The sequence below is a fragment of the Hyalangium sp. genome, assembly GCF_045802625.1.
Classification (GTDB): Bacteria; Myxococcota; Myxococcia; order Myxococcales; family Myxococcaceae; genus Hyalangium.
This window is the reverse complement of the sequence record NZ_JBJMQP010000078.1, coordinates 1-45,387: the sequence shown is the minus strand read 5'-3', so window position 1 is coordinate 45,387 and position 45,387 is coordinate 1. Positions and strand designations below refer to the sequence as shown.

The 45,387-nt window shown below is 68.5% G+C and carries 37 protein-coding genes; 18 read left to right on the top strand and 19 right to left on the bottom strand.

The genetic code is table 11. The features are described from left to right. Positions 1 to 495: 495 nt before the first annotated feature. Positions 496 to 720 (bottom strand): hypothetical protein, encoded by a 225-nt coding sequence (locus ACJ8AT_RS15260; protein WP_407738455.1) that lies wholly within the window; start codon positions 718 to 720, stop codon positions 496 to 498. A 71-nt stretch (positions 721 to 791) separates the two neighbouring features. Here ACJ8AT_RS15260 and ACJ8AT_RS15255 point away from each other — a divergent pair, with 71 nt between their 5' ends. The 9 genes from ACJ8AT_RS15255 (at position 792) to ACJ8AT_RS15215 (ending at position 11,518) form a co-directional block, all read left to right on the top strand. Beyond that, a complete protein-coding gene (locus tag ACJ8AT_RS15255; protein ID WP_407738454.1) occupies positions 792 to 1,244 on the top strand; it encodes a MaoC family dehydratase in 453 nt (150 codons plus the stop codon). 20 nt (positions 1,245 to 1,264) lie between these two features. Further along, positions 1,265 to 3,214, top strand: a complete 1,950-nt coding sequence (locus ACJ8AT_RS15250) for a putative metal-binding motif-containing protein (protein WP_407738453.1) — start codon at positions 1,265 to 1,267, stop codon at positions 3,212 to 3,214. Positions 3,215 to 3,258: 44 nt separating this feature from the next. After that, positions 3,259 to 4,407, top strand: a complete 1,149-nt coding sequence (locus ACJ8AT_RS15245) for an ABC transporter substrate-binding protein (RefSeq protein WP_407738452.1) — start codon at positions 3,259 to 3,261, stop codon at positions 4,405 to 4,407. 5 nt (positions 4,408 to 4,412) lie between these two features. Next, a complete protein-coding gene (locus ACJ8AT_RS15240) occupies positions 4,413 to 5,429 on the top strand; it encodes an ABC transporter ATP-binding protein (protein WP_407738451.1) in 1,017 nt (338 codons plus the stop codon). 2 nt (positions 5,430 to 5,431) lie between these two features. After that, a complete protein-coding gene (locus tag ACJ8AT_RS15235) occupies positions 5,432 to 6,358 on the top strand; it encodes an ABC transporter permease (protein ID WP_407738457.1) in 927 nt (308 codons plus the stop codon). Continuing rightward, positions 6,348 to 7,175, top strand: a complete 828-nt coding sequence (locus tag ACJ8AT_RS15230; protein WP_407738450.1) for an ABC transporter permease — start codon at positions 6,348 to 6,350, stop codon at positions 7,173 to 7,175. Before ACJ8AT_RS15235 ends, ACJ8AT_RS15230 begins: the two co-directional genes overlap by 11 nt. 54 nt (positions 7,176 to 7,229) lie before the next feature. Further along, complete coding sequence (locus tag ACJ8AT_RS15225) at positions 7,230 to 8,654, top strand: gamma-aminobutyraldehyde dehydrogenase (protein WP_407738449.1); 1,425 nt, start codon at positions 7,230 to 7,232, stop codon at positions 8,652 to 8,654. 39 nt (positions 8,655 to 8,693) lie between these two features. Further along, positions 8,694 to 9,962 carry a 4-aminobutyrate--2-oxoglutarate transaminase gene (locus tag ACJ8AT_RS15220; protein WP_407738448.1) on the top strand — a complete coding sequence of 423 codons (1,269 nt, stop codon included), beginning with the start codon at positions 8,694 to 8,696 and terminating at the stop codon, positions 9,960 to 9,962. A gap of 164 nt (positions 9,963 to 10,126) precedes the next feature. Then, the gene (locus ACJ8AT_RS15215; protein WP_407738447.1) at positions 10,127 to 11,518 is read left to right on the top strand and encodes a glycosyltransferase; all 1,392 of its coding nucleotides are present in this window, start codon (positions 10,127 to 10,129) and stop codon (positions 11,516 to 11,518) included. A gap of 125 nt (positions 11,519 to 11,643) precedes the next feature. On the opposite strand, the gene ACJ8AT_RS15210 is transcribed toward ACJ8AT_RS15215, so the two are convergent. Beyond that, the gene (locus tag ACJ8AT_RS15210; protein ID WP_407738446.1) at positions 11,644 to 12,951 is read right to left on the bottom strand and encodes a hypothetical protein; all 1,308 of its coding nucleotides are present in this window, start codon (positions 12,949 to 12,951) and stop codon (positions 11,644 to 11,646) included. A gap of 47 nt (positions 12,952 to 12,998) precedes the next feature. Between ACJ8AT_RS15210 and ACJ8AT_RS15205 the strand changes: the two genes are divergently transcribed. Further along, entirely contained in the window at positions 12,999 to 18,341 is a 5,343-nt protein-coding gene (locus ACJ8AT_RS15205) for an AAA family ATPase (RefSeq protein WP_407738445.1), read from the top strand. A gap of 114 nt (positions 18,342 to 18,455) precedes the next feature. Then, complete coding sequence (locus ACJ8AT_RS15200; protein WP_407738444.1) at positions 18,456 to 19,058, top strand: hypothetical protein; 603 nt, start codon at positions 18,456 to 18,458, stop codon at positions 19,056 to 19,058. Here ACJ8AT_RS15200 and ACJ8AT_RS15195 read toward each other — a convergent pair. Continuing rightward, a complete protein-coding gene (locus tag ACJ8AT_RS15195; protein ID WP_407738443.1) occupies positions 19,055 to 19,345 on the bottom strand; it encodes a hypothetical protein in 291 nt (96 codons plus the stop codon). The two genes, ACJ8AT_RS15200 and ACJ8AT_RS15195, sit on opposite strands and share 4 nt — an antisense overlap. A 143-nt stretch (positions 19,346 to 19,488) precedes the next feature. Here ACJ8AT_RS15195 and ACJ8AT_RS15190 point away from each other — a divergent pair, with 143 nt between their 5' ends. Beyond that, complete coding sequence (locus ACJ8AT_RS15190; protein WP_407738442.1) at positions 19,489 to 21,114, top strand: flavin monoamine oxidase family protein; 1,626 nt, start codon at positions 19,489 to 19,491, stop codon at positions 21,112 to 21,114. 72 nt (positions 21,115 to 21,186) lie between these two features. On the opposite strand, the gene ACJ8AT_RS15185 is transcribed toward ACJ8AT_RS15190, so the two are convergent. Then, positions 21,187 to 21,864 carry a hemerythrin domain-containing protein gene (locus ACJ8AT_RS15185; protein ID WP_407738441.1) on the bottom strand — a complete coding sequence of 226 codons (678 nt, stop codon included), beginning with the start codon at positions 21,862 to 21,864 and terminating at the stop codon, positions 21,187 to 21,189. Between the two features lie 201 nt (positions 21,865 to 22,065). Here ACJ8AT_RS15185 and solA point away from each other — a divergent pair, with 201 nt between their 5' ends. Further along, positions 22,066 to 23,190, top strand: coding sequence for an N-methyl-L-tryptophan oxidase (gene solA, locus ACJ8AT_RS15180; RefSeq protein ID WP_407738440.1), 1,125 nt, complete (start codon positions 22,066 to 22,068; stop codon positions 23,188 to 23,190). Between the two features lie 3 nt (positions 23,191 to 23,193). Here solA and ACJ8AT_RS15175 read toward each other — a convergent pair whose 3' ends face one another. After that, positions 23,194 to 24,285: a DUF2891 domain-containing protein gene (locus ACJ8AT_RS15175; protein WP_407738439.1), complete on the bottom strand. Its 1,092-nt coding sequence runs from the start codon at positions 24,283 to 24,285 to the stop codon at positions 23,194 to 23,196. A gap of 106 nt (positions 24,286 to 24,391) precedes the next feature. On the opposite strand from ACJ8AT_RS15175, the gene ACJ8AT_RS15170 reads away from it, so the two are divergent. Then, positions 24,392 to 24,943, top strand: a complete 552-nt coding sequence (locus ACJ8AT_RS15170; RefSeq protein WP_407738438.1) for a hypothetical protein — start codon at positions 24,392 to 24,394, stop codon at positions 24,941 to 24,943. Here the strand turns inward: ACJ8AT_RS15170 and ACJ8AT_RS15165 are convergent. The 8 genes from ACJ8AT_RS15165 to ACJ8AT_RS15130 form a co-directional block, all read right to left on the bottom strand. Next, positions 24,940 to 25,737, bottom strand: a complete 798-nt coding sequence (locus ACJ8AT_RS15165) for an MOSC domain-containing protein (RefSeq protein ID WP_407738437.1) — start codon at positions 25,735 to 25,737, stop codon at positions 24,940 to 24,942. The genes ACJ8AT_RS15170 and ACJ8AT_RS15165 overlap by 4 nt on opposite strands. A 29-nt stretch (positions 25,738 to 25,766) precedes the next feature. Further along, positions 25,767 to 27,083, bottom strand: coding sequence for an ATP-binding protein (locus tag ACJ8AT_RS15160; protein WP_407738436.1), 1,317 nt, complete (start codon positions 27,081 to 27,083; stop codon positions 25,767 to 25,769). Continuing rightward, positions 27,080 to 29,002 carry a two-component system sensor histidine kinase NtrB gene (locus ACJ8AT_RS15155; RefSeq protein WP_407738435.1) on the bottom strand — a complete coding sequence of 641 codons (1,923 nt, stop codon included), beginning with the start codon at positions 29,000 to 29,002 and terminating at the stop codon, positions 27,080 to 27,082. Before ACJ8AT_RS15155 ends, ACJ8AT_RS15160 begins: the two co-directional genes overlap by 4 nt. 99 nt (positions 29,003 to 29,101) lie before the next feature. After that, on the bottom strand, positions 29,102 to 30,334 hold the full coding sequence (locus ACJ8AT_RS15150) for an ABC transporter permease (RefSeq protein WP_407738434.1): 1,233 nt from the start codon (positions 30,332 to 30,334) through the stop codon (positions 29,102 to 29,104). After that, positions 30,331 to 31,074, bottom strand: a complete 744-nt coding sequence (locus ACJ8AT_RS15145) for an ABC transporter ATP-binding protein (RefSeq protein WP_407738433.1) — start codon at positions 31,072 to 31,074, stop codon at positions 30,331 to 30,333. The genes ACJ8AT_RS15150 and ACJ8AT_RS15145 overlap by 4 nt, the downstream gene beginning before the upstream one ends. 21 nt (positions 31,075 to 31,095) lie before the next feature. Further along, complete coding sequence (locus tag ACJ8AT_RS15140) at positions 31,096 to 32,484, bottom strand: efflux RND transporter periplasmic adaptor subunit (protein WP_407738432.1); 1,389 nt, start codon at positions 32,482 to 32,484, stop codon at positions 31,096 to 31,098. A gap of 47 nt (positions 32,485 to 32,531) precedes the next feature. Further along, complete coding sequence (locus ACJ8AT_RS15135) at positions 32,532 to 33,968, bottom strand: sensor histidine kinase (RefSeq protein WP_407738431.1); 1,437 nt, start codon at positions 33,966 to 33,968, stop codon at positions 32,532 to 32,534. After that, on the bottom strand, positions 33,965 to 34,693 hold the full coding sequence (locus ACJ8AT_RS15130) for a response regulator transcription factor (RefSeq protein WP_407738430.1): 729 nt from the start codon (positions 34,691 to 34,693) through the stop codon (positions 33,965 to 33,967). Before ACJ8AT_RS15130 ends, ACJ8AT_RS15135 begins: the two co-directional genes overlap by 4 nt. A 413-nt stretch (positions 34,694 to 35,106) precedes the next feature. On the opposite strand from ACJ8AT_RS15130, the gene ACJ8AT_RS15125 reads away from it, so the two are divergent. Next, the gene (locus tag ACJ8AT_RS15125; protein ID WP_407738429.1) at positions 35,107 to 35,658 is read left to right on the top strand and encodes a hypothetical protein; all 552 of its coding nucleotides are present in this window, start codon (positions 35,107 to 35,109) and stop codon (positions 35,656 to 35,658) included. Positions 35,659 to 35,698: 40 nt separating this feature from the next. On the opposite strand, the gene ACJ8AT_RS15120 is transcribed toward ACJ8AT_RS15125, so the two are convergent. Continuing rightward, positions 35,699 to 36,487, bottom strand: a complete 789-nt coding sequence (locus tag ACJ8AT_RS15120; protein WP_407738428.1) for a glutathione S-transferase family protein — start codon at positions 36,485 to 36,487, stop codon at positions 35,699 to 35,701. Between the two features lie 34 nt (positions 36,488 to 36,521). Further along, positions 36,522 to 37,499: a hypothetical protein gene (locus ACJ8AT_RS15115; protein ID WP_407738427.1), complete on the bottom strand. Its 978-nt coding sequence runs from the start codon at positions 37,497 to 37,499 to the stop codon at positions 36,522 to 36,524. A 284-nt stretch (positions 37,500 to 37,783) separates the two neighbouring features. Between ACJ8AT_RS15115 and ACJ8AT_RS15110 the strand changes: the two genes are divergently transcribed. Beyond that, a complete protein-coding gene (locus ACJ8AT_RS15110) occupies positions 37,784 to 38,821 on the top strand; it encodes a metallophosphoesterase (protein ID WP_407738456.1) in 1,038 nt (345 codons plus the stop codon). 34 nt (positions 38,822 to 38,855) lie between these two features. Here the strand turns inward: ACJ8AT_RS15110 and ACJ8AT_RS15105 are convergent, their stop codons facing one another. Together ACJ8AT_RS15105 and ACJ8AT_RS15100 are read right to left on the bottom strand one after the other, a co-directional pair. Further along, positions 38,856 to 39,470, bottom strand: a complete 615-nt coding sequence (locus tag ACJ8AT_RS15105) for a glutathione S-transferase family protein (RefSeq protein WP_407738426.1) — start codon at positions 39,468 to 39,470, stop codon at positions 38,856 to 38,858. Positions 39,471 to 39,566: 96 nt separating this feature from the next. After that, the gene (locus ACJ8AT_RS15100; protein WP_407738425.1) at positions 39,567 to 41,054 is read right to left on the bottom strand and encodes a cyclic nucleotide-binding domain-containing protein; all 1,488 of its coding nucleotides are present in this window, start codon (positions 41,052 to 41,054) and stop codon (positions 39,567 to 39,569) included. A gap of 82 nt (positions 41,055 to 41,136) precedes the next feature. On the opposite strand from ACJ8AT_RS15100, the gene holB reads away from it, so the two are divergent. Next, the gene (holB, locus tag ACJ8AT_RS15095) at positions 41,137 to 42,168 is read left to right on the top strand and encodes a DNA polymerase III subunit delta' (RefSeq protein WP_407738424.1); all 1,032 of its coding nucleotides are present in this window, start codon (positions 41,137 to 41,139) and stop codon (positions 42,166 to 42,168) included. 29 nt (positions 42,169 to 42,197) lie between these two features. Here holB and ACJ8AT_RS15090 read toward each other — a convergent pair whose 3' ends face one another. Next, positions 42,198 to 42,659 (bottom strand): MAPEG family protein, encoded by a 462-nt coding sequence (locus ACJ8AT_RS15090; RefSeq protein WP_407738423.1) that lies wholly within the window; start codon positions 42,657 to 42,659, stop codon positions 42,198 to 42,200. A 185-nt stretch (positions 42,660 to 42,844) separates the two neighbouring features. Here ACJ8AT_RS15090 and holA point away from each other — a divergent pair, with 185 nt between their 5' ends. Further along, a complete protein-coding gene (gene holA / locus ACJ8AT_RS15085) occupies positions 42,845 to 44,167 on the top strand; it encodes a DNA polymerase III subunit delta (RefSeq protein ID WP_407738422.1) in 1,323 nt (440 codons plus the stop codon). 19 nt (positions 44,168 to 44,186) lie between these two features. On the opposite strand, the gene ACJ8AT_RS15080 is transcribed toward holA, so the two are convergent. Beyond that, the coding region (locus ACJ8AT_RS15080) for a hypothetical protein (RefSeq protein ID WP_407738421.1) at positions 44,187 to 45,387 on the bottom strand (1,201 nt) is incomplete at its 5' end.

Sequence of the window (45,387 nt, the reverse complement as noted above, 5' to 3'; positions counted from 1 at the left end):
CGCGCCTGCTCCAGCGTCATGCCCTCCAGATCCAGACTGCTGACTCCGTTCTTCTCCTGCTTGAACTTCCACTTGAACATCTGTCACTCCAAACCGGGGACACCGCCAGGCATCCCCCCGCCGCTTGACCGTGCGAGCGGAGGCCGCTGAACCAGCCGGCCGTGCCCCAGCAGATTGCAGAGGGCGGGCCAGGACCTGGACTGCTGAGAAAACAGACACTTGCGAAGACGGGGCATCGGGCCACCGTCCAAGCTCGTGGGCTTGAGAGTCCACGAGACGAGACGGTGGAGGATGGGGAAGGAGGCTTCGCTCCCCACTGGTGGGGAGCAGACCTCGTTTTTAACTGACTCCCCATCAGGGAGTGGACCTCAGGTCCCCACCAGTGGGGAGCGGGCACTGGATCCCCACTGCTTGGGATCCACTGACTCCCAGCCCGTTCAAGAACATCCCGCCAGCCCAGGCGCAGAAACTGGCCGGGGCCTTGGTGGGGCAACTTCAGCCCCTCAGCATGAAGGCCCGGGTGGCGTAGCGCCTCGACGGGAGCGAAGGCCCGGCTCGCTCGGGCTCAGCGCTCCTGCGGCCACGTATTCGCATGGGGGCCGACCTGTCCCCGCGCTGCGGACGCACGACACAGAAGCGCTGGCCCGTGGGTGCCTCCATGACCCACCAGCTCTTGACGAACTCGATCCGCCTGGCGCCGAGCCCCTCGAGCCGCTTCACCTCCGCGTCGCACCGGGAGGCGAAGGATCCCCCCGCACTCCGGCGTCGGCCCGGGGCATACTGCCGGGCCCATGCGCTACCTCGAGGACTTCCAGCCCGGTGAAGTGATCTCCTTGGGCTCGTACGTGGTGCCGCGCGAGGAGATCCTCGCGTTCGCCCGCCAGTTCGATCCCCAGCCCTTCCACGTGGATGACGAGGCGGCCCGCCGCTCCATCTTCGGAGGCCTCATTGCCAGCGGCTGGCACACCGCGTCCATCTGCCACCGCCTGCTCGTGGAGGGCCTGCTGAAGAACACCGCCAGTATGGGCTCGCCGGGGCTGGACGAGCTGAGGTGGCTGCTCCCGGTGCGGCCCGGGGATGAACTCTCGGTGCGGCTCGAGGTGCTCGCCTGCACGCCCTCCCGCAGCAAGCCGGATCGCGGCGCCCTCAAGTCGCGGCTGGAGGCTCGCAACCAGAAGGGCGAGGTGGTGATGACGGAGGTGGCCACCGTGCTGTTCTCACGGCGCTCGCCCGCGCCGACGTAGCGCGTCTACAATCCGCGCCCATGAAAGGCCTGATTCTTCTCCCCCTGGCGCTCCTCTTCCTCGGCTGCGGGCACCCCCCTGGAGCCACCGAGGCGGCGGTCCATGTGCAGGCGTCCTATGATTTCAGGGCCGGCTGCATCGTCGTGGAGGCGCACGACAAGGACGCGCCCGCCAAGGCGCAGTCCCAGCGGATCGTCGTCAAGGGCCGGCTCCCCCCCGCGAAGGTGGACATCGCCGTGTTCCGGGGGGCGGACTGGGGCCGCACGTTGGCCATCACCGTCACCGCGCACGAGCAGAAGTGCGATGGGCCGGAGGTGGCCCGCGCCACCCGCGAGTACACCCTGGAGAAGGCGGGGGTGGAGACGCTCGAGGTGGCCCTGAGCGCGACGGATGCGGACGGGGATGGCTACATGGCCCCCTCCTCGGGCGGCACGGACTGTGACGACTCGGACAAGGAGAGCAACCCCGGTATCACCACGGAGGTGTGCGACGGCCGCGACAATGACTGTCGCAATGGCGTGGATGATGGGCTGACCTTCTCGGACTACTACCTGGATGAGGACGGCGACGGCGTGGGAGCGGGAGCGCCCGTGCACGCCTGCGCGCCGTCCTCCCATTACGTGGCGCTCAGCGGGGACTGTGACGACAAGGATCCCGCGCGGTTCCCGGGCAACCCCGAGCTGTGCAACGGCGTGGACGACAACTGCGCGGGAGGCATTGACGAGCCCTTCACCCAGAAGGGGCAGTCCTGCTCCAACACCGGCTGCCCGGGCACCTACGTGTGCAACAGCGCCCACACGGGCACCGAGTGCAATGCGCTGCCGCCGACCAGCTATTACCCGGATGCGGATGGAGACGGGGAGGGCGCTTTGGGGAGCGCGCCGCAGAACGTCTGCGCCACGGATCCGGTGCCCGCGGGCAAGGTCACCAACCACACCGACTGCGACGATCTGGACGCCTACAACAAGAGCACGGGCACCGAGCTCTGCGACGATCGGGACAACAACTGCGCCAACGGGAAGACGGACGAGGCCGCCGTCTGCGCCGGCAAGGGCTGGAAGCAGCTGGGCAGCCCGACGATCCCCACCAGCCACGGCTGGAACACCGTGGCCCTGGGCACGGGGGGCCTCCAGGTATGGATCGCGGGACTCAGCGGAGCCCTGATCTACCGGGGCTCCAGCACGGGCGCCTTCACCGACTTCAACCAGAAGTGCGGCAACATCAACTGGAACGCCGCGTGGGTGCGGCCCAGTGATGGGAGCGTGTTCCTGGCCGGGGACGGCGGCAGCCTGGCGATGTACACGGCGAACGCCGCTTCCTGCACCTCCTCGAGCACGGCGAGCGCGAGCAACACCCCCTCGAGCCGGCCCCTGCAAGGAATCATCGGCTTCGAGTCCGGCGGCACCACCACGCTCTATGTCGTGAATGACGAGGGCGCCTTCTACTCGTGGACTCCTGGCGACGCGCCGACGTTGAAGTTCCAGCGCTCCTCCGGAGACCCTTACTGGGACATCCATGGCGTGACGCCCTCCACGCTCCTCCTCGCCGCCGGCAACTCCTCGAGCACTGCCGATATCCATAGCTACAACGTCACCACGGACTCGCGAGCCTCTTTCACGCTGTCGGGCGTGCCCTCGGCGAACAACGGCACGGTGCAGGGGCTCTGGGCGTGGGACAGCACCCATGCCTACGCCGTGGGCAAGAAGGGGCTGCTGCTGTGGTGGGACGGCAACGCCACCTGGTACTTCTTCAGCCCCGATCCCAGCATGAAGGTGGATCTCAACAGCGTGTCCGCGCCGGATGCCTACTCGGCCTACATCGCCAGCCAGGACGGGAAGATCCGCCGGCCCGTGGTTGGGGGCTGGGTGGAGCACTTCACCGCCACCGGGGCGCTCAAGGACATCGCCGCCAGCTCGCGCCAGGACATCTGGGCCGTGGGAAATGGCATCGTCGTGCACTTCCCCGAGTAGGGTAAGCCTGGGGCTTGCCCTCATGAACCCAAGGAGCGACGCGGATGCGGAACCTCAAGCCGTTGGCCGTTGGTGTGGTGATTGCTGCTGCGAGCCAGGCCCTGGCGGCTCCTCCCAAGCAGCTCGGCAAGCCCGAGGGCAAGCTCAACATCATCGCCTGGCCGGGCTACGTGGAGCGGGGCGAGTCGGACAAGAAGTATGACTGGACCTCCCAGTTCGAGAAGGACACCGGCTGCAAGGTGAACGTGAAGACGGCGGCCACCTCGGACGAGATGGTGAGCCTGATGAACCAGGGCGGGTACGATTTGGTCACCGCCTCGGGGGACGCCAGCCTGCGCCTGGTGTTCGGCAAGAAGGTGCAGGAGCTGAACCTGGAGTTGATCCCCTCGTGGAAGGCGGTGGACGAGCGGCTGAAGAACGCGCCCTGGCACACGGTGGACGGCAAGCACTACGGCGTTCCCTACCAGTGGGGACCGAACGTGCTGATGTACAACACCACCATCTTCAAGACGCCGCCCACCTCGTGGTCCGTGGTGTTCGAGCCGCAGAACCTGCCGGACGGCAAGCCCAACAAGGGCCGGGTGCAGGCGTATGACGGCCCCATCTACGTGGCGGACGCGGCGCTGTACCTGATGAAGAAGCAGCCGGAGCTGGGCATCAAGGATCCGTACGAACTCAACGACAAGCAGTACGCCGAGGTGCTCAAGGTGCTGCGGGCGCAGAAGGCGCTCACCCACCGGTACTGGCATGACGCCACCGTGCAGATGAGTGACTTCAAGAACGAGGGCGTGGCCGTCTCCAGCTCCTGGCCCTACCAGGTGAACGGGCTGAAGGGCGACAAGCAGCCGGTGGCCTCCACCATCCCCGCCGAGGGCTCCACGGGCTGGGCGGACACGACGATGATGCACGCGGACGCGCAGAACCCGGTGTGCGCGTACAAGTGGCTGGAGTGGTCGCTGAACAAGAACGTGCAGGCGGCGCTGGCCGAGTGGTTTGGCTCCAACCCGGTGGTTCCTGACGCCTGCAAGACGGCGGCGCCGGGGGGCAGCGACTTCTGCAAGACAAACGGCTTCGATCGCTTCGAGCAGGTCCACTTCTGGAAGACGCCCATCGCCAAATGCGCTAGCCAGGGGACATGCGTGCCTTACAGCAAGTGGACGCAGGACTACATCGCGATCATGGGCGGGCGCTGAGCGCCGTGACGGCGGCCGTCGAGCTGCAGCGGATCAGCCGGCACTACGGCACCGTCCGGGCCGTGGAGGAGCTCTCCCTCTCCATCCAGGATGGGGAGTTCTTCTCGCTGCTGGGGCCCTCGGGCTCGGGGAAGACCACGTGCCTGCGCCTGATCGCCGGCTTCGAGCAGCCCACCTCGGGCAGCCTCCTGCTGCACGGCCAGGAGGCCGCGGGCGTCCCTCCGTACGAGCGGGACGTGAACACCGTGTTCCAGGACTACGCGCTGTTCCCGCATATGAACGTGCGGGACAACGTGGCGTATGGGCTCAGGGTGAAGGGGGTGGACAAGAAGAAGCGCTACGCGGAGGCCGAGGCCGCGCTGGAGTTGGTGGCGCTCCAGGGCTATGGCCAGCGCCGCCCCGCCGAGCTGTCCGGAGGCCAGCGCCAGCGCGTGGCCCTGGCTCGGGCGATCATCAACAAGCCCCGGGTGCTGCTGTTGGATGAGCCGCTCGGGGCGCTCGACTTACGGCTGCGCGAGCAGATGCAGACGGAGCTGAAGTCGCTGCAGCGGCGGCTGGGCATCACCTTCATCTATGTCACCCACGATCAGGGAGAGGCGCTCTCCATGTCGGATCGGGTGGCGGTGTTCAACCAGGGGAAGATCGAACAGGTGGACACGCCGAAGGGGCTCTACACGAAGCCGCGCACGGTGTTCGTGGCGCGCTTCGTGGGCAGCTCGAACGTGGTGGAGGGCGAGCTGGCCAACCGGCTCACCGGCGCGGCGCGGCCCTTCGCGGTGCGGCCGGAGCACATCCGCTTCGTGCGCGAGGCGGAGGCCGATCGCCTGAGCGTGGAGGGCACGCTGATGGACGTGCAGTACCACGGGGCCACGAGCCGCTACACGGTGGAGGTGCCCGGAGGCCCGCTGCTGAGCGTGAACGTGCCGAACTCGGAGGATGAGGCGCTGCGGCCCTCGCCGGGCGAGGCGGTGCGGCTGGCCTGGTCCCGGCAGGCGATGGTGGAGCTGGAGCCGGGGGTGTGAGCATGGCCGCCGCGAGCGTGGGGGTGGGGCGGTCGATCTCCAATCTGCTCTATCGCCGGAGCACGCTGCGGCTGCTGTTGCTGTTCACGCCGCCGCTGCTCTGGTTCGGAGTGGTGTACCTGGGCTCGCTGCTGGCGCTGCTGGCGCAGAGCTTCTACACGTTCGATGACTTCACCATGGAAGTCTCGCGAGAGCTCACCTGGGCGAACTACCAGGCGCTGCTGGACGATGCGAACGCGGACATCGTCCTGCGCACGGTGGGCATGGCGGCGGCGGTGACGGTGGCCTCGGCGGTGGTGGCCTTCCCAATTGCGTACTACGTGGCGCGCTACACGGAGGGGCTGCGCAAGGGGCTGTTCTACGTGGCCATCATGCTGCCCATGTGGGCCAGCTACATCGTCAAGGCGTACGCATGGACGGTGATCCTCACCAAGGGCGGCATCCTCTATTGGTTCATCGGCAAGCTGGGGCTGACGGGCGCGCTGGAGTGGGTGCTGGAGCTGCCCTACGTGGGAGGCACTTCGCTCTCCACGTCGAACCTGGGCCGCTTCCTGGTGTTCACCTACGTGTGGCTGCCGTTCATGATCCTGCCCATCCAGGCCTCGATCGAGCGGGTGGCGCCGCAGCTGCTCCAGGCCTCGGCGGATCTGGGCGCGCGGCCCTCGCAGACTTTCCGCACCGTGATTCTGCCGCTGTCCTTCCCGGGCGTGGTGGCGGGATCGATCTTCACCTTCTCGCTCACGCTGGGGGACTACATCATCCCGCAGCTGGTGGGGCCGCCGGGGCTGTTCATCGGGGCGATGGTCTACACGCAGCAGGGCTCCATCGGGAACCTGCCCATGGCGGCGGCGTTCACGGTGGTGCCCATTGTCCTGGTGGGCCTCTACCTGGCCATCGCCCGGAGACTGGGGGCGTTCGATGCGCTCTGAATCGGCGGCGGCCCGCGGGCCTCGTGCTCCCCACTGGTTGAGAGTGCTCGCGTGGGGCGGGCTGGTGTTCCTGCACTTTCCGATCGCAGTGGTGTGCCTCTACGCCTTCAACACGGAGGAGAGCGCCTTTAGCTTCCCGCTGAAGGGCTTCACGCTGCACTGGTTCCGGGTGGCCTCCGAGCGCGAGGACGTGCTGGAGGCCATCAGCCTATCGCTCCAGGTGGCGCTGGCGGCCACGGCGCTGGCGTTGGTGCTGGGGACGTTGGCGGCGCTGGTGCTGGCGCGGAGGCAGTTCTTCGGCCGGGAGACGCTGACGCTGATGTTCGCGCTGCCCATCGCGCTGCCGGGCATCATCACCGGCATCTCGCTGCTGTCGGCGTTCAAGCTGGCGGGAGTGACGTTGGGGTTCTGGACGATCGCGGCGGGGCACGGGACGTTCTGCCTGGTGGTGGTCTACAACAACGTGGTCGCCCGGCTGCGGCGCATGCCGTACTCGCTGGTGGAGGCGTCCATGGACTTGGGGGCGGATGGGCTGCAGACGTTCCGGTATGTGCTGCTGCCGCAGATGGCCACGGCGCTGCTGGCGGGTGGGATTCTGGCGTTCGCGCTGAGCTTCGATGAGATCATCGTCACCACGTTCACGGCGGGGCACGAGCGGACGCTGCCCATCTGGATGTTGAACCAGCTCGGGCGGCCAAGGGACGTGCCGGTGACGAACGTGGTGGCGCTGGTGGTGATGACGATCACGGCGATTCCGCTCTTGCTGGCGTGGCGCCTCACGCGAGGTACCGAGCAGGTGGCCGGCAGCAGCAAGTGACGCAAGCCGAGGCGGCCGCCCAGGCCCCTCCCGCAGGACAAGGAGACGACCCCCATGGATGGCAAGCAGTTCATCGACGGGCAGTTCGTGGCAGGCGAGGGCGCGGTGGAGAACATCCTGGATCCGGCGACCGGCGAGGTGCTGGCCAAGGTCCCCGAGGCCTCGCCGGCGCAGATCCAGGCGGCGGTGAAGGCGGCGGAGAAGGCGTTTCCGGGGTGGGCTCGGACGCCGCCGAAGGATCGAGCCACGGCGCTGCTGAAGCTGGCGGACGCCATTGAGGCGAAGGGAGCGGAGCTGGCGCGGCTGGAGTCCCGCAACTGCGGCAAGCCCTACGCGCTGGCGCTGAATGACGAGATCCCCGCGATCGCGGACGTGTTCCGCTTCTTCGCGGGGGCGGCGCGGTGCATGACGGGGATGGCGACGGGCGAGTACGCCGCGGGCTACACGAGCATGATCCGCCGGGATCCGCTGGGAGTGGTGGCGTCGATCGCGCCGTGGAACTACCCGCTGATGATGGCGGCATGGAAGCTGGGGCCGGCGGTGGCGGCGGGGAACACGGTGGTGCTGAAGCCCTCGGAGCAGACGCCGCTGACGACGCTGAAGCTGGCGGAGCTGATCGCGGGCCTCTTCCCGCCGGGGGTGATCAACATCGTCACGGGCCGGGGCGAGAGCGTGGGAGCGCCGCTGATCAACCAGCCGCAGGTGCGGATGGTGTCGCTGACGGGAGACGTGGCGACGGGCTCGAAGGTGTTGCAGGCGGCGTCGCAGAGCGTGAAGCGGACGCACCTGGAGCTGGGAGGCAAGGCGCCGGTGATTGTCTTCGACGACGCGGACTTGCAGAGCGTGGTGGCGGGGATCCGGACGTTTGGTTTTTACAACGCGGGGCAGGACTGCACGGCGGCGTGCCGCATCTATGCGGGGGCGAAGGTGTACGACCGGCTGGTGGCGGACCTGAGCAGCGCGGTGTCATCGATCAAGGTGGGGACGCAGCAGGAGGAAGGGGTGGAGATGGGGCCGTTGATCTCCGAGAAGCAGCTGCAGCGGGTGGCGGGCTTCGTGGAGCGGGCCTCGCAGCAGAAGCACATCGAGGTCACCACGGGAGGCAAGCGAGGAGGGAGCAAGGGCTTCTTCTACGCGCCGACGGTGGTAGCGGGAGCGCAGCAGGACGACGAGATCGTCCGCCGCGAGGTGTTTGGCCCGGTGGTGTCGGTGACGCGGTTCGAGGACGCGGACAAGGCGATCGCGTGGGCGAACGATTCGGACTACGGGCTGGCGAGCTCGGTGTGGACGAAGGACATCGGCAAGGCGATGAAAGTGGCGGCGGAGCTGCAGTACGGCTGCACGTGGATCAACTCGCACTTCATGCTGGTGAGCGAGATGCCGCACGGAGGGGTGAAGCGCTCGGGCTACGGGAAGGATCTGTCGATGTACGCGCTCGAGGACTACACGGCGGTGCGGCACGTGATGGTGAAGTACTAACGAGAGCCCAGTCCCGGGCCCCTGCGAGGAGCGAGAGAGATGAAGGACAACGCGAGCCTGCAGCGACGCAAGGAAGCGGCCACCCCGAGAGGGGTGGGGGTGATGGCGCCCTTCTTCGTGGCGCGAGCGGAGAACAGCGAGCTCTGGGACGTGGAGGGCCGCCGGTACATCGACTTCGCGGGAGGCATCGCGGTGTTGAACACGGGGCACCGGCACCCGAAGGTGGTGGCGGCGGTGAAGGCGCAGCTGGACGCGTTCACGCACAGCGCCTACCAGGTGGTGCCGTACGAGGGCTACGTGGCGCTGGCCGAGCGGCTGAACAAGCTGGCGCCGGGAGGCTTCCCAAAGAAGACGACATTCTTCTCGACGGGAGCGGAGGCGATCGAGAACGCGGTGAAGATCGCGAGAGTGGCCACGGGCCGCAGCGGAGTCATCGCCTTCAGCGGAGCCTTCCACGGGCGGACGATGATGGGCATGGCGCTGACCGGAAAGGTGGTGCCCTACAAGACAGGCTTCGGGCCGTTCCCGCCGGAAGTCTACCACGTCCCGTTCCCGTCAAAGCTGCACGGGGTGAGCGTGGAAGACACGCTGCGAGCCTTGCAGCACCTCTTCAAAGCAGACATCGATCCGAAGCGGGTGGCGGCGATCCTGATCGAGCCGGTGCAAGGGGAGGGAGGCTTCTACGTAGCGCCGCCCGAGCTGATGCGAGCGCTGCGGCGCCTCTGTGACGAGCACGGCATGCTGCTGATCGCGGATGAAATCCAGACAGGCTTCGGGCGAACGGGGAAGTGGTTCGCGATGGAGCACCACGATGTAGCGCCGGACCTGATGACGACAGCGAAGTCCCTGGCGGGAGGCTTCCCGCTGTCCGCGGTGACAGGCCGAGCGGAGGTAATGGACGCGCCGGCGCCGGGAGGGCTCGGAGGCACCTATGCGGGCAACCCGCTATCCATCGCGGCGGCGCACGCGGTGCTGGACGTGATTGAAGAAGAAGGCCTGGTGCAGCGTGCCAACCAGTTGGGAGAGGTGATGCGAGGCCGGCTGGAGGCGCTGAGAGCCCGGGTGCCGAGCATCGCCGAAGTCCGAGGCCTGGGAGCCATGCTAGCGGTGGAGTTCTGCCAGCCTGGAAGCCACACCCCGGATCCAGACTTCACGAAGACAGTGCAGGCGAGGGCGCTGGAGAAGGGGCTGATGCTGCTGACGTGCGGAGTCTACGCCAACGTGATCCGCTTCCTGTTCCCGCTCACCATCCCCGAGCCCCTGTTCCAAGAAGGCCTGTCCCTCCTCGAGTCGGTGCTGACGGCATAGGGCCTGCCCCCCGGCCCGGCGCCCAATCCGGGGGGCATCCGTCCGCAGCATTCGCCCCTCGGTAGAGGGTCACAAGATGTGAAGCCCAACGTCTATTCAGCAGGCCGCATGTGTCCGCCGATCCCCGGCAGGTGCTCGGCTTGTGAACGCCGGAGGGCTTAACCGTGAAAAAGATTCTGATCGTATTGCCGTACAGCGGTCGCAATTTCGGTGGCGGTCTGGCCGTTTTCAACGCGGCTCTGACGAAGGCGCTGAAGGGGGAGGGCCATGACGTCAAACTCCTGACCCTGGAACTCAAGCCTGCCTTCTCTCCACAGTCCGAGGAGCATGGTGGAGCCGCCCTGCTGCAGATCAAGAACCACCAGACCCAGGCCATGAGCGACCCTGGCGGGGCGGCCGGCGAGAAAGACCGCACCACGCTGTATGCCTTGCTCAACGACCAGAGCGTCGTGTGCGATCCCGCCGTCAAGGCTCTGCTGGGCGACACTTGGGTTCCCGACGTCATCATCGGGCATTCCCGTTTCTCGGGGCCCGCGGCCATCCATCTCAAGAAGACCTGGTTCCACAGCGCCAAGGTCGCCTACTTCGTCCACTCGATCCCGGTGGAAGGCTCGGTGCTGGCCGGCTACGAGGCCTACGAGGAAAACATCAACACCGAGGTCGCCAAGGACAAGGTGAAGCAGGAACAGGACTGGATGCCCCTGGCTGACGTCATCATCCCGGTGGGTCCGTTCATCGGCGCCGGCGTGCGTTACTACATGCCCAAGGGGGCCAACCCCGCTATCCACGAATGCATTGGCGGAGTGGATGTGGAACAGACCCCCGTGGCCTACACGGCGCCGAATCCGACCCTGAAACTTCTGTTCCTCGGTCGAGCCAGCGCCCCCATCAAGGGGCTGGAGGATCTGCTCCTCGCCGCCCTGAAGCTGCGCGCGAGCGACATCTGCATCGACATCCGCTACTGGGATGACCGTGTCTATTCCCGTGGCAAGGTGAGCAGCGACGACGTGCAGCACTTCGTCAATGGCATGCTGGGAAATGACAGCGCGCGCAAAATCAAGGTGAACATTCTGGGCAAGACGAATGATGTCAGCGGCGAGGTGAAGAAGTACCACGCCATCCTGATGCCCTCCTACATCGAGCATTTCGGCCTGGTGCCTTTCGACGCGCTGGCCTGCGGCGTTCCAGTGCTGGCCAACGAGATCAGCGGTGCCGGCATGTTCCTGTCCAACAAGGACATCTTCGGCGGCGATGGCGAGGTCTTCGTCGTCAAGGATTTCGACCACCGTCTCTCCCGTCCGCTGAAGCCGGCGGATTTCCTGGGCGTGGTTGCTCGGGATGCATTCGACAAGCGGCCCGAGGCCTGGGCCGAGGCGATCATCAACCTGCAGACCCATCTGCAGGCGCGGTTCGGTCAGGCAAGGCAATGCTATGAAATCCTGAAAGGCTACCAGTGGGCGCATTGCGCCAAGGCGGTGGTGGCCGCGGCGATCGAGTCCCATCCTGGCCGCGCCACGGTCCAGGGCCGTGCCGGCGCGCTCATCGAAAAGAAGTAGTCGCTCAAGCCTCATCCCTCAACAGGCTCATCCTGAGCCACTGAGCCGCCCTGCCGGCGGCGCATGCCCCGAACCTGTCTGACAGCCAGACCTGGGGCCGCGAGCGCGGCCTTGGGGCCGTGGCGCTAATCACAGCAGCACTGCGGTTCGGGGGTGGGATCGACCCCGTTCTCGATGCCGCCGACTGCCACGCCGTACCCGTAGCCCTCTTGCGGAGGCTTCACCCAGATGTCGACCATCGCGCCGGGCTCGAGCTTCGGGATGGCCAGAAGAAAGCGGGACGGTGTGGGCGGCTCGCCCGGATCCCAGTTCTCCGGCGCGGGCTCGCCACAGCCGATGGGCCGCTGCGGGGTGGGGGCGAGTGACCAGGCGAAGACCGGCTCGGGCTTGCCGGGGAGCCGCCGGAGCAGGAGGTGGACGTAGGGGCCCTGGGGGAAAGCTTCCTTGAAGGCGTTGTAGGGTGCCATGTCGGCCTCGTACTGCTGCTGGGCGGCGCGCTCCTTCTCGCCGTCGCCCGGGTCGCCGCCGTACTCGTAGGGACAGTAGCCACAGGGCTTCGGGTTCGCGGGAATGTTCACCACGCAGGTGTTCGCGGCAGCGCGCTGGGGAGCCTTGAGCGTCGCGGCATCGAGGATCACGGTGCCCTGGTGGTCGTCGGACTTGCAACCGCCGAGCTCGTCGTACCGCTCGATCCGCCAGCCGCCGGTCGAGGCGAAGCGGCCCGAGAGGATCTCCGCGGCGTGGCCCGCCATCGGGCACTTGCCCTCGTCGTAGGCCTTCCCGGCAAGCTTCATCACCGCCGCCTTGTCGGAGGGGTCGAGCGCAACGAGGCGCTCGAGCGAGGCGAGATCATCCCTGCCCGAGAGCCCCGCTTTGTCGGGCGCGGTAGGCCCCAGGAACTCAGCGGCGACGAAGCCCTTGGCCTTCGGAGCGCCGGTGCGGCGGACCTTTTCGCCGTCGACGATGACGCTCGGCCCCGCCGGAAAGGGCGCCTGCACCTCGGCGAAGCCGTTCTTGCCGCCGAGCAGCTTTAGCGCCGTCCCGATCGGCAGCATCGTCAGGAGCTTCCCCTGCGGCGACGGCTTGTCGCGGAGCGCGAGCGCGGAGGCGGTGACGAAGAGGGTCGCCCCCTTCGGAGGCAGCGGTGCGGGCGCGGGGCTCGTGGCAGGCGGAGGGGCGGGCGGAGGGGCGGGCGCTGCCTGGACGAGCTTGCGCAGCTCGGACGCGGCCTTGAAGTCGCCCTTCGCTTCGACGATCGCCATGGCACAGGCGGCGAAGGAGCTGTCCGTCTTCACCTTCGCCTGGGCAAGCTTTGCGGCGTCGTCGAGCTTGCCGGCGACGAGCGCGGCACGGATCGGGTCATCGGTGGTGAGCGCGAAGGCGAGGAGGAGCGCGTGCATGGCCAGCGGAGTATCCGGCATCTTCTTCGACAAGGTCAGAGGTAGGATGCGCCCCCTACCCAGGAGCCGTCTCCAGCCGCATGCAGGCCATACCGGGATACCGCATCGAGGAGAAGTTGCACCAGAGCTCGGGCTCGGTCTTCCACCGCGCCTACTCGGAGCGCGAGGGGTGCTTCGTCCTGCTCAAGACGCCGGTGGCTCCCTATCCCCTGCCCGCGGAGCTGGCGGCGCTCGAGCGCGAGCACGAGATTGGCCGCATGCTGGAGGTGGAGGGCCTCGTCAGGCACCTGGCGCTCGTGCCGCATGGGCGCTCGTGCACCCTGGTCCTGGAAGACTTCGGTGCGTCCTCGCTCGCGGACTACCTGGCCACGCATGGGCCGCTCGAGGTGCGGCGCTTCCTGGACGTGGCGCGGGCGCTCACCCGGGCGCTGGAGGCCCTTCACCGGCACGAGATCATCCACAAGGACATCTGCCCCGCCAACGTCTTCTACAACCCGCGCAGCGGGCAGGTGAAGCTGGGGAACCTGGGCCTGGCCTCCGTCCTCACCCGGGAGCGGCAGGAGTTCCGCAACCCCGCGCTCATCGAGGGAACACTGGCCTACATCTCCCCGGAGCAGACGGGCCGGATGAACCGCGCCATTGATCATCGCGCGGACCTGTACGCGCTGGGCGCGACCTTCTATCACCTGCTGGTGGGCGCTCCTCCCTTCGAGGCCGAGGAGGCCGTGGAGCTCATCTCCTGTCACATCGCCCGGCCCCCGCAGCCCCCGCACCTGCGGCGGCCCTCCCTCCCCGAGCCGCTCTCCGCCATCCTCTGCAAGCTCCTGGAGAAGAACGCGGAGGATCGCTACCAGAGCGCCGCGGGGGTGCTGGAGGATCTCTCCGAGTGCGCCCGGCAGCTGGAGGCCACCGGCCACATCGCCCCCTTCGAGCTGGGCACGCAGGATGTCCGCCGGACGCTGCGGCTCTCCGAGAAGCTCTATGGCAGGCAGGAGGCGCTGGCCCCCCTCCTGGCGGCCTTCGAGCGCGCCGCCTCGGGCCGGGTCGAGCTGCTGATCGTAGGCGGCCCCGCCGGGGTGGGAAAGTCCGCCCTGGTGCGCGAGCTCCACAAGCCCATCGCCGCCCGGCGCAGCTACTTCGCCTCCGGCAAGTGTGATCAGATCGGGCAGACGCCGCTGTCCATCTTCGCCCAGGTGCTCGCGGATCTGGCACGCCAGCTGCTCACGGAGAGCGAGGCGCGGCTGGAGCAGTCGCGGGCCGTCCTGCTCGACGCGGTGAAGGGCCACGGCGCGCTGCTGATCGATCGAGCCCCCGAGCTCGTGCATGTCCTTGGCGAGCAGCCGCCGCTGCCCGAGCTCTCCGCCGAGGAGGCCCGCGGCCGGTTCGAGAGCGCCCTCACCGGCTTCCTGCTGGCGTTCGCCACGGCGGAGCACCCGCTGGTCCTCTTCCTGGATGATCTGCAGTGGATCGAACCCGCCTCCCTGCGCTTCCTCACCCAGCTCGTGACGAGCCCCTCCGCCGCGCATCTGCTGATCGTCGGGGCCTGCCGTGACGACGAGATCCTCCCCACGGATCCCCTAGAGGTGGCGCTCGCCGAGCTGGAGCAGCGCACGCCTCGGCCCACGCGGCTCTCCCTGGCGCCCCTGCGGCTGGAGCACGTGGCGGCGATGGTGGCGGACACCCTGGGCTGCGAGGTGGCCGCGGGGCTCCCCCTGGCGGAGCTCGTCCTGGAGAAGACAGGGGGCAACCCCTTCTTCATCACCCAGCTCTTCGACACCCTGCACCAGGAGGGGATCCTGCGCTTCGACTCCCAGGAGCGGCGCTGGACGTGGAGCCTGGGGCGGCTCCAGCGGCTGGAGGTCAGCGACAACGTCGTCGGCCTCATGGTCAAGAAGATCAAGCGCTACCCCGAGGAGACGCAGCGGGCGCTCATGCTGGCCAGCAGCCTGGGCCGGACCTTTGATCTGGGCTCGATCGCCATCGTCCTCGACGCGCCGCTGCGGAGCGTGGCCCAGTGGCTCTGGGAGCCGGCGCGAGAGGGGCTCCTGCTGCTGCACGATCACCGCCCCCCGTATCACCTCTGGGCCCGTGAAGAGCGCAAGGCGGCCCCCCAGCCCCCGCAGGTCCTGTACCGCTTCGCTCATGATCAGGTCCAGGAGGCGGCGCGCTCGCAGATCCCTCCGGAGCAGCAGGAGGCGCTCAGCCTGAGAATCGGCCAGCGCCTGCTCGCGGGGCTCTCCCCGGAGCAGCAGAGCGAGCGCATCTTCGAGCTGGTCAAGCACCTCAACCTCGGCAGCGGGCTGGCTTCCGAGGAGGAGCGCTCCACGTATGCCCGGCTGAACCTGCTGGCCGCGCAGCGCGCCAAGGCCGCCACCGCCCACCCGGCCGCCGTCAGCTACCTGCAGCAGGGCCTCCGGCTGCTCCCGGAGGAGGCCTGGGACAGCCAGGCCCCGCTGATGTTCGCGCTCCACCGTGAGCTGATTGAGTGCGAGTTCCTCTGTGGCCATCTCGAACGCGCCGAGGCGCTCTTCGAGCTCACCGCGAAGAGGGCGAAGACCCGCGAGCACCTGGGTGACATCTACCCGCTCATGTGCCGCATCCTCCAGACCGCGGCGAAGCTCCAGGAGGGGTTGCGGCTGGGCCAGGAGGGCCTGCGGGTGCTGGGCGTGGAGCTGCCGGCGGAGCCGGAGGCGGCCCGGGCGTTGATCGAGGCCAGGACGCGGGAGATCCAGCACCTGACGGACGGGAGGGATCTCCAGGAGTTCGTGGAGCTGCCCGCGATGCAGGACGCGGAGAAGGCCAACTGCCTCGTCCTGCTGCAGGAGACGTGGACGTGCGCGCTGGTGCTGGGAGAGTCCCTGCCGGTGTACCTCACCGCGCTGCACATGACGGCGCTGTCGCTGCGGCACGGCAACTCGGAGTACTCGGCGTGCGGCTACGTGGCCTACGGCATGGTGCTGGCGCTGCAGGGGGACTACGCCCGGGCCTACGCCTTCGGGAAGCTGGCGAGGACCGTCAGCCAGAAGTTCAAGAACCCCCGGGTCATCTCGAAGGTGAACAACACGTTCGCCAGCTTCATCAACCACTTCGTCAACCCCATCGGGAGCAACATCCCGCTCTACGAGGAGTCCTTCCAGTCCGCGCTGAAGTCGGGAGATCGGTGGTGGGGGGCGTGGGCCGCGATGTGGATCGCGGCTTCAAAGCTCATCAAGGGCAGCCCGCTCTCCGAGGTCTACGCGGCGGGGCAGCGGTATCAAGACTATGTCCGCTCCTCCGGGTATGCCCCCCTCCACGAGGTGCAGCGGGTGATGCAGCACCTCGTCCTCGAGCTGCAGGGCGGCGCGGAGCGTGGGGGCCCGGCTCCGGAGGAGTTCCAGGAGGAGGCCGTCGTCCAGCGCTTCTCGCGGCTCCACGCGGAGTTCGCCATCCACTGGTACTACGGGATCCTGTCCCTGGTCTTCTATCTGCGGGGAGACTTCGAGGAGGCGCTCCGGGCCAATGACGAGGCGGACAAGCGCCGGGAGCTCAGCCCCCAGACGATCCTCTCCTCCACCCACCTCCTGTACCGTGCGCTCATCCTCGCCGCGCGGTGCGCGAAGGCCAGCCCCCAGGAGCGCCAGGAGCGGCTGCGGGAGATCGCCTCGCTGCGAGATCAGCTGGGCGAGTGGGCGCGGCAGTGCCCCGCCAACTACCGGCACGAGTTCCTGCTTATCTCGGCCGAGCACGCGCGCTGGGCGGGAGAGTCCGAGCAGGCCTCCAGGCTGTATGAGGAGGCCCTCTCCTCCGCGCGGGAGAACGGGCACCTGCACCACGAGGCGATCGCCCACGAGCTCGCCGGCAAGCACTACCTGGAGCTGGGGCGGCTCAAGGCGGCCAGGGGCTACCTGCTGGAGGCGCACCTGCTGTACTCCCGCTGGGGAGCGGCCCCCAAGGTCGCCAGCATGGAAGCGGGCTACCCCGAGCTCTTCGGCACCTTGAAGCCCCAGGCCCCCGCGCACGCAGGGGGAGACTCCTCTCGCCTGCACTCCGAGCGCATTGATCTGGCCACCGTCATGAAGGCGGCCCAGGTGCTCTCGGGAGAGATTGTCCTTGGCCGGCTGATGGAGCGCATCGTCCGCATCGGCATGCAGAACGCGGGGGCGCGCCGGGGCGTCCTGATCCTCGAGCGGGAAGGGCGGTTGCTCGTCGAGGCCACCGTCTCCCTGGAGGCGGACACGGTCCAGGTGCAGCAGTCCGTCCCGCTGGAGCGCTGCTCTGACGTTCCTCGCAGCATCATCCAGTTCGTCCAGCGGACGGGGAAGACGGTTGTCCTCGACGATGCCTTGAATGATCCCTCCTTCCGGGGCGATCCCGACATCGCCTCGCGCCGGGTCCGGTCGGTGCTGTGCCTGCCGGCGGTGGGGCAGGCCTGGCGGCGGGGCATCCTCTACCTGGAGAACAGCCTGACCGTGGGCGCGTTCACGCCGGAGCGGACCCACGTCCTGCAGCTGCTGGCCACCCAGGCCGCCATCTCGCTGGAGAACGCGGTGCTCTACGAGACGCTGGAGCAGCGGGTCCAGGCGAGGACGCATGAGCTGACGGAGAAGAACGAGACGCTGGCGGCCACCCTCCAGCACCTACGAGAGACGCAGGATCAGCTCATTACCCAGAGCCGGCTGGCGGCGCTCGGCTCGCTGACCGCGGGCATTGCCCACGAGATCCGCAATCCGTTGAACTTCATCCATAACTTCTCCGAGCACACCATGGAGCTGTGCGACGAGCTTGTCGGGGATCTTCCGCGCCTCACCCAGCGTCTCGAGCCGGCGCAGGCCGAGTCGCTGCGGGAGCTCGGGGAGGGCATGAAGCTCAGCCTGGCCAAGGTGGTCGAGCATGGGGCGCGGGCCTCGCGCATCATCGCCTCGATGTTGCAGCACGCCCGAGGCATCTCCAGCGAGCGGACGGAGACGGACCTCAACCTCCTGCTGCGGGAGTCGGCGAACCTGGCTCAGCAGGCGGCGCGAGAGGGTGATCCGGGCTTCAGCGTGACAATCCGGATGGAGCTGGACGAGTCCCTGGGGCCGCTGAAGGTGTCTCAGCAGGAGGTGGGACAGGTGCTGCTGAACCTGCTGAACAACGCGTGCTTCGCGGTCAACGCGAAGCGGAAGGCGAGCGCCGGGCAGCGGTATGCGCCCGAGATCGTGCTCAAGAGCCGCGGCCTGGAGAGCTCCGTGGAGCTTCGCATCCGCGACAACGGCACGGGCATCCCCGCCGCCGTCCGGGACCGGATCTTCGAGCCCTTCTTCACGACGAAGCCCGCCGGGCAGGGCACCGGGCTCGGCTTGTCGCTGAGCCGGGAGATCATCGAGCAGGGCAACAAGGGGACGCTCCGGCTCGAGACGCAGGAGGGGGAGTACGCGGAGTTCATCCTCACACTCCCACGGTGAGCTAACGCCACTCCGACAGAGGCACACATGGTGATGCGAAGGGCGCCGACTTGATAATGTAGGCGGCGGCGCCAGCCACGAGCGCCCGCTCTCCCTGCGCAGAGGATGCACCCCATGGCGAATCCGAACTCCGCAATTGCCGCCGAGCCCGCCGCGCTGGCGGCGGAACGGGAGCGGCTGATCCCCGAGCTGCTGAAGCAGTCCAAGGCCACCACGGGCACGGTCCAGACGGCGCTGCGCAAGATGCACGACGTGCTGGTGCAGACCCGGCCCGGGGCGACGGCGGACCTCAAGATCTACGAGGCCGCCAAGGCGGCTTTCGTGCAACTGGACAAGGAGCCCAACGTGCGGGTTCCGCCCGTGCTGCTTCAGGCCGTCGAGTTCTTGCAGAAGCGCACGGCGGCCATGTCGGGGGCCGGCGGGCAGACGCAGCCACCCAAGAGCGAACAGACCCTGCCGCCCAAGAGCGGGCAGACGCAGCCGCCCAAGAGCGGGCAGACGCAGCCGCCCAAGAGTGGGCCCCCCGCGCCGGCCGCCGCCGCGCAGCCTCGCCGCGCCACCGTGGATGGCTTCGAGATGCCGAAGCGGTCCGCGAGCTCGATCTCCCTCGTCCCGGCGAGCGGCCCGCGTGAGCCCGAGAACCAAGGCAAGATAGAGCCGCGGCCCGGGGCTCCCACGACGATCAAGAACCCCGGCGCTGGCAGGTTGAAGGGCTAGGGCTTCTTCTCTTCGTCGCGCACGCAGCGCTCGACGAAGCCGGAGTGGTCGCAGTGCATGTGGGGACCGCACTGCAACTGGCAGAGCGGCCTCTCGGGAGTATCCCCGGGAGGATGGCCGCCAATCGTGGGATCCCCCACGAAATCATGAGGATCCTTGGGCTGATCCTGCTGGGAAGTCTGCATGGCGCTGACGCTATTGGGCCGCCCGGGGGAGCCCGAGGCCATGGTGGAGCACGCCGTCACGAAGAGCGCTGAACCCAGCACACCGAAGAGCCATTTCCTCATGGAGCCAGCATACCGCGCATGCGGCCCGGCCTCCTCACGGGCCTGGACTCAAACCCTGAGAAATCAACAATCATTGTAATTCGCGCAACTCGTGTGGAAATTCTGCGATTATCCGGCAACCACTTTTGACACGAGGATCACGCATGGCCCGTACTCCGCTCTTCGAGCTGTTCCGGCAGACGACTCGAATCACCCTGGCCTCGGAGCGACAGGGCATTCCCAGCCGCGAGGCCTCGGAGGCCATGCGTGTCTCCCGGCGGACGCTGCTCAAGGGCGCCACGGCGCTGGGCGCGGGGCTGTTGGGAGCGCGAGGCACTTCGGCGCTGGCGGCCAACGCCGCTGGTGGAGGCCGGAGCGGCAACCTGAGCGTGGGCATCATCGGCGCGGGCATCGCGGGCCTGGCGTGCGCGTATGATCTGAAGAGCGCGGGCATCCTGGCGACGATCCACGAGACGAATGATCGTCCGGGTGGGCGCATGTTCTCGCTGGGCGGAGCGTTCCCGGGGGCCGTCACCTTCCCGGGCCAGGTGGTGGAGCGCGGCGGCGAGCTGATCGACACCGGGCACAAGACGATCCAGGGCTACGCGCAGGAGTTCAACCTGGCCAAGGAGAGCTACATCAAGCCGCCGGGCGAGGTGTTCTACTACTTCGGCGGCCAGCGCTACCCGGAGTCGGTGGTGGTGGACGAGTACCGCGCCTTCGTGGCGTCGATGCGGGGGGATCTCCAGCAGATGTCGGCGGCGCCGACGGCGGACGTGCACACGGCGGTGGATCGCCAGTTTGATCTGATGGATCTGCGCACGTACCTGGAGACGCGGGGGGCGGGGCCGGTGGTGAAGGCGGCCATCATCGCGGCGTACGAGGCGGAGTACGGGCTGACGGTGGATCAGCAGAGCTGCCTCAACTTCCTGTTCTTCATCCGCGCCAACCGGCGCTCGCGCTTCGAGCCGTTCGGGGTGAGCGACGAGCGGTTCCACCTGGTGGGAGGCAATCAGCAGATCCCCCGGGAGATCGCCGCGCGGCTGCCGGGGCAGGTGCGCTACGGCGAGCGGCTCGAGGCGGTGCGCAAGACGGCGGCGGGAGCCATCGAGCTGACGCTGCGGCGCGGCTCCACGGTGGTGACCGCGACGTATGACGCGGTGGTGATCGCCATCCCGTTCACCGTGCTGCGCAACGTGTCGCTGGACGTGTCGCTGGGGCTGCCGGCGTGGAAGACGTATGCCATCCAGCAGCTGGGCTACGGCACGAACGCGAAGATGATGGTGGGCTTCAACGGCCCGTTCTGGTCGGCGCTGGGGAGCAACGGCGCGTCGTACTCGGACCTGCCGAACCACCAGAACACGTGGGAGACGAACCCCTCGCAGGCCACGGCGCAGAGCGCGGTGCTGACGGACTACTCGAGCGGGCCGCGCGGGGCCTCGCTGGATCCGAAGAACGTGCAGCGGGAGGCGGAGCGCTTCGTGGGGGATCTGAACAAGGTGTACCCGGGCGCCTCGCAGAAGGTGACGCGGGACGCGAGCGGGAAGATCCTGGCGCACCTGGAGCACTGGCCGTCGAACCCGAACACGCTGGGCAGCTACACGGCCTACAAGCCGGGGCAGTTCACTTCTATTGCCGGCAACGAGGGCAAGGCGGTGGACAACCTCTTCTTCGCGGGCGAGCACGCCAACTCGTTCTACATGTGGCAGGGCTACATGGAGGGTGGGGCGCTGTCCGGGAAGGACGCGGCGTCGGCGATCCTGGCCAAGGTGAAGGCCGGCGAGCTGTAGGAAGCGCCGCGCGGGAGTCGAAGGGCTGGAAGCCCCTGGCTCCCGCGCGGTGAAGCAAGCCTGTGAGGGCGCTCACATCACATAGTGAGGCTCGGCTCCGGGGGTGGGAGTCATCCCGTTGCCCTGAGGCCTCTGCGCCGCGCGCTTACCGCCGCGGCGCTTGCCCGAGGACTTGGCGCGCCGGGACGTGAAGCCCTCCACCTTGTGGCGAGCGGACTGGACGGCGTCCTTGCCCATGTCGAGCACCGCGGACACGGCGCCAGCGACCAGATTGCTGGGCGGTGTATCCGGGGCGCGCGGGTGCGGCCGGGTGGGGGCGGTGCGCTTGGCCAGCGTCAGCATCTCGGCCATCTCCCTGAGCTCGGCTGGGGTGAAGGCCTTGCGCACCTGGGGGAACAGCTCCTTTTCCTCCTCGGCGACGTGGGTGCGGACGTTTTCAATCAGCACCTTGACCTTGGCCTCGAAGCGCTCGGCGTCGGGGGCGAGGCCCTCCAGCTCATTGAGCAGCCACTTGACGACGTGGTGCTCCTCGAGCGCCTCGAGTATGGGGTCCACCAGCTTTTCGGCCTTGGCGCGCACGGCGGGATAGAAGACCTGCTCTTCGATGGCGGCGTGGATGGCGAGCTCGCGCACCATCCGGTTGACGAGGGAGCGCTTGAGCTTCTTCGCGTTACGGCCGGCCAGTTCGAACCTGCGGAACAGGGCCTCCACGGTCTTGTGATCTGCCTTCAAGAGCGCAATGGCATCCATTGAACGCCTCTCCTCTCCTCGTAGGGGGGCGCGCCAGCTTGGCGAAGCCCGTCACGTCAGGGAGGGTGGTAACGGCACGCACTTGATGCCCGCGCTGAGGCACACTCCGCCCACGTCAGCCCGAGGGGCAGGCAGGCGAGCTGCTCTGAGATGGGCGGCAGCTCGACAGAGTCATGTCTGGATCTGGTTTCGAGGTGGAGCATGGCACGCATTGCCGTACTGGGAGCGGGAGGCGTGGGCAGCGCGACGGCGCGGTTCCTCGCGCGTGAGCGCCACGATGTCACGGTGATCGAGCAGTTCGAGCCGGATCACGATCGCGGCAGCTCGTACGGCACGTCGCGGATCATCCGGAAGACGTACACGGATGGTTTCTACACGGCGCTGATGACCCAGGCCTATCCCCTCTGGGACGAGCTGGAGCGCGAGGCCGGTGAGGCTCTCTTCGCGAGGACCGGAGGGCTTTTCTTCGGCCCCACCGAGCACCCGGAGCTGGCCGCCATCCGGCGCGCGCTGGAGGACAACGGTGTGCCGTTTGAAGAGCTGGATCCCACCGCCTGCGCGCGGAGGTTCCCGCAGCTCCGGCTCCTCCCTGGCGAGTCAGGCCTCTTCGAGCGGGAGGCTGGCTTCCTCCGAGCCTCCGCGTGCGTCCGCGCCAATCTGCGTCTGGCCACCACTCACGGCGCCCGCCTGCGCACGCGGGCCACGGTGCAGGCCATCGAGCCGCGCCCGGGAGGCATCACCCTCGTCCTGGCCGGAGAAGAGTCCCTCGAGTTCGATCGGGTGGTCGTCGCGGCGGGCCCGTGGACAGGGCGCCTGCTGTCACGCTTCGTCTCGCTCCCGTTCACGGTGACGCGGCAGACCTACTGCCACTTCGAGCCCGAGCTCCCAGCCACGGAGTTCGGCGTGGACCGCTTCCCCGTGTGGATCGACTTCGCGACGAACTTCTACGGCTTCCCGAATGACGGCCGGCTGTCCGGGGTGAAGGTGGCGTGGCACGAAACGGGAACCCCCACGGATCCGGAGCAGGTGGACCGGGAGCTCCACGACTTCGACCGCGAGCCGCTGCGCCGCTATTGCGCCGAGCACCTGCCCGGGCTCTCACCGTGCGTCGCCTTCGAGAAGGTCTGTCTCTACACGATGACGCCGGATCATGACTTCGTGGTGGATCACCTGCCCGGCGAGCCGCGAGTCACCCTGGTGGGCGGCCTGAGCGGGCACGGGTTCAAGTTCACCGTGTTGCTCGGCCGCATCGCCGCCTGGATGGCGACGGGCCAGCCCGTTCCGTGGAACCTCTCCCGGTTCGCGCTGGCCCGGCTGGCGCGGTAGCGCTCACGGCTTGCGCGGCAGGCCTCGCCCGGTGACCAGGTACACGGCGAAGCTGCCGAGCCAGTGGCCTCCCTCGTAGTGCGCGCCCGTGACGGAGCGCAGCCCCGCCTCGCGGTGCTTCTTCGCCGCGGCCTTGAGCGAGCCGGCTCGCTTCTCGGTGGAGGGCAGGGCGGCGGCGATCCCCTCCAGCATCCACGCCCGGCTCAGGTTCAGCCCGTCCAGGTGCGCCAGCTTCGGATCGCCTGGATCCGACACCACCGCCGGCTCCAGCCACGCGGCGGAGCCATCCAAGGGCAGGTCCGGCATGAAGTGGTGCAGCCACGTGGCGAAGCGCGCCGGAGGGAGCACTCGCCGCATCAGGTCCGCCTCGGCGATGCAGGGCGAGAGGAAGTCATGCCCGGACGGCTCGTACGCCAGCGGGCAGCGCTGATCCTTCCCGTAGAAGGTCTCCACCCGCTCCGTGAGCAGCTTCTCCATCGCCTCGTCTCCCGCCTGCCGCGCCCAGTCCAGGATGAGGCCGAAGGCGAACGCCGTCTGATCATGCTCGCCCACGCGGATGGGGCGCGTGAGCTTGGGCACCCACTCGCGGATCCGCTGGGCCGCCACCTGCTCGAGCGGCCTGAGCGTGGCGGCCCACTCGCGGGCCTGCGGATCATCCCACTCGCGCAGCTCGGCCGAGAGCTGGAGCAGCCAGGCCAGCCCATAGGGGCGCTCGAAGGAGACACGCCCCGGCCCGCTCAGGTAGGCGGCCTCGGCGGTGATGTTCGCGGGCGTCAGGCTCTGGGCCAGCGCCGCGCGGGCGCGCGGGGTGAAGGGCGCCTCCGGGAACGTCCTCGCCAGCCGAGCCAGCAGCCAGTGCCCATGGACGGCCGAGTGCCAGTCGTAGCAGCCATAGAAGGCGGGGGTGAGCTCGCGGGGAGGTTTCGCGTCCGCGTCGCCGTTCATCACATGGGCGATCTTGTTCGGGTACTCCTGGTGCACGCACGAGAGCGCCAGCTCCGCGAAGCGGGTGGCGGCCTCGGCGTTGAAGTCCGAGGGCGGCGGGACGGTGGAGGTGATCATGGCGGTCAAGCCCACCAGCAGCGGCAGGTTCATGGGAAGAGCGTAGCGGCTCCCGATACCTCATGTGCATTTGCCGGCACAAAGAGGCACAATGCGGATTCCTGGTAACTCCAGGTGCGGCCTGGCCGTGGAGGGCCCGATGGAAGTAAAAGGCGTCGCTTTCCTGGCGCGGCAGATGATGGTGGTGCAGGAGCACGGTGAGCCGGCCTGGCGCACCTTCATCTCCCAGTTCTCGGAGAAGGACCCGCGCTTCGCGCAGACGGTGATGCCGGTGACGCGCCTGCCGGTGGACTCCTTCGTGCGCTTCAACGAGGCGCTGGTGCAGCACTTCTACGGCGGAGACCCCAGGGCCTGGTGGCAGTTCGGCATCAAGTCCGCCGAGTACGCGCTGAGCCGAGGCCAGCTCAAGACGATGTTCGCCACGGGGGATCTCCGGCGCTTCCTGCTGTTCACCCCGGGCATCTGGAAGAGCTACTTCACCGCGGGCGAGCTGCTGGTGCGCCCCGAGCCGGAGTACACGGAGCTGCGCATCGCCGGTGTGCCCCGGCCGCACCTCTACTTCGAGCTGTCGGTGATGGGCTTCGCGTCGGGAGGGCTCCAGATGCTGGGGGCCAGCAACCCCCGGCACGAGGTCATCAAGGGCTTCTCCCGAGGCCACCCCGAGGTCATCTACCGCTTCTACGTCAGCTAGAGCAGCTCGACGGGATCTCCTACCTGGAGCGTGCCCGGGCGCCGCACCAGGGCGTTCTGGCCGAACACGACCTTGCCGTCCCGGCGGCGGAAGCTGGCGAGCGTGCTCAGTGGCTCGCCATCCGACGCCTTCACGCCCGTGAGCGGATCCACCGTGGTGAAGACGCAGCGGGAACAGGGCTTGACGAGCTCGAGCTCGACACCGCCCACGCGCAGGCGCCTCCACGAGTCCTCGGCGAAGGGCTCGCAGCCCTCCAGGACGAGGTTGGGGCGGAAGTGCTCCAGGGTGATGGGCCGAGGCAGGCGCCGGTTCAGCTCCTCCAGCGAGGCCCGGGACAGCAGCAGCAGCGGGAAGGCATCCGTGAAGCCCACGCGATCTTCGGGCCCCCCGTAGTTGGGATTCACGCGCCGCTCCAGCCGGGCATCCACGTACACCAGGGCCACGGGCTCGCCCAGGAACTGAGAGAACCAGCGGTCCGCGGCCTCGCCCACGCGCGCCGCCGAGCAGCGATCGTCCCAGATGGCGACCTCCAGGCGCGGCGCATCCGCGGGGGGCGCGGGCACCTGAAGCTCGGGCAGCCCCGGGGCGGACAGGCGCAGGCCGCCCTCGGTGGGCAGGGCCTTCACTCGCACGAGGGAAGGGGACTCGCGCCCGGTGATGAAGGAGCCATCGGGCCGCACCAGCATCCAGCGGCGATCATGCTCCAGCCCCAGGGGCCCCACCGCAGCCCGAGTCAGCGGCAGCCCCTGCGTGGACTTGATCGGATGGATGAAGATCTGGGTCAGGGTGGGCATGAGGCTCGGAGCGGAAGGTGCGTCAGGCCTCAGGAGGCCCGCGGCAGTCTGATGCGGAAGGTGGTGCCCTTGCCGGGAGTGCTGTCCACGGAGATCTCGCCACCGAACCCGGTGATGATGCCGTGGCAGATGGACAGCCCCAGCCCCGAGCCGCCCGGCTTCGTCGTGTAGAAGGGCTCGAAGATGTGGCCGAGGTGCTCGGCGTCGATCCCGCTGCCGTTGTCCTGGATCTCCACCAGCGCGTCGGTGCCCTGCGTCCGGGTGGCGATGCGGATACGGGGCTCGGGGTGGTTCTCCGGCATGGCCTGAGCGGCGTTGGTGATCAGGTTGAGGAACACCTGCGTCAGGCCCTCCTCGCGGGCCATGACGGGAGGCGCCTCCTGGAACTCCACCACCCGCTGCACGCGAGAGCCCGGAGGCAGCTCGGCCCGGGCGAGCGCCTGCTCCACCACCTTGCGCACGTCCACCGTCATGATCGGCTGGGGACCCACGCGGGCAAACAGCTTCACGTCCTGGACGATCCGCTTGAGCCGGTCCGTTCCCAGGATCGCATCCCGGCAGGCCTCCAGCAGCTCCGCCGGATCCTCCAGGGGCTGGCCCGCGGTCCGCTTCTCCAGCGCCAGGCGCAGGTGGTTGAGGTTGGTGCTCACGAAGCCCAGCGGGCTGCTGATCTCGTTGGCCATGCCCGAGGCCAGCCGCCCCATGGCCTCCAGCCGTTGGGACTGTGCCAGCCGTGCCTCCAGCCGGGCACGATCCTCCATCTCCTGGCGCAGCCGCGCGTTGGTGGCCTGCAGCTCCTGGGTCCGCGCGGCGACGGCCTGCGCCAGCTCCTCCTCGCGGCGGCGGCTCTGCCGGGACAGATCCCACTTCTGGGCCAGCGCGTGCGCCATCTGGCGCACCTCGATGTTGTCGAAGGGCTTGCGGAGGATCAGCAGGCGCTGGTTGACGCCCAGCCGCTGCGCCACCTCCTCCCACGAGTAGTCCGCGTAGGCGGAGCACAGCACCACCTGCAGATCCTCGTCTGCCTGCCAGAGCTGCGCGGTGGTCTCCACGCCGTCAATGCCAGGGGGCATGCGGATGTCCACGAAGGCCAGGGCATACGGCTGGCCCTCGCGAGCGGCCTGCCGGACGCGCTCGACGCCCTCCGCGCCCTGCGACGCCGAGTCCACGTCGAAGCTGTACGTGGCGCCGCCGCGGGCCTGCGGAGCCCCGAAGAGGGCGGTCTCCAGCGCATCCAGCGAGGTGGTGGCCGCCGTGGTCGAGAGGATCTTCTGGAAGTCCTGATGGATGGAGGGGTTGTCGTCGATGATGAGGATGCGGCGACGGGGCGAGGCGGGCATGCTCATGCGCGGGCCTGCTCGGGGGTGAGAGGGAGATCGATGATGAAGGTGGCGCCCTGGCCGGGGCCGGCGCTCGTGCACGTGAGGCTCCCCTTCATCTCAGTGGCGGCCAGCGCGCTGGCATGCAGCCCGAACCCATGCCCGCTCTTCTTCGTCGTGAAGCCTTGGTTGAAGATGCGCGGAAGGTTCTCCGGGGAGATCCCAGGGCCGTTGTCGGACACCTCGATTCTCACCTGCTCCTCGGGCAGGAGCGCGACGCGCAGGGTGAGCCGCTTGTCCGGGCGCTGGCTGTCGAGCAGCGCGTGGCGCGCGTTGCTCAGGAGGTTGACCAGGATCTGCAGCAGCTTGTGCCGGTCCACCAGCAGCGGCGGCAGGGAGGAGGAGTACTCCCGGCGGACCTGGATCCCCAGCTGCTCGAAAGAGGTGGCGTGCAGGCGCAGCGCGTCATCCAGCAGCTCGGGCAGCGTCACCTGCTCCACCATGCCCACGAAGCGGGCGTGCTCCTGCTGCATGCGCACCACGGACTTGATGTGGTCGACATTCTTCGTCAGCGCTTTGAGCTCCGCCAACATCGTTGCCTGCTCCTCCGCGAGCTGCCGTGAGACGGCCAGGAGGTACTCTGGCAGCACGCGCCCCCTCTCGTCACGTGTGAGAAACGTGTCCAGCTCCGGGGCCTTGTCCCGCAGCAGCTCGGTGGCGCGGAGCAGCCCTGGCACCCGCGAGCCGTGCAGCCGCTCCACGACGAGCGTGGCCGAGACATTGACGCTGTTGAGGGTGTTGCCCACGTTATGGAGCACCCCGGTGGCGATCTCCGCCATGCCCGCCTTGCGCGAGGTCTCCAGCAGGTTGCGGTGCAGCTCGCTCAGGCGGGCCTCGGCCTGCCGGCGGGCGGTCACGTCCCGCCCGTAGATCGTCACCCCGGCGATCTGGCCCTGCTCGTCGGTGATGGGATTCAAGGAGAACTCGAACGCGGTGCTCGAGTCTCCCTGCGGATAGACGGCCTCGATGCGCACCCGCTCGCCCTGGAGGGCCCGGGCAAACTGCTGCGTGAACTCGGGGTGCCGCTCCAAGAAGCTGGGGACGGCGAGCGGCTCGCCCAGCCGCGGGGCCTGCCCGAAGATGAGGGAGAACCACCGGCGGTGGGCCGAGTTGCTCGTCAGCAGGCGCCCCTGCGGGTCGATGGAGCAGACGATGTCGTCGGTGCTCTCCAGCACGCTGGACAGCTTGTGCTCTCCGTCGCGCAGCTCCTTCAGCGTCTGCTCGAGCGCCCGCTGGGCCTTATCCCGCGCCCGGCTGTGCGTGAAGCTGAGCGCCCAGACGCCGATGATGCACAGGGCCGCGAAGAGGTTGCCGGTGATCGCCTGGCCACCGCTGACGGTGGAGCTCCACAGATCGAACTTCGCCATGACGAGCGGCTGGAGCACCAGGGCGTACAGCCCCATGATGATCGAGAAGATCAGGCCTCCGCGCGAGCCCAGCAGGAAGAACGCCAGCAGGGGGATGAGGGTCGCCGCCACGTGCGTGGCGGCCATGGGGTTGCCCATGTACAGGCCCGCGGAGATATAGGCGCTCGTCAGCATCGAGCACAGCAGCAGGCTGGGGTACAGCGGAGAGGAGCTCGTGCGCACCAGCACCAGGGTCATCCCATAGGCGACGATGCAGACGGAGGCCAGGGTGCGCTGGAACCCGGTCCCTGGCACCGACAGCATGGAGGCCAGATAGAGCACGCTCATCGGCAGCTGAGTGAGCGCGGCGATCGTCACGATCCGGTAACGGCTGAGCTCATCCGGACGGGAGGAGCGCTGATCCTGTCTCAGAAAGAGGTTCAGCAGCCTCTGGCCCCAGGCAAACCGGCGGCCGCGCAGGGGTGTTCCATACGGAGCAGGAGCCCCGACCCCCGTCATTCCTGAAGAGCTTGCGTGCATGTCTGGAGACCTCCCCCCATTTGGCTCCAGAATGCCTAAAGCGCCGCCCAAGCGCGAGGGGAGGGCTCTCCCCGGCGATGTGCCTTTGTAAACAACTCGCTACTCGTACCTCAGCGCGTCAATGGGATCGAGCTGGCTGGCCTTGCGAGCGGGGTAGAGGCCGAAGCCCACACCCACCAGGGCGCTGAAGCCGAGCGCCAGGATGATGACGTCCGGGCGGACCAGCAGGGGCCACTGGAACTGCGACGCGAGCAGCCGGGCCACGCTCACGCCGAGCCCCGCGCCAATGGCTCCGCCGAGCATCGACAGGGTCAGCGCCTCGACGAGGAACTGGGCCAGGATGTCCCGAGGCCGGGCGCCCACCGCCACGCGCACGCCGATCTCCCGGGTGCGCTCGGTGACGCTGACCAGCATGATGTTCATGATGCCGATGCCGCCCACCAGCAGGGACACGGCGGCGATGGAGGCCAGCAGCAGGCTCAACGTCTGGGTGCTCTGCTGTTGCCCGGCGGCCAGCTCGGAGAGATCCCGGATGTCGAAGTCATTGGGCGCGCCCTCGGCGAGCCGGTGACGCTCGCGCAGCAGCTGGGTGATGTCCTCCTGGGCCCTGGCGGTGCCAGCGGAGGCCTCCGCCTGCACGTAGATGATGCCGGAGATGAACGCGCCCAGGCTCTGGGACTGCACCTGGCGGCGGAAGGTGTTGGCGGGGATGAAGACGGTGTCATCGAAGTCCTGGCCCACGGGGGACTGGCCCTTCTTCCCGGCGACGCCAATCACCGTGAAGGGCGTCTTCTTGATCCGGATCACCTGGCCCACCGGATCGGCCCCCGGGCCGAAGAGCTTCTCCGCCACGGTGTTGCCGAGCACGGCCACCTTGGAGCCCACCTCGGCATCCGTGGAGGTGAAGCGCGAGCCGAGGGCCACCGGCCAGGAGCGCACGTCGAAGAAGTCCGGCGTGGTGCCCACCACGCTCGTGGTCCAGTTCTGATCCTCGGACACCACGGAGGTGGAGGAGCGCAGCTCGGGAGCGGCGGCGTGCACGCTGGGGACCTGGGTGCGGATGGCATCCAGATCCTCCCAGGTGACGGTGGGCGCGCTGCCGAAGCCGCCTCGCGCGCCGCCCGAGGTGGAGGAGCCGGGCAGGATGATGAGCAGGTTGGTGCCCATGGAGGTGAACACCTGCTGCACGTTGGCGCGTGCGCCGTCGCCAATGGCCACCATGGCGATGACGGCGCCCACGCCGATGATGACGCCCAGCGCGGTGAGCACCGAGCGCGTCTTGCTGCGCACCAGCGAGCGGATGGCCAGCCGGAGGGTCTCCAGGACGTTCATGGCGCGGCCTCCTCCAGCTCGGGGAGCACGGCGGGCTGAGCCACCTGCCGCTGATCGGAGCGGATGCGGCCGTCTCGCACGACCACCAGCCGCTCGGTGTAGCTGGCCACGTCCATCTCGTGGGTGACGATGATGATGGTGAGGCCCTCGCGGCGCAGCTCCTGGAACAGGGACATCACCTCCACGGTGGTGCGCGAGTCCAGGTTGCCGGTGGGCTCGTCGGCCAGAAGGATCGGAGGCCGGTTCACCAGCGCGCGAGCGATGGCCACGCGCTGCTGCTGTCCACCAGAGAGCTGGCGGGGGTGGTGATCCAGGCGTGCGCCCAGTCCCACGCGCTCGAGCGCCTCCCGCGCCCGCCTGCGCCGCTCGCGAGCCGAGACACCCCCGTAGAGCAGGGGCAGCTCCACGTTCTCCTGCGCCGAGGTGCGTGACAGCAGGTTGAAGCTCTGGAAGACGAAGCCGAGGGTGCGGTTGCGGATGCCCGCGAGGGCGCTCTTGTCCAGCCGCGACACGTCCACGCCTTGGAGCAGGTACTGCCCGGTGGTGGGGCGGTCCAGGCAGCCGAGGATGTTCATCAAGGTCGACTTGCCCGAACCGCTGGCGCCCATGATGGAGACGAAGTCCCCCGCCTCCACGGAGAAGTCCACCTGGCGCAGCGCGGCGACCTCCACGTCTCCCGTTCGATAAATCTTGCTCACGCCGCGCAGCTCGACGAGCGCCGGCTTGCCATTGCCATCCATGTCTCTCTCCTCACGCCCTGGCTAGAACGGGCCTCGACGCAACCCCATGCCTCCGCCGGGCCGCTGCCCCGCGCCTCCAGGCTGCGAGCCCTGCGGGCTCTGCGCGCCTCCGGCCTGGGCGGTGATGATGGGATCTCCCTCGTGCAATTCACCCGCCTGCACCTCTGTCACGGCGCCATCCGACAGCCCCGTCTTCACGGGCACGGGAGCGGGGTGGCCCTCCCGCAGCACGAAGATCATTCGAGTCGCATCTGGCCGTCCGCCCGGCGTCCTGGCGCCAGCGGCCCCTGCTCCCCCTGCGCCCCCTGCGCCCCCCGCGCCCCCTGTCGCCCCCGCACCGGGCGTCCGTCCACCCGATTGAGCCACCGGGGTCGCGGGCCGGAAGCGCAGCGCCGCGTTGGGCACGGCGAGCACGTCGGACTTCTGGTCCGTGACGATGGTGACGTTGGCCGTCATGCCGGGCTTGAGCTTGAGGTCCGGGTTCTGCACGTCGATGACGGCGTCGTAGGTGACGACGTTCTGCACCGTCTGGGCGGCGTTGCGGATCTGCCGGATGACGCCCTCGAAGCGCTCGCCCGGGAAGGCGTCCACCGTGAAGGTGGCGTGCTGGCCCGGCTGCAACCGCCCCACGTCCGCCTCGCCGACGCTGGTGTCCACCTGCATCTTCCGTAGGTCCTCGGCGATGGTGAACAGCGTGGGCGCCTGGAGCGAGGCCGCCACCGTCTGCCCCACGTCCACGCTGCGGGAGATCACGATGCCGTCCGTGGGAGAGATGATGGTGGTGTACTTGAGGTTGACCTGGGCCTCATTGAGCGACGCCTGGGCCTGGGCCAGGGCGGCTTCGGACGAGGACACATCCGTCTGGGCGGCCTCGGCGGTGGCGTCGGCGGTGTCCTGCTCGGCCTGGGAGATGAGGCGCTTGTCGAGCAGTTCCTTGGAGCGCTCCTGCTGGCGATGGGCGTTCTGGAACCCGACGCGCGCCTTCTGCAGGTTGGCCTTCGCGGCGAGCACGTTGGCGCGGGCTCGCTCCAGGGCCGCCTCGTAGAGCTGGGGATCAATCCGGGCGATCACCTGCCCCTTCTTCACGGGCGAGTTGTAGTCGACGTTGATCTCCTGGACGCGGCCGGACACCTGGCTGCCCACCTGCACGGTCACCAGGGCGGACAGCGTGCCGGTGGCCGTCACGCGAGACTGGATGTCCCGGCGCTCCACGGGCGTCGTCTCGAAGGCGAGGGTCTCGGCAGGCTTGCGCTGGGACCACCAGACTCCCGCGGCGGCCACCACGGCCAGGGCCAGCAGCCACCACCCCCAACGTCGGAGCAGGGAGCTGCGCTGCTCCGCTTCGGCGGGCAGGGGATTGGGTACGGCAGGGGCTTCATCTCTTCGCGGCAGTTCGGTTACGGACCTCATGCCTCAAAGGTGTAGGTACCTGCTCGTTTCGGTGAATCTCCGCGGGATTACGAAAGATGACGGGCGCCCTCTTTGGGGCTGTCCGGCTGCTGGGGGGCGGAGCCCTGGAGCCCCGATGCGGCAGGCAAGCTGATGCGAGCGGTGGTGCCCACGCCCGGCTGGCTCTCCAGCGTGATGGTGCCTCCGTGTGCGGCGATGATGCGGCGGGCCAGGGCGAGCCCCAGCCCCACGCCCCCCGTGGTCCGGGCGCGGCTGCGATCGCTGCGGAAGAACGGAGTGAAGAGGTGGGGCAGATCGCTGGCATCGACGCCGATGCCCTCGTCAGCCACCTCGATCGAGAGCCCTGACTCCGAGGCTCGCGCACGGAGCCGGACGGTGGTGCCGCTCTCGGAGTACTTGCCCGCATTGTCCAGCAGGTTGTCGAGCGCGCGGCGCAGGAGCATCGGGTCCGCATCCAACGTGGGCAGCGGCTCCTCGGCGCTCACCTCCAGGTGGTGCCCGGGGCGGGTGGTCCGGAAGCGCGCGGCGGCCTTGTCCAGCAGATCGTGCGTCTCCACGCGCTCGCGGCGCAGGGGAGGGGTGGCGCCGGGTATGTCTCCCGTGGCGAGATCCAGCTTCGCCGCGGTGAGCACGTCCGACACCAGCCGCTCCAGCTCGGACAGATCCGTGGTGATGTCCGCGAGTGACTCACGCGCCAGCTCCGCGTCTCCCTCGGAGGCCAGGTCCAGCGCCACGCGGATGCGCGCCAGGGGCGTGCGCAGCTCGTGCGAGATGTTGGCGATCAGCTCCTTCTGCGAGCGGAGCAGGTGGGTGATGCGCTCGGCCATCTCGTCGAAGGCCACGGCCACTTGTCCCAGCTCGTCACGCCGGCGCAGGCCCGTGCGGACATCCAGCATTCCCTTGCCGAAGGAGCGCGCCACCTCGGCCAGCCGCTGGAGGGGCACGGCCAGGGTTCGCGCGAAGGCGACGGAGGTGATGGCCGTGCACCCGAGCACCAGCCCGATGATCACCGTGAAGTTGAGCGGAGGCGGGTGGGGAGGCGGCTTCTGGACGATCACGGCGTAAGCCACCGGAGGTCCATCCTTCGGGAGTGTGGCGATCACGCGGTGATGCTCCCGCTCCCGGTCGTTGATGAAGTGCTGGAGGGAGAGCTGCTCGAGGGTGGCGGACGAGAGGGGCTCGAACGGAGGAGAGATGTTGGAGGCCAGGAGCTGTCCGTCCATCGAGCGGATCGTCACATGCTGCCCAAGGTATTGCTCTGCCCGGTCCAGGGCGGACTGTAGCGCCTCGGGCTGCGTCACGAGCGGGGACCACTCGAGGACGAAGTAGGACATGAACTGCTCCGGGCCTCTTCTCTGATTCGGCTCGGAGACGAGATCCCGCGTGGTGATGACCACGGTGACGATGAGGACGAACTGGGCGATGCCGACCAGGTAGATCCGCAGGAGCAGGGAGCTGGGCAGGCGGAAGCGCCGCGGGCTCATGACTCGTCACCCCGGGTGAGCATGTAGCCCGCGCCGCGTACCGTCTTGAGGAGCTTGGGGGTGCGCGGATCCTCCTCGATCTTCTGGCGGATGCGGAAGATGTGCACGTCGATGGAGCGATCAAACACCTCATCCGCGCTGCCCTTGACCAGGTCCAGGATCTGCTCGCGGCTGAGCACGCGGCCAGCGCGCTCGGCCAGCACGCGCAGCAGCCCGAACTCGTAGGACGTCAGCGGGAGGGACCGTCCATCCAGCGTGGCGGTGAGGCTGCGGGGATCGAGCTGCAGCCGGCCTGCCTGGATGGGCTGGGTGGTGGGGCCCGCGTGGCCACGGACGCGGCGGACCAGGGCGCGGATGCGCGCGAGCAGCTCGCGAGAGGAGTACGGCTTGGGGATGTAGTCGTCCGCTCCCGTCTCCAGGCCGAGCACCCGATCAATTTCCTCGCCGCGGGCGGTGACCATGATGATGGGGACATCGCTGCGCGTGCGCAGCTCCCTGCACACCTCCAGTCCGTCGCGGCCGGGGAGCATCAAATCCAGCAGGACGACGTCATAGGCATGGCGACTGGCCTCGGCCAGCCCTTCGGGTCCGGTGCGGGCCACCGTGACGATGATCCCATGCTCCTGGAGGTAGCGAGCGGTGAGGCGGGCCAGACGTTCATCATCCTCGACCAGCAGCGCCTGGATGGTCCCTTCCTCGGCTGTCGGGCGCGTCATCTGCTCCATATACGTCGCTCCATTTCCTCTTCGGCGCTCGCGGGCCTCCGAGGAAGCGGAAGGTGCGCGACCCGGAGTCCCTTGAGGGATTTTAGGGGTTCTGGTCGGCCCCCGCATGGAGAGAGAGATCACTCCGGGTCGCGCAGCATCACATTGACGCTCGCTCATGTCCGGAATGCTTCCGGACGATGACGAAATATTTCAGGCGTCGGAAATGGAAACCAGCAAGCGGGTCATCGTGTCTTCATCGCCCCGAAGCAAGCCTGAACTCTTCACGCTTTGGCTCTCGAGGATCATCCATGACGCTTCGACTCGCGGGACTCGTACTTCCTCTCGCCCTGGTGGCCTGTTCTCACTCCACCCCCTCTGAATCCTCCCCTGGCGCGGAGGCGATGGCCCCGCCTCGGGAGTTTCCATCGTCCGTGGCCTTGCTGCTCCAGCACCGTGAGGAGCTGGCGCTGACCGATGAGCAGGGGAAACAGCTCGACGAGCTCGAGGCAGGCCTCCAGGAGAAGAACACCCCGCTGCGCAAGAAGCTGGAGGAGCTGCGTCCTGCCGGGGGACAGCGCGGCGGTCATGGAGGCAGTCATGGGGGAGGAGGTGACGAGGGCGGAGGAGGCGGCATGGGCGGTGGAATGGGCGGCGGCATGGGTGGCCCCATGGGAGGCGGCATGGGAGGAATGGGAGGAATGGGCGGGGGTCGCCGGGGTGGAATGGGCGGCGGTCACATGGGCGGTGGAGGCGGCCGAGGCGGCCACGGTGGCTCCGACAGCGGCGGCGCGCACGAGCGCTTCGCGCAGCTGAGGGCCACGATTGAAGAGATGGAGGCGAACGACAACGCCGCCTACGAGGCGGCGGAGAAGGTGCTGACGGAGCAGCAGAAGCCTCGCGCTCGCGAGCTCGTCTCCCAGCAGCGAGAGGAGCAGCTCAAGCAGCGCGAGGCCATGCGCGAGCGGATGCGCGACCAGGGCTGAGCCTCGGCGAGGGGAGCCGCGGCGCTCCCTGTGCGGAGGCTCATGCGGCTTGTAGCTGTGGCTGGGCCCGGTGCCGGTGCTGCTGATACACGCGCAGCAGCCACTGACCGGCGGGCCGGGCCCGCAGCTCTTCCGCCAGCTGGGCCATTGCCTTGGGCGGAGGCATGTCCGCTCGGGACGGGTACGGAGAGCCTTCTGGCCGCGCGATGGGGCTGAGCAGCGAGGCCGCGGTGATGTCCGCCACCGTCAGCGACGAGCCCACCAGGTAGCGCGAGGGATCGTTCTGGAGCTCGCGCTCGAGCCGGTCCAGCCCCGCGAGCATCTTCAGCCGGGACTCCTCCACCTGCGGGGCATAGATGCGGTACTGGCGCCGAAGGGCGGTCTTGATCAGCGGCGCGATCAGCCTCCCGAGCCAGCGCTGGGGCGCGGGGTACTCCCTGAACATGAGGGCTCCGAGGTTCGCCCCGCCCTGGATGATGTGGCCATAGGCCCAGCGGCGCACGTGGACGCCGACCTCGTCGAAGTAGTCCTCGAGCTCCAGTGCCCGGTCACGCTCCGGGCCCGGTGGAGGCAGCAGTGGAGTCGAGGGGTAGGTGCGCTCCAGGTGCAGGGCGATCTCGGTGGAGTCGCCCAGCGTCACGTCTCCGTCCACCAGGACCGGCACGCTGCCACGGCCCGTCGCCACCAGGCGCTTCGTCACTCGGCGGTGCGCTCCAGGCATCAGGTTCTGGAGGGTGTACGGCAGGCCCTTGGCGTCGAGCAGCCAGCGGGCCTTCTCGCAGTAGTGCGAGACGGGGAATTGGTAGAGCGTGCGTTCCGTGGTGGGCATGAGCCCCAGCATCCCACGATTCCAGGCTGCGGCCTCACCGCTGATAGTCGGCGCAGCGGCCGCAGTCCGCCTCGCAGCCGGTCCCCGGGCTGGAGCTGCACGTCTCGCTGACCTGACAGACGTGATCTCCGCACGTGTAGATCTCGCTCGGGCGGACGCGGGTCGTCAGCGGCTTGTAGGTGACGCCGTGCCACGTGCACGCCACGTAGAAGCCCCCGGGGACGATGGGCTGGCAGAGCTGCGCGCAGGACCCGGCGTAGGTGAGGGGAGGGCACTGGCTGGTGACGGTGGGATCCTCACTCGACAACACACAGGCCCGCGACGAGCTCTTGTTGTCGGGCAGGGGAGGCCCCTCCGCGCCGTAGAAGACACCCTCGCCATTGAAGAGGTTTCCGAAGAAGCACCCCTCCTTGTAGGAGTACGTATCCAGCTCATCCCAGGTGAAGGGGATGAGCTGCCCCGTCGAGTCCTTGCCGAGCACGGAGAGGGTCACCGTCACACCGAACTTGTTGACGTGGGCGGCCAGGCACGCCGAGACCAGCTGTTGCTCCGCGAGGTTCGCCGGCTGTCCGCTGGCCCAGCCCGGAGCTAGGCCCAGCTCACCCTGCCAGGAGTAGGTGATCTGCGTCTTGGGGTTCTTGTAGGTGCGAACCTGGTTCGCTGGCACGGCGCAGCGAACGATGTATCGCATCACCGTGTCGTTCAGGGTGGGGTTCTGATTGAACCAGGTGTTGAAGCTGGCCGCGGACAAGCCATTGGCGGACAAGCCGTTGGCGGACAGGCCGTTGGCGGAGAGCCCGTTGGCGGACAGGCCGTTGGCGGACAGGCCATTGTCAGATTCGAGATCCTGACTCTCGGAGAAGCCGGACGTAGGTTCCTCGCTGGGCTCTATCTGATTGCATGCCAGAGGGCCTGCGAGCCCGAGCGCCAGCCAGAGCAGCGCTACGCGGGGTGAAGGAATCCGGCGGGTCACTCGACGGCAGAGGGCTTCGTCAATTGGCAGCAGCTTCATTGCGGAACCCCTTTGGTAGAGTTTCCTGAAGAGTGCTGCTTACCGATCAATTCAGGAAAGCCGCCAAGGGGGCATTCGATGGGTTGTGAATGAAGAGGACGTGAACTACCGGACGGCGCAGGGCGGGGATGTCCACTGCTGGAAGCAAGCTCATTTTCAGGGCTCCCTCGCTGGTGAAGCATTTATCGAGCGTCAAGAATTTTCCCTGTCACGAAGCGAATGATGTGCTCGGTCGTGGGATCGCTGTCGCTGCCGATCCGTTGGACCAGCTCGAAAAGGTGACCATGCGCTCCTCGCCGCCCGTCTCCGCTTCCGCCCGGCTCGCCGCTGGGGTGATCCTGCTCGCCCCCCTGCTCTGGGCGGCTGCTCCCGAGTCTCCCCCTCGCCTGGAGGACGCGGTGCCAGACACCTTCGAGGGGGTGGCACGGGTGGTCGCGGTGGGAGACGTGCACGGGGACGTGGACGCGCTGACGCAGGTGCTGCGCCTGGCGGGGCTCATCGACGAGAAGGGGCACTGGAGCGGCGGCAAGGCGCACCTGGTGCAGACGGGGGACATCGCGGATCGGGCTCCTCGGACACGAGACTGCTACGAGCTGCTCATGCGGCTGGAGCGTGAGGCGCTCGCCGCGGGTGGACGCGTCCACGTGCTCCTGGGCAACCACGAGGTGATGAACATGCTCGGGGACCTGCGCTACGTCACGCCCGAGGAGCTCGCCTCGTACGCGGATCAGAGCCCGGTGGCGGATGCGCCTGGAGCGCCGCGAGGGCTCGCGGGCCACAACGCCGCCTTTGGCCCCGAGGGCCGTTATGGCCGCTGGCTGCGGAGCCGTCCCGCGGTGCTGCGCATCGACGGGACGCTCTTCATGCACGGGGGGCTCCAGCCCGGGGTGCCGGCGCGGACGCTCGCGGAGCTCAACCGCTGGGTGCGCCAGGATCTCTTCCCGGGTCATCCTCCGGGCGGCGGCACCGACTCGCAGGGGCCCTTGTGGTTCCGAGGCTACGCGAACGATCCCGAGCCTCAGTGGAGCGCGGGGCTGGACGAGGTGCTGCTGCGCTTTGGCGCCAGGCGCATGGTGATGGGGCATACCACGACGAAGGACGGGCGCATTGGCGTGCGGTTCGGCGGGCGGACGCTGTTTATCGACACCGGCCTGAGCACGGGCTTCGGGCGGCACCTCGCGGCCCTGGAGATCCGAGGCGATCGGCTCACGGCGATCTACCCGGAGGGCCGTGTGGAGCTGCTGGCCCCGGCCGTGAAGGCCCCTGCCCCGAGGCCCTCGGAGGCGAAGGGCTCGGAGAAGAAGGCCGCCCAGGGGCGCTGAGCTCCCAGGCGGCCGAAGGACAGCGAGCGCTGCGTTACATCGGAGGCAGGGACTTGCGGACGCTCTCGCGAGCCTCCATGCGGCCCTGCCAGGCCTTCACGTTCGGGAAGGCGTCCAGGTTGAAGCCCATGGGGGTGCGCTGGAGCAGGGCGGAGGAGAGGGAGAAGTCCGCGACGGTGAGCTTGCCGCAGAGGTACTCCTTGCCCGCGAGGGACTTCTCGAGCACGCCGAGATCCCGGCGGACCTTCTCCAGGCCGGCGGCGTACTTCTGCTCGTCCTTCGGGCGGTTGGTGAACCGCGTGTAGACGGTCTCCATCATGACCTCCGTGGTGGAGGGGTTGAGGGTCGTCGCATACCACTGGAGCCACTGGTGCATCTGCCCCATGCCGCGCGGATCGGTGAGCAGCAGCCCAGCCTCGGGCTTCTTGGCGGCCAGGTAACAGATGATGGCGTTGGACTCCCAGAGATGAAATCCGTCGTCCTCGAGGACGGGGATCTTGCCGTTGGGGTTCATCGCGAGGAACGCGGGCAACTTCTGCTCGCCCTTGGTCAGGGAGACGTCGACCATCTCGCAGGGCAGGCCGAGCTCAAAGACGACCGCACGGGCCTTGAAGGAAGCAGAGGAGAAAGGGCTTTGATAGAGCTTCAATGAAGATCTCCAGAGAGGAATGCCAGGAGCGGCACTCCGCGGGCGGTACATTCCCGAATCTTGGAGCCAGCCGCAACCGTGGCCTCCCCCCCTGGCTCAGTCCTGGGCGGCCAGGCTGAAGATCTGCCGCAGCCGGCCGAGGATGCGGTTGGCCTCGGGTGCTGGATCCGAACCGCCGCCGCTGGACTCCGCCACCGCGCGCAGTTGAGTACGCCGCTGGGCCAGCAGCGCCGAGAGCTGCCGCGCCAGCCCCGGGTGCGTCACGAACATGCGCGCGAACGCCGGCCGGTCCAGCTCCAGCAGCACCGAGTCCTGCACCGCCACCACCGTGGCCGCGCGGGGCTCGCCCGTGAGCAGCGACATCTCGCCGAAGTAGCTGCCTCGGCTCAGCCGCGTCACTTCGTGCCCCTTGTCCGTGCGCACGGACACTTCGCCCGAGACCAGCAGGTAGAAGGTGTGCCCCTCCTCGCCCTCTTCGATCACCCGCTCGCCCTTGCCGAAGCGCCGCGCCACCAGGTCCCGGCGCAGCCGATCCAGCTCCTCCGGCATCAGCAGCGTGAACAGGTCCACCGCCCGCAGCAGCTCCATCACCGTCTCGGAGGAGAACTCGGCCTTGGTTGCGGTCTCGTTGCGCAGGTGCACCACGTTCTGCGGGAAGGGGATCTCGATGTTCTCGCGCTTCAGCCGGTACCAGAGCCGCGTGTACAGGTCCTCCATGGTGCTGTCGGCTTGGGCGAAGTCCGCCACCCAGAGCCGCAGCTGGTAGCGGATGGAGGACGCGTCATACGCCCACGTCCGGCACTGCGGCTTCGGGTCCTGGAGCAGGGTGGGGACCTCCGCCATCACCTCCAGCACCGCCGCCTTCACCTGGTTGGGCGGCGCGTCGTACGAGAGCCCCAGCTCGAGATCGATCGCGATCGGCTCGAAGCCATAGGAGAAGTTCTTCACGATCTCCTTGGCCACCATGCTGTTGGGCAGGGTGATGCTCTCGCGCTTCGTGGTGAGGATGCGCGTGGCCCTCCAGCCGATCTGCACCACGCGCCCGGTGTGCTCCTTGATGCGGATCCAGTCACCCACCTGGTACGGCCGCTCGAGCTGCAGCGACAGGCCCGCGAACAGGTTGCCCAGCGTCTCCTGGAGCGCCAGACCGATGACCACCGACAGCACCGCGGAGGTCGCCAGCAGGCCCCTCAGGTCCAGGTTGAGCTGCGTCTGGAGGATGGGCAGCGCCGACAGCCCGTACAGCACGAAGCCGATGACGTCCCGGAGGATCTTCGGTGTCGCCGCGGGCGAGCGCATGCGCACCGCCTTGAGCGCCAGCGCCACGCACGCGCGGATGACTCCGAACGTGAACGTGAGCATCCACCCCACGCGCGCCCAGCGCACGAGCGAGCTGGCTGGATCCTCTTTCTCCAGCGCCCACGCCACCACGCGGAGGATGAGGAAGGCGCTCAGGAAGCGGAACGCGCCGCGCAGGTCTCGCCGGAACTCCTTATCCGAGCTGGCGGAGCGTGCCCCGAAGAGCACGATCAGCAGCAAGGCGCCGACGACCAGGGAGAGATTGCTCTGCAGGAAAGGAAGCAAGGCATGGAAACTCTGACCGAGCCGCTCCACGAGGGTCAAGCTGGCGGTTGACGCCTGGAGCGCGAGCGGACATACACGCACCATGACGCTGGCCTCGGTGGTCGGACAGCCCCGCGCGATTGATGCACTCCAGGCGGCCCTTCGCAGCGGCACCCTGCATCACGCCTACTTGTTCGCTGGGCCAGAGGGCGTGGGCAAGGAGCTCGCCGCGGTGGGGCTCGCTCAGGCGCTCACCTGCCCGGAGCAGCCCGAGGTGGGGTGCGGCAAGTGCGCGAGCTGCCTTCGGGTGGCGAAGGGGCTCCACCCGGACGTGACGTGGGTGATGCCGGAGGAGGAGCGCGTGGCGCGCGGCTTGGCGGGGCGCTCGGACTTCACGGGCACGCCCAGCCGCGACATCCGTGTGGAGCAGATCCGCGGCCTGCAGGAGCGCCTGTCGCTGCACGGCCTGGAGTCTCGCCGCAAGGTGGCGCTCATCACCTCCGCGCACCGGATGAACGAGGCGGCGCAGAACGCCTTCCTCAAGACGCTGGAGGAGCCGCCGGCGGACACCACGCTCATCCTCATCGCCGCCGCGATGGACAAGCTGCTGCCCACCATCCGCAGCCGCTGCAGCAAGGTGCACTTCGCCCCGCTGCCGGTGGATCTCGTCGCCCAGCGCGTGCAGCAGGAGCGCAAGCTGGATCCGCAGACGGCCGCGCTCGCCGCGGTCATGGCCGGCGGCAGCCTGGGGCGGGCGCTGAGCCTCGATGTGGACGGGCTGGCCCAGCGCAAGGAGATCATCACCCGGTTCGAGGCGCTCCGGCCGGACGATGCCTTGCCAGTGCTGCGCTTCGCGGAGGAGTACGGGGGCTCTCGGGAGGACGCCGAGCAAGCGCTCGCCCTCCTGTCTCTCTGGACGCGGGACGTGGCGCTGCTGAAGGCGGGCGGTGAGGGGCTGGCGAACCTGGATCTGAAGCAACTGGCGAGCGAGACGGCGGCCCGCGCCTCCGAGGCGGAGCTGCACCGCCGCGGCTACCTGATCGAGCGCGCGCTGGGTGGCATCGCGCGCAACGGCTCGCCCCGGCTCCAACTGGAGCGGATGTTGCTCGAGCTGCTGATGCGGGAGGTCCGGTAGGCGCTCGGAGTGGGCCGGGCGCCCCCGGCTCAGCTGAAGACGCGGATGAGGATCATCACCCCCAACGCCGTGTTGCAGGTCGTCCCGATCGCGAAGCTCAGGGTGCGCCACGGCTGGAGCGACCTCAGGTACACGACCGTGTGCAGCAGCCGCGCGACCGTGAAGACGATGAAGCAGATCTGCATGCCGAGCAGCGGCGCGCCGATCAGCACGGCGACGAGGCCGAGCGTGAAGAACAGCGGGATGCTCTCCAGATCGTTGCGGTGGGCGCGCAGATAGCGCGACACGTCGGGGTGCTCGGCGTTGGCCGTGTCGAGGCCTCTGGCGTCCTCCGGGTTCAAGAACACCTTGAGCCTGGCGCGCGTGAAGGCCGTCATGCCCCCGAGCACGTACATCTTGATGGCGAGCACGAAGATACAGATGGCAAAGAGCCGGAAGCCGGGCAGATCCCGCAGGAGGTCCGGCAACGTCTTCGACAACAGGTCATTCATTCTGGAGGTCCCCTCTCCGCCCCAATGTAGACGCGTGGGTGAACTCTTGGCGAACCTAATCGAAGCCGTGGTTGACGCTCGCGGCTCGACCGGAGATACACGCCCGGGTGCGCCTCGGCTGGCTGCCGGGGAGCGCGGCTCCTGGAAATGTGGCGGCAGCCCGAGCTGCGGATGAGGGAGGTCTGGTGAGCGCGGAGATGGATGACGTGCTGGCGGAGGTGAAGGCGGGGAAGGTGGCGCCGCTGTACCTGCTCTGGGGCGAGGAGTATCTGGTGCGCAAGGGCGCGGACGAGCTGGTGAAGGCGCTCGTGCCGGATGCGTCCATGGGGCTGAACTTCGCGGTGCTGGACGCGGCCTCCCCGCGCGAGGTGGCGCAGGAGCTGGCCACCATGCCGCTGTTCCCAGGCCGCAAGGTGGTGCTGGTGCGCGACCCCGAGTTCCTCGCGCCCAAGAAGGGGCGAGGCGACGCGCTCGGCAAGGCGCGCGAGGCGTGGAAGGCGGGCAAGCGCAAGGAGGGCGCACGCCGGTTGCTGGCGCTGGCGGCGCGGGCGGGCTGGGGCGTGGATCAGCTCGATCTGACGGCTCCGGGCGCGCCCTCGGTGGACGAGTGGAAGTCGGAGCTGGACGTGGATCTGGCCGAGGTGGATCTCGCCTTCCTCAAGGAGGCCGCCGCGTTCTGCCGGGACGAGCGGATTACCGCGCCCGAGGGTGACGCCTCGGCGCTGCTGGAGCTGTTGCAGAAGGGGCTGCCCAAGGGGCACGCGCTGGTGCTGGCCGCCACGGACGTGGACGCCAAGAGCCCGCTGCTCAAGTTCGCCAAGGACGAGGGCCACCTCGTCGAGCGCAAGGTGGCCGCGCGGCACAAGGATCTGGATCTCTCGGAGATCGCCCACGAGTTCCTGGCGCCCTTCAAGAAGAAGCTGGGCAAGGGGGCGCTGGAGCAGCTCAAGGAGCGGGTGGGCGGCAACATCCGCTTGCTCCAGTCGGAGCTGGAGAAGCTGGCCGTCTACGCCGGAGACAACCCCACCATCGATGTGGCGGACGTGGCGCTGCTGGTGCACCACGCGCGCGAGGAGGAGTACTTCGAGCTGTCCGAGTCGCTCCAGAAGCGCGATCTGAAGGGCGCGCTGGGCTACGCGGAGGACGCGATGGGGCAGGGCACGCACGCGCTGCAGCTGCTGGGCGCGGTGGCCTCCATCGTGCGCGGGCTGCTGGAGAACCACGAGCGGATGGGCCAGTACGCCAAGGGCTCGCCGCCGCGCGGGTTCGATGACTTCAAGTCGCGCATCTTCCCGAAGATCGAGCAGGAGATGAAGGCGGCCAAGGGCCGTGTGCCGCACCCCTACGCCGCGTTCCTGAGCATGCAGGCCGCGGCGCGCTACGAGCGCCGGGAGCTGCTGCGCGCGCTGGTCCACTGCGCGGAGGCGGACCTGGAGCTGAAGTCCTCCGCCAGCGGGAAGCTCGTCATCGAGCGCCTGCTCTGGAGCCTCTGCGCCCGGCCCGCCTGAGCCCCGGGGCGGAGGGACGTCACCCCACCTCTTCCTCTCCCTCGGGGAGGGCGGCTCCTCCCGCGGCAAGCCACTCCAAGGCCTGGAAGCGTACGTGCGCCAGCGAGAGCAGGAGGGCCAGTGTGTTCTCGTCCAGCTCGTGCAGGCGCTTGCCCTGGAAGCCGAGCCCCTCGCCGGGCTTGCCGGGCAGCAGCCCTTGTTGCTGCAGCTCGGTGACGACGTGGCGGGACCAGTGGCGCAGGCCCTCCACCGTGGCCTGGGCCTTCCCCTGCTTCGAGGAGACGCCCCTGCGATCGAAGCCCACCTCCTCGGCGGACTCGAGCAGCATCGGCAGATCCGGATCTCCCTCGGCCAGCGTCGGATCCGCCGCGATCCCCCGGGCCAGTGACTCGTACCGGGCGCACTCGACGATCAGCTGCCAGAGGTCGCGCTGCGCCTGCACCTCATCGAGAGGGCGCCGGTCGGCGGACTCCAGGAAGGGCTGGGGATCCTTCAGCAACGGCAACGGCTCCAGCAGCGGCGCGGTCTCCACGCGGGCCTCGAAGGGCGGTGGCTTCTGCTGCTTCAACGCCCAGAGGAGCCACTGCAGCTCCTCGGCGAGCCACGCCACCGACTGCCGATGGTCCGGGAGCCAGGTCCCCGGCTCGGCTTCGAGCAGCTCGATGTCCGCGACGCCCAGGGTGCTGAAGAGCCCTTCTTCATCCATCCACCGTTGCAGCCGGAGGATCTCCTCCTTGGCGGCCGGATCCTTCACCTTCCCGAGCCGCTCCTCCAGCAAGAGCCGCCGCAGCAGCCCCCCGAGCACGAGCGCTCGCTGGGCCACGGCCTCCGCATCAGGAGGCACCTGCTCCGTCCAGGACGCTTCATCGTCCTCGGGGAGGGCCACCTCCTGCGTATCGCCGTCCACGCTGTCCTCTCCCTCCGGAAACTCGTGCTCGCGGGTGGCGGGCTCGGTGGGCAGCCCCTCGAAGTGATGGCCGTAGGGGGTGGCGCGCAGGGTTTCGCAGATCGCCAGGAGATCCGGCTCCATGCCCTCGGCGGCCTTGGCCATCTGGACGACGGCGCGCAGCAAGGCCTCCCGGTCCTGGCCCTTCAGCTCCGCCAGCGTGGGCAGCGCGGCCTTGGGAAACAGGGACGCGACATTCGTGAAGAACGGCCCACGCTCTGCCGGCTCCCGCTCGGACAAGAGCTGCGCCAGCTCCCGGCCCAGCTTGTCCGGG

Bases quoted from the DNA above. Each gene is read 5' to 3' on its own strand.
- ACJ8AT_RS15225 (WP_407738449.1), top strand. From the start codon at position 7,230: ATGGATGGCAAGCAGTTCATCGACGGGCAGTTCGTGGCAGGCGAGGGC.
- ACJ8AT_RS15255 (WP_407738454.1), top strand. From the start codon at position 792: ATGCGCTACCTCGAGGACTTCCAGCCCGGTGAAGTGATCTCCTTGGGC.
- ACJ8AT_RS15140 (WP_407738432.1), bottom strand. From the start codon at position 32,484: ATGAGGTCCGTAACCGAACTGCCGCGAAGAGATGAAGCCCCTGCCGTA.
- ACJ8AT_RS15145 (WP_407738433.1), bottom strand. From the start codon at position 31,074: ATGGATGGCAATGGCAAGCCGGCGCTCGTCGAGCTGCGCGGCGTGAGC.
- ACJ8AT_RS15135 (WP_407738431.1), bottom strand. From the start codon at position 33,968: ATGAGCCCGCGGCGCTTCCGCCTGCCCAGCTCCCTGCTCCTGCGGATC.
- ACJ8AT_RS15120 (WP_407738428.1), bottom strand. From the start codon at position 36,487: ATGCCCACCACGGAACGCACGCTCTACCAATTCCCCGTCTCGCACTAC.
- ACJ8AT_RS15190 (WP_407738442.1), top strand. From the start codon at position 19,489: ATGGCCCGTACTCCGCTCTTCGAGCTGTTCCGGCAGACGACTCGAATC.
- ACJ8AT_RS15220 (WP_407738448.1), top strand. From the start codon at position 8,694: ATGAAGGACAACGCGAGCCTGCAGCGACGCAAGGAAGCGGCCACCCCG.
- ACJ8AT_RS15245 (WP_407738452.1), top strand. From the start codon at position 3,259: ATGCGGAACCTCAAGCCGTTGGCCGTTGGTGTGGTGATTGCTGCTGCG.
- ACJ8AT_RS15160 (WP_407738436.1), bottom strand. From the start codon at position 27,083: ATGAGCATGCCCGCCTCGCCCCGTCGCCGCATCCTCATCATCGACGAC.
- ACJ8AT_RS15205 (WP_407738445.1), top strand. From the start codon at position 12,999: ATGCAGGCCATACCGGGATACCGCATCGAGGAGAAGTTGCACCAGAGC.
- ACJ8AT_RS15130 (WP_407738430.1), bottom strand. From the start codon at position 34,693: ATGGAGCAGATGACGCGCCCGACAGCCGAGGAAGGGACCATCCAGGCG.
- ACJ8AT_RS15200 (WP_407738444.1), top strand. From the start codon at position 18,456: ATGGCGAATCCGAACTCCGCAATTGCCGCCGAGCCCGCCGCGCTGGCG.
- ACJ8AT_RS15165 (WP_407738437.1), bottom strand. From the start codon at position 25,737: ATGCCCACCCTGACCCAGATCTTCATCCATCCGATCAAGTCCACGCAG.
- ACJ8AT_RS15230 (WP_407738450.1), top strand. From the start codon at position 6,348: ATGCGCTCTGAATCGGCGGCGGCCCGCGGGCCTCGTGCTCCCCACTGG.
- ACJ8AT_RS15110 (WP_407738456.1), top strand. From the start codon at position 37,784: ATGCGCTCCTCGCCGCCCGTCTCCGCTTCCGCCCGGCTCGCCGCTGGG.
- ACJ8AT_RS15115 (WP_407738427.1), bottom strand. From the start codon at position 37,499: ATGAAGCTGCTGCCAATTGACGAAGCCCTCTGCCGTCGAGTGACCCGC.
- ACJ8AT_RS15090 (WP_407738423.1), bottom strand. From the start codon at position 42,659: ATGAATGACCTGTTGTCGAAGACGTTGCCGGACCTCCTGCGGGATCTG.
- ACJ8AT_RS15235 (WP_407738457.1), top strand. From the start codon at position 5,432: ATGGCCGCCGCGAGCGTGGGGGTGGGGCGGTCGATCTCCAATCTGCTC.
- ACJ8AT_RS15250 (WP_407738453.1), top strand. From the start codon at position 1,265: ATGAAAGGCCTGATTCTTCTCCCCCTGGCGCTCCTCTTCCTCGGCTGC.
- ACJ8AT_RS15195 (WP_407738443.1), bottom strand. From the start codon at position 19,345: ATGAGGAAATGGCTCTTCGGTGTGCTGGGTTCAGCGCTCTTCGTGACG.
- ACJ8AT_RS15185 (WP_407738441.1), bottom strand. From the start codon at position 21,864: ATGGATGCCATTGCGCTCTTGAAGGCAGATCACAAGACCGTGGAGGCC.
- holB (WP_407738424.1), top strand. From the start codon at position 41,137: ATGACGCTGGCCTCGGTGGTCGGACAGCCCCGCGCGATTGATGCACTC.
- ACJ8AT_RS15155 (WP_407738435.1), bottom strand. From the start codon at position 29,002: ATGCACGCAAGCTCTTCAGGAATGACGGGGGTCGGGGCTCCTGCTCCG.
- ACJ8AT_RS15175 (WP_407738439.1), bottom strand. From the start codon at position 24,285: ATGAACCTGCCGCTGCTGGTGGGCTTGACCGCCATGATCACCTCCACC.
- ACJ8AT_RS15170 (WP_407738438.1), top strand. From the start codon at position 24,392: ATGGAAGTAAAAGGCGTCGCTTTCCTGGCGCGGCAGATGATGGTGGTG.
- solA (WP_407738440.1), top strand. From the start codon at position 22,066: ATGGCACGCATTGCCGTACTGGGAGCGGGAGGCGTGGGCAGCGCGACG.
- ACJ8AT_RS15150 (WP_407738434.1), bottom strand. From the start codon at position 30,334: ATGAACGTCCTGGAGACCCTCCGGCTGGCCATCCGCTCGCTGGTGCGC.